The 57,671-nt window shown below is 35.1% G+C and carries 49 protein-coding genes and 1 riboswitch (1 of these 50 running past the window's edge); of the genes, 31 read left to right on the top strand and 18 right to left on the bottom strand.

The genetic code is table 11. The features are described from left to right. Nucleotides 1-849 (top strand): hypothetical protein (locus J3U27_RS07195; RefSeq protein WP_267377152.1); only part of this gene is annotated, 849 nt, incomplete at its 5' end. A 339-nt stretch (nucleotides 850-1,188) separates the two neighbouring features. Then, nucleotides 1,189-2,370, top strand: coding sequence for an MFS transporter (locus tag J3U27_RS07200; RefSeq protein ID WP_267377153.1), 1,182 nt, complete (start codon nucleotides 1,189-1,191; stop codon nucleotides 2,368-2,370). A 54-nt stretch (nucleotides 2,371-2,424) separates the two neighbouring features. On the opposite strand, the gene surE is transcribed toward J3U27_RS07200, so the two are convergent. Next, a complete protein-coding gene (gene surE / locus J3U27_RS07205; protein WP_267353097.1) occupies nucleotides 2,425-3,201 on the bottom strand; it encodes a 5'/3'-nucleotidase SurE in 777 nt (258 codons plus the stop codon). A 22-nt stretch (nucleotides 3,202-3,223) separates the two neighbouring features. Further along, a complete protein-coding gene (locus J3U27_RS07210) occupies nucleotides 3,224-4,075 on the bottom strand; it encodes a neutral zinc metallopeptidase (RefSeq protein WP_267342640.1) in 852 nt (283 codons plus the stop codon). Nucleotides 4,076-4,347: 272 nt separating this feature from the next. Between J3U27_RS07210 and proP the strand changes: the two genes are divergently transcribed. Together proP and dld are read left to right on the top strand one after the other, a co-directional pair. Then, the gene (proP, locus tag J3U27_RS07215; RefSeq protein WP_267330641.1) at nucleotides 4,348-5,826 is read left to right on the top strand and encodes a glycine betaine/L-proline transporter ProP; all 1,479 of its coding nucleotides are present in this window, start codon (nucleotides 4,348-4,350) and stop codon (nucleotides 5,824-5,826) included. Between the two features lie 790 nt (nucleotides 5,827-6,616). Next, nucleotides 6,617-8,323 carry a D-lactate dehydrogenase gene (gene dld / locus J3U27_RS07220; RefSeq protein WP_267337426.1) on the top strand — a complete coding sequence of 569 codons (1,707 nt, stop codon included), beginning with the start codon at nucleotides 6,617-6,619 and terminating at the stop codon, nucleotides 8,321-8,323. A 58-nt stretch (nucleotides 8,324-8,381) separates the two neighbouring features. On the opposite strand, the gene mutS is transcribed toward dld, so the two are convergent. Beyond that, nucleotides 8,382-10,934 carry a DNA mismatch repair protein MutS gene (mutS, locus tag J3U27_RS07225; protein WP_267377154.1) on the bottom strand — a complete coding sequence of 851 codons (2,553 nt, stop codon included), beginning with the start codon at nucleotides 10,932-10,934 and terminating at the stop codon, nucleotides 8,382-8,384. Between the two features lie 567 nt (nucleotides 10,935-11,501). Between mutS and gapA the strand changes: the two genes are divergently transcribed. Beyond that, nucleotides 11,502-12,500 carry a glyceraldehyde-3-phosphate dehydrogenase gene (gene gapA / locus J3U27_RS07230; RefSeq protein WP_065563148.1) on the top strand — a complete coding sequence of 333 codons (999 nt, stop codon included), beginning with the start codon at nucleotides 11,502-11,504 and terminating at the stop codon, nucleotides 12,498-12,500. Nucleotides 12,501-12,635: 135 nt separating this feature from the next. Here the strand turns inward: gapA and J3U27_RS07235 are convergent, their stop codons facing one another. From J3U27_RS07235 to yjgA, 3 genes are all read right to left on the bottom strand, one after another. Beyond that, the gene (locus J3U27_RS07235) at nucleotides 12,636-12,845 is read right to left on the bottom strand and encodes a cold shock domain-containing protein (protein ID WP_025315032.1); all 210 of its coding nucleotides are present in this window, start codon (nucleotides 12,843-12,845) and stop codon (nucleotides 12,636-12,638) included. Nucleotides 12,846-13,236: 391 nt separating this feature from the next. Further along, the gene (gene ppa / locus J3U27_RS07240; protein ID WP_065563147.1) at nucleotides 13,237-13,761 is read right to left on the bottom strand and encodes an inorganic diphosphatase; all 525 of its coding nucleotides are present in this window, start codon (nucleotides 13,759-13,761) and stop codon (nucleotides 13,237-13,239) included. Nucleotides 13,762-13,830: 69 nt separating this feature from the next. Continuing rightward, complete coding sequence (gene yjgA / locus J3U27_RS07245) at nucleotides 13,831-14,367, bottom strand: ribosome biogenesis factor YjgA (protein ID WP_065563146.1); 537 nt, start codon at nucleotides 14,365-14,367, stop codon at nucleotides 13,831-13,833. Nucleotides 14,368-14,444: 77 nt separating this feature from the next. Between yjgA and pmbA the strand changes: the two genes are divergently transcribed. The 6 genes from pmbA (at nucleotide 14,445) to recG (ending at nucleotide 23,480) form a co-directional block, all read left to right on the top strand. Beyond that, entirely contained in the window at nucleotides 14,445-15,797 is a 1,353-nt protein-coding gene (pmbA, locus tag J3U27_RS07250; RefSeq protein WP_267377155.1) for a metalloprotease PmbA, read from the top strand. Nucleotides 15,798-15,803: 6 nt separating this feature from the next. After that, the gene (locus J3U27_RS07255; RefSeq protein WP_267331691.1) at nucleotides 15,804-17,540 is read left to right on the top strand and encodes a SulP family inorganic anion transporter; all 1,737 of its coding nucleotides are present in this window, start codon (nucleotides 15,804-15,806) and stop codon (nucleotides 17,538-17,540) included. A gap of 34 nt (nucleotides 17,541-17,574) precedes the next feature. Further along, nucleotides 17,575-18,789 carry a CinA family nicotinamide mononucleotide deamidase-related protein gene (locus tag J3U27_RS07260; protein WP_267377156.1) on the top strand — a complete coding sequence of 405 codons (1,215 nt, stop codon included), beginning with the start codon at nucleotides 17,575-17,577 and terminating at the stop codon, nucleotides 18,787-18,789. 173 nt (nucleotides 18,790-18,962) lie between these two features. After that, a complete protein-coding gene (gene rpoZ / locus J3U27_RS07265; RefSeq protein WP_065563143.1) occupies nucleotides 18,963-19,253 on the top strand; it encodes a DNA-directed RNA polymerase subunit omega in 291 nt (96 codons plus the stop codon). A gap of 19 nt (nucleotides 19,254-19,272) precedes the next feature. After that, nucleotides 19,273-21,381 (top strand): bifunctional GTP diphosphokinase/guanosine-3',5'-bis pyrophosphate 3'-pyrophosphohydrolase, encoded by a 2,109-nt coding sequence (spoT, locus tag J3U27_RS07270; RefSeq protein ID WP_220225826.1) that lies wholly within the window; start codon nucleotides 19,273-19,275, stop codon nucleotides 21,379-21,381. Between the two features lie 5 nt (nucleotides 21,382-21,386). Continuing rightward, nucleotides 21,387-23,480, top strand: a complete 2,094-nt coding sequence (gene recG, locus J3U27_RS07275; protein WP_267377157.1) for an ATP-dependent DNA helicase RecG — start codon at nucleotides 21,387-21,389, stop codon at nucleotides 23,478-23,480. Nucleotides 23,481-23,607: 127 nt separating this feature from the next. Here the strand turns inward: recG and ulaG are convergent, their stop codons facing one another. Continuing rightward, nucleotides 23,608-24,675: an L-ascorbate 6-phosphate lactonase gene (gene ulaG, locus J3U27_RS07280; protein ID WP_065733831.1), complete on the bottom strand. Its 1,068-nt coding sequence runs from the start codon at nucleotides 24,673-24,675 to the stop codon at nucleotides 23,608-23,610. A 27-nt stretch (nucleotides 24,676-24,702) separates the two neighbouring features. After that, nucleotides 24,703-25,464 carry an HTH-type transcriptional regulator UlaR gene (ulaR, locus tag J3U27_RS07285; protein WP_065563139.1) on the bottom strand — a complete coding sequence of 254 codons (762 nt, stop codon included), beginning with the start codon at nucleotides 25,462-25,464 and terminating at the stop codon, nucleotides 24,703-24,705. A gap of 440 nt (nucleotides 25,465-25,904) precedes the next feature. Here ulaR and J3U27_RS07290 point away from each other — a divergent pair, with 440 nt between their 5' ends. From J3U27_RS07290 to uvrD, 12 genes are all read left to right on the top strand, one after another. Continuing rightward, nucleotides 25,905-27,671, top strand: coding sequence for a PTS ascorbate-specific subunit IIBC (locus J3U27_RS07290; RefSeq protein ID WP_267330636.1), 1,767 nt, complete (start codon nucleotides 25,905-25,907; stop codon nucleotides 27,669-27,671). Nucleotides 27,672-27,706: 35 nt separating this feature from the next. Further along, the gene (locus J3U27_RS07295; RefSeq protein ID WP_267377158.1) at nucleotides 27,707-28,180 is read left to right on the top strand and encodes a PTS sugar transporter subunit IIA; all 474 of its coding nucleotides are present in this window, start codon (nucleotides 27,707-27,709) and stop codon (nucleotides 28,178-28,180) included. Between the two features lie 3 nt (nucleotides 28,181-28,183). Beyond that, nucleotides 28,184-28,876: an L-ribulose-5-phosphate 4-epimerase gene (locus J3U27_RS07300; protein ID WP_065733833.1), complete on the top strand. Its 693-nt coding sequence runs from the start codon at nucleotides 28,184-28,186 to the stop codon at nucleotides 28,874-28,876. 20 nt (nucleotides 28,877-28,896) lie between these two features. Then, nucleotides 28,897-29,541, top strand: a complete 645-nt coding sequence (locus J3U27_RS07305) for a 3-keto-L-gulonate-6-phosphate decarboxylase UlaD (protein WP_065733834.1) — start codon at nucleotides 28,897-28,899, stop codon at nucleotides 29,539-29,541. Between the two features lie 65 nt (nucleotides 29,542-29,606). Beyond that, nucleotides 29,607-30,497, top strand: a complete 891-nt coding sequence (locus tag J3U27_RS07310) for an L-ribulose-5-phosphate 3-epimerase (protein ID WP_267337418.1) — start codon at nucleotides 29,607-29,609, stop codon at nucleotides 30,495-30,497. A 257-nt stretch (nucleotides 30,498-30,754) separates the two neighbouring features. Continuing rightward, a complete protein-coding gene (gene lptM, locus J3U27_RS11650; RefSeq protein WP_416380179.1) occupies nucleotides 30,755-30,886 on the top strand; it encodes an LPS translocon maturation chaperone LptM in 132 nt (43 codons plus the stop codon). Between the two features lie 12 nt (nucleotides 30,887-30,898). Beyond that, nucleotides 30,899-32,152 carry a diaminopimelate decarboxylase gene (gene lysA / locus J3U27_RS07315; RefSeq protein ID WP_267377159.1) on the top strand — a complete coding sequence of 418 codons (1,254 nt, stop codon included), beginning with the start codon at nucleotides 30,899-30,901 and terminating at the stop codon, nucleotides 32,150-32,152. Nucleotides 32,153-32,258: 106 nt separating this feature from the next. Continuing rightward, nucleotides 32,259-33,083: a diaminopimelate epimerase gene (gene dapF / locus J3U27_RS07320; RefSeq protein ID WP_065563132.1), complete on the top strand. Its 825-nt coding sequence runs from the start codon at nucleotides 32,259-32,261 to the stop codon at nucleotides 33,081-33,083. A gap of 48 nt (nucleotides 33,084-33,131) precedes the next feature. After that, nucleotides 33,132-33,866, top strand: a complete 735-nt coding sequence (locus J3U27_RS07325; RefSeq protein WP_065733837.1) for a DUF484 family protein — start codon at nucleotides 33,132-33,134, stop codon at nucleotides 33,864-33,866. Between the two features lie 9 nt (nucleotides 33,867-33,875). Continuing rightward, nucleotides 33,876-34,799: a tyrosine recombinase XerC gene (gene xerC / locus J3U27_RS07330; protein ID WP_065563130.1), complete on the top strand. Its 924-nt coding sequence runs from the start codon at nucleotides 33,876-33,878 to the stop codon at nucleotides 34,797-34,799. Then, on the top strand, nucleotides 34,799-35,512 hold the full coding sequence (gene yigB / locus J3U27_RS07335) for a 5-amino-6-(5-phospho-D-ribitylamino)uracil phosphatase YigB (RefSeq protein WP_267330632.1): 714 nt from the start codon (nucleotides 34,799-34,801) through the stop codon (nucleotides 35,510-35,512). The genes xerC and yigB overlap by 1 nt, the downstream gene beginning before the upstream one ends. Nucleotides 35,513-35,694: 182 nt before the next feature. Then, entirely contained in the window at nucleotides 35,695-37,923 is a 2,229-nt protein-coding gene (uvrD, locus tag J3U27_RS07340) for a DNA helicase II (protein WP_267377160.1), read from the top strand. A 63-nt stretch (nucleotides 37,924-37,986) separates the two neighbouring features. Here the strand turns inward: uvrD and cyaY are convergent, their stop codons facing one another. From cyaY to J3U27_RS07370, 6 genes are all read right to left on the bottom strand, one after another. Then, nucleotides 37,987-38,295: an iron donor protein CyaY gene (cyaY, locus tag J3U27_RS07345; protein WP_065733841.1), complete on the bottom strand. Its 309-nt coding sequence runs from the start codon at nucleotides 38,293-38,295 to the stop codon at nucleotides 37,987-37,989. Nucleotides 38,296-38,386: 91 nt separating this feature from the next. Next, entirely contained in the window at nucleotides 38,387-38,905 is a 519-nt protein-coding gene (locus tag J3U27_RS07350; RefSeq protein WP_065733842.1) for a surface-adhesin E family protein, read from the bottom strand. Beyond that, nucleotides 38,906-39,676, bottom strand: coding sequence for a hypothetical protein (locus tag J3U27_RS07355; RefSeq protein ID WP_267337416.1), 771 nt, complete (start codon nucleotides 39,674-39,676; stop codon nucleotides 38,906-38,908). Nucleotides 39,677-39,755: 79 nt separating this feature from the next. Beyond that, nucleotides 39,756-40,370, bottom strand: coding sequence for a thiamine diphosphokinase (locus J3U27_RS07360; RefSeq protein ID WP_267377161.1), 615 nt, complete (start codon nucleotides 40,368-40,370; stop codon nucleotides 39,756-39,758). Nucleotides 40,371-40,391: 21 nt separating this feature from the next. Then, nucleotides 40,392-40,847 carry a ribosomal protein S18-alanine N-acetyltransferase gene (gene rimI / locus J3U27_RS07365; RefSeq protein WP_267330628.1) on the bottom strand — a complete coding sequence of 152 codons (456 nt, stop codon included), beginning with the start codon at nucleotides 40,845-40,847 and terminating at the stop codon, nucleotides 40,392-40,394. Beyond that, a complete protein-coding gene (locus tag J3U27_RS07370) occupies nucleotides 40,822-41,223 on the bottom strand; it encodes a DNA polymerase III subunit psi (RefSeq protein WP_065733846.1) in 402 nt (133 codons plus the stop codon). The genes rimI and J3U27_RS07370 overlap by 26 nt, the downstream gene beginning before the upstream one ends. Nucleotides 41,224-41,316: 93 nt before the next feature. Between J3U27_RS07370 and rsmC the strand changes: the two genes are divergently transcribed. Then, on the top strand, nucleotides 41,317-42,351 hold the full coding sequence (gene rsmC / locus J3U27_RS07375) for a 16S rRNA (guanine(1207)-N(2))-methyltransferase RsmC (protein WP_416380554.1): 1,035 nt from the start codon (nucleotides 41,317-41,319) through the stop codon (nucleotides 42,349-42,351). A 41-nt stretch (nucleotides 42,352-42,392) separates the two neighbouring features. Here rsmC and hemN read toward each other — a convergent pair whose 3' ends face one another. Further along, nucleotides 42,393-43,763, bottom strand: coding sequence for an oxygen-independent coproporphyrinogen III oxidase (gene hemN, locus J3U27_RS07380; protein ID WP_370632605.1), 1,371 nt, complete (start codon nucleotides 43,761-43,763; stop codon nucleotides 42,393-42,395). 240 nt (nucleotides 43,764-44,003) lie between these two features. After that, the gene (gene yihI, locus J3U27_RS07385) at nucleotides 44,004-44,468 is read right to left on the bottom strand and encodes a Der GTPase-activating protein YihI (protein ID WP_267377163.1); all 465 of its coding nucleotides are present in this window, start codon (nucleotides 44,466-44,468) and stop codon (nucleotides 44,004-44,006) included. Nucleotides 44,469-44,630: 162 nt separating this feature from the next. Here yihI and coaA point away from each other — a divergent pair, with 162 nt between their 5' ends. The 7 genes from coaA (at nucleotide 44,631) to pbpC (ending at nucleotide 55,852) form a co-directional block, all read left to right on the top strand. Continuing rightward, a complete protein-coding gene (gene coaA, locus J3U27_RS07390; RefSeq protein ID WP_065563120.1) occupies nucleotides 44,631-45,566 on the top strand; it encodes a type I pantothenate kinase in 936 nt (311 codons plus the stop codon). Nucleotides 45,567-45,582: 16 nt separating this feature from the next. Then, complete coding sequence (locus J3U27_RS07395) at nucleotides 45,583-46,038, top strand: DUF1090 family protein (RefSeq protein ID WP_065563119.1); 456 nt, start codon at nucleotides 45,583-45,585, stop codon at nucleotides 46,036-46,038. 146 nt (nucleotides 46,039-46,184) lie between these two features. Beyond that, a riboswitch (PreQ1 riboswitch) is annotated at nucleotides 46,185-46,229 on the top strand. Nucleotides 46,230-46,233: 4 nt separating this feature from the next. Then, entirely contained in the window at nucleotides 46,234-46,707 is a 474-nt protein-coding gene (gene queF, locus J3U27_RS07400) for a preQ(1) synthase (RefSeq protein WP_065563118.1), read from the top strand. 16 nt (nucleotides 46,708-46,723) lie between these two features. Further along, nucleotides 46,724-47,401, top strand: coding sequence for a 7-cyano-7-deazaguanine synthase QueC (gene queC / locus J3U27_RS07405; protein ID WP_267377193.1), 678 nt, complete (start codon nucleotides 46,724-46,726; stop codon nucleotides 47,399-47,401). Between the two features lie 38 nt (nucleotides 47,402-47,439). Beyond that, nucleotides 47,440-48,111 (top strand): 7-cyano-7-deazaguanine/7-aminomethyl-7-deazaguanine transporter, encoded by a 672-nt coding sequence (locus J3U27_RS07410; RefSeq protein ID WP_267338932.1) that lies wholly within the window; start codon nucleotides 47,440-47,442, stop codon nucleotides 48,109-48,111. 261 nt (nucleotides 48,112-48,372) lie between these two features. Next, nucleotides 48,373-53,460: an alpha-2-macroglobulin family protein gene (locus J3U27_RS07415; RefSeq protein WP_267377164.1), complete on the top strand. Its 5,088-nt coding sequence runs from the start codon at nucleotides 48,373-48,375 to the stop codon at nucleotides 53,458-53,460. A gap of 94 nt (nucleotides 53,461-53,554) precedes the next feature. Then, nucleotides 53,555-55,852 (top strand): penicillin-binding protein 1C, encoded by a 2,298-nt coding sequence (pbpC, locus tag J3U27_RS07420; protein WP_416380553.1) that lies wholly within the window; start codon nucleotides 53,555-53,557, stop codon nucleotides 55,850-55,852. A gap of 380 nt (nucleotides 55,853-56,232) precedes the next feature. Here pbpC and J3U27_RS07425 read toward each other — a convergent pair whose 3' ends face one another. Both J3U27_RS07425 and J3U27_RS07430 read right to left on the bottom strand, forming a co-directional pair. Further along, nucleotides 56,233-56,778: an imm11 family protein gene (locus J3U27_RS07425; protein WP_267377166.1), complete on the bottom strand. Its 546-nt coding sequence runs from the start codon at nucleotides 56,776-56,778 to the stop codon at nucleotides 56,233-56,235. Between the two features lie 302 nt (nucleotides 56,779-57,080). Then, nucleotides 57,081-57,671, bottom strand: partial view of an imm11 family protein gene (locus J3U27_RS07430; protein ID WP_267377167.1) — the 3' portion only. 6 nt of this gene lie beyond the right edge of the window; 591 of the gene's 597 nt are visible here — the last part of the coding sequence; its start codon lies off the right edge, out of view; it ends in the stop codon at nucleotides 57,081-57,083.

The following is a 57,671-nucleotide window of genomic DNA, read 5'->3' on the forward strand; positions in this document are numbered from 1 at the left end:
AGTGCTCGTAGTGAGACTTATTACATCAATCCAAAGGCTAGCCCAGCAGTTTGTTTTGCTCGGCCTAATTTAATGTTTGGTAAGCTTGGTGATGATCCTTATGCCCCATCTTGGGATTTTGCTGGCCCGTCTTCAATGTGGGACCCTGCTAATGGTTTTATCCCTCAGTCAACTGGCCCATCCTCTTACGGTAGAAACTTTCCTACAACTGGTGCTAATGGGCTGTACTTTGATTTACTCATTACTGGTAGTAGTCAGCCATTGTCTTGGTCTCCAGTTTCTCTGGGTGGTATCACAGTCACAATGTCTAATCCTACTGCTACAAGCGTTCGTGTTACTTTAACTGGTCCTTACGCTACCGAATCCCAGCGTAATTCATCCAGTCCTAGTCCTCTTCCCACTATTTCTTTGCCTCAGACCTTCGAGTTGGTCGGTCGTGATAGTTATGGTGCTCCTGTCGTCAAATATGGTTTTACTTTGAAGCAGTGGTTCGTCAACCGAGGTTCTAAGACGGGCACTCCACCTAATATCTTATCTTGGTGTAATAGTCTTGGTTATCGTCTTGTTAAGGTAAAGGATTTAACCAACGCGGTTCGTACAGGTGAGTATCCTATCTCTGGCGCCTCCCCTTCCTCACGGGGTAATTATTATATGCGTCATATAGGTGCTGGCTTTTTAGCTGAGTGGGGTCGTCTGTCTGGTTATTCAGGCGTTGGCTTCAGCGACGATTGGTACTGGACTCGTGACCCGACTGGTGGTGGTGACCAGTTTGTCGTGATCATAGGCAGCGGTTACGTGGATTGGAACTACACCTACAACGACCACCCCGGCCTTTGCTCCCATCCTTAGTTTTTATTTCTTCGTCCTTAATCCTTAGTGCCGGGAGGGAAAGATAATATTAAGTTATTAAAAGTAAGCTGACTTTCAATGTTGCTGAGCTATAAAAAATCGATTTTGTGGCTTAGCGAGACTTCAATTACCCGCTTCGGCAGGTTTATTTTTTAGGTATTTTGTCTCAAAAAAAGTTGAGGAGCGGGGTTTTTTAAGCCTTAAATCTACCATTTATTATTATATTTTTAGTATTAATGTTGCTGGATTGTTTAAAAAGCCTTTATTTAAATACGCCTATATTCCCACTAATTTTAGGGGTATAATTGATGCACTTAATTTCATGGTAAATCGGCTTTTATGACTTCTTCATTCCTTCGAAAATCGGGTGTTGTTTTTGGTGCTTTTTTAGTGGCGACCTTTATTATTGGGGTGGCGGGTGCTTTGCAATCACCTACTTTAAGTCGTTTTTTATCGTTTGAAGTTGGCGCTGACCCTCGCTTAGTGGGGGCGTTTTATTCGATTAATGCGTTAGCCAGTATTATTGGTAGTTATCTGTTAGCTAAGTATTCAGACAATAAGGGTGATAGGCGTAAGATTGTTATTTTTTGTTGTTTGATGGGGCTGGCAAATAGTCTGACTTTTGCCTTTTCACGCAACTATTATGTCTTAATTACATTAGGCGTATTTTTTGCTGCGTTAGCGTCTGCCGCGATGCCACAGATTTTTGCTATGGCGCGTGAGTATGCAGAAAAGAGTGGACGTAATGCGGTTGCCTTTAATTCCCTGATTCGTGCACAGTTGTCATTAGCGTGGGTGATTGGCCCTCCATTATCTTTTGCTTTGGCGATCAAGTACGGTTTTACCATCATGTATTTGTGTGCCATGTCGATGTTTATTATTTCGATGATTGTGGTAGCAATCTATTTACCACCCATTGAAAAAAAGGTTATCAGTTCGTTTACTGCTAATGAGTTAGCGGTGGCAAACCAATCAATTTTTACTAATCGTAATGTCATGTGCTTGCTAATTTCTACCATTTTTATGTGGACCGCTAATATGATGTATATCATCGATATGCCGATTTATGTAGAAACGGTTCTGCACTTATCTGATTCATTACCTGGTGGGTTGATGGGGTTAGCGGCAGGGATAGAAATTCCTATTATGATTATTGCGGGTTATTTGGTCCCCGTGTTAGGTAAGCGAAATCTATTTTTTATCGCTATAATTTGCGGAATTTTATTTTATATTGGGATGATTCTGTTTAAAGATTCAACCATATTATATGTGTTGCAACTTTTTAACGGGCTGTTTATTGGGATTGTTGCTAACATTGGTATTATCTATTTCCAAGATTTGCTACCAACTCGTATGGGCGTGGCTTCAACGCTATTTAATAATGGTATTATTTGCAGTGTCATTTTAGCTGGTATCATTCAAGGTTTTGTTTCACAAGCTTATGGGCATGAAGTGATTTATTGGATTGGTTTAGTGATGGTGACGATTTCGTTTTTATTCTGTGCTTTAGTGAAGAAATAATTTATTTACGTCTTCCTGAGTGATTTAGGAAGACGTATAGACAATATCTAAGTTTTATACTTTGAACGTTGCTTTTATTTGTTGATATAACGCGTAATTCGTACGTTCATAATTTAACGGTGTAATAGCAATATAACCATCATTAGCTGCATCAAGCTCTTTGTCGATATCAACCTTTACACTTTGGTTACGTTTAGCTCTAAACCAAAAGTAGTCATGACCTTCTGGATCTTGAGTTTCTGCAATAACAAATTGGCTTACATCCGGCTCGCCCTGTTTTGTGATTTTTATCCCTTTTATTTGATCGGCTTGGCAATTAGGGAAGTTGATATTGAAGCAAGTCTTATCTGAAAGGGGGTAGAGTTGTCTGATTATCGATTCAGCAAGATGAGTTGAACAGTGCCAATTGGTTGGTGTGTTATCTTCACTGCTGACTTGACTTAGTGCCATGGCTGGCACACCTAGCGTCATTGCCATCATTGCTGCCCCCACTGTGCCCGATAATATTGTTTCAAATCCCAAATTAGATCCATTATTAATTCCTGACAGCACGAGATCGGGTAATTGATTAGCCATTAGCGATTTTATGGCAAATAGTGAGCAGTCAGCCGGGGTGCCGTAGACTGCGTATTCTGTATTGCTCCGCTTTTGAACGCGAAATGGCGACTTTAAACTAACTGAACAAGAAACGCCACTTTGATCAACAACAGGTGCGACTATCCAAACTTCGTTTGCTATGTTTTCAGCCACACTTTTTAAAATCTGAATTCCAGGCGCATCAATGCCATCATCATTGACTAAAAGTACTCGGTTGACTAATTTTTTTGACATATTGGTTCCTTTTTATATTTCCTTATTGAATAAATGTATTGCACTGATCCATCGACCCACTGTCATAACCACGTTTAAACCATGTATAGCGTTGTTTTGATGTACCATGAGTAAAGCTATCAGGAACAATATAACCATTATTTTCTTGTTGAAGGCGATCATCGCCAATTGCTTGCACAGTATTTAGGGCTTGCTCAATATCACCCGCGTCTAAAATATTTTTCACGCCATTGCCCCATAATCCCGCATAACAGTCAGCTTGTAATTCAAGTTTGACCGACAATTGGTTACGGATTAGTGTAGATTGATTTTGCGATAATTGTTCAACTTTATTAAATGTGCCAAGTAAATTTTGTACATGGTGCCCAACTTCGTGTGCAATAACATAACCTTGTGCAAAGTCACCTCCGCCACCTAGGCGTCTTTTCATCTCTTGATAAAATGATAAGTCCAGATAAACCGTTTTATCGAGATTGCAATAAAATGGTCCCATCATGGCTTGCCCGGTACCGCACATGGTTCGGGTTGCTCCGTTATAGAGTACGAGTTTAGGGGGAATATAGGTTTTGCCTAATTTTTGGAATTGTTCGCGCCAGAAATCTTCGGTACTTGCTAATATTACTGAAGTAAATTTATCTGCGTCGTTAGGTTGGGTGTTGTCAATCTGGCTTGTTGATGTGGAATCATCCAAATCAATCACATTGCTGTCGAGCAAACCGGTTAAGTCAACGCCATAGTAGCCTGCCACTAATACAACAACAAATAAAACAATTTTACCTTTACCACCAATTGGGATGCGTGTCCCAATATCACTTCCTGATTGTGAGCGGCGATCTTCAATGTTATCACTCTCTCTTTGGTCTCTCCATCTCATAGGGAATACCTCATCAGTTTTGGTAACATCATTCTAAAGGATAATAGATGAGGTTACTAGCACTACTCATCATAAAAAGAGGATGTGATAAATGGGTTATTTTTGCTTTTTTTAGGTATATAATTCTTACCTATATCGCATCAATTGAATAAGTAAAATTGGTGTGATTAAATTTAAAACCTCATCTGACTCGCATAATTTGATTTAGTTTATCTTTGGCATGGTAGCCGGTTATTTATTTTTATATTAATGAATTTTAAAGGCGGTACTTCATGGCGCAATCGAATAATAAACCTTTGGATATTGATGATATCCCTATCATTAATGACAATCAGCTAAAAAAAGCCACTTGGGCATCGGCGTTTAGTAATGCTATTGAGTGGTATGATTTTGGGGTATACAGTTTTGTGGCGTATATTATTGGGCAGGTGTTTTTTCCTCATGTTTCACCTAGCGTGCAGATTATTGCTGCGTTATCGACTTTTTCTATTCCTTTTTTTGTTCGCCCTTTAGGGGGGATTATTTTTGGTTTAATTGGTGACAATATTGGTCGCCAAAAAGTGCTATCTATCACTTTAGTGATAATGTCGTTAAGCACATTTTGTATTGGGTTGATTCCAACTTATGAGACGATTGGTATCACTTCGCCTGTGTTGCTGTTGATTGTTAAATTAGCCCAAGGGTTTTCAATCGGTGGGGAATACTCGGGCTCAGCAACGGTAGTTGCCGAATATTCGCCCGATCGTAAACGTGGTTTTATTGGTGGTTGGCTTGATTTTGGTTCAATGGTGGGTTTTATAATTGGTGCAGGGCTAGTGGTGTTTTTATCAATGTTACTCAGTCAATCGGCGCTATTTAGTTGGGGCTGGCGAATTCCATTTTTAATAGCCTTACCGCTTGGGATCATTAGCTTTATCCTACATCATATTTCAGAAGAGACACCAACTTTCCAACAACACCTTGAAGCCAGAGAGTCGCAAGATAAGGCTGAATTAACACTAAAAAAAGTTGTCGGTAAATATTGGCAGCATATTTTAATTTGTGCGGGATTGGTTATTGTAACAAATGTCTCGTTTTATCTATTGCTAACTTATATGCCGAGCTATTTAGCGCATAATTTGAATTATGATACTGAACAAGGTTTGCTTATTATTATTGCGATTATGGTCGGTATGTTAATTATTCAACCTATTATCGGGTTATTAAGTGACAAGGTGGGTCGTAGACCTTTCATTTTAATTGGAAGTATTGGTTTATTGCTATTATCTTATCCTGCATTTATGTTAATTAATAGCCAGCAAATACCTTTGGTTTTTTTAGGCGTATTCATTTTGGCCCTGTTTATTAACTGCTTTACTGGAATCATTACCTCAATATTACCCGCAATGTTTCCAACTAATATTCGCTATAGTGCTATTGCAAGCATTTTCAATGTTGCCATTATTATTGCCGGGGTAACGCCAACATTTGTGGCATGGCTTGTTGAATCAACTGGTAATTTATATATGCCCGCTTACAATTTAATGTTAGCAGGATTCATTGGTGTGATTACTGGGCTTGCTATGCATGAAACTGCAAATAAACCTTTACACGGCACTAATCCAACCGCCGCCAGTCGAGACGAAGCGCAATCACTTCTATCTGAACACTTTGATTCCATTGAAGAGGAAGTTGAAGATATCGATGAGCAGATCGAGGAACTACAAAATAAGCGACAAGAACTTGTCGATCAACATCCTAAATTGGATTAGTTAACTTTTTCCATTGCTTAGAATTAGTTTATAAAAGTTGAGGAAAGGAGGCTAAAGCTATTAAGCGCCAAACGTTTTACTCACTATTGGCTTAAATTGTTTAATATAAAATTATATTTTATACTGGATCGGATTTTTGACTTAGCAACGGAAAAGGAATGGGTAAAGTCACTTTTGAGCAATTTATTTATTTAAGCATTGTGGAATCGTATTGTTTTTCATAATGATTTATATGCTCAATGAATTTGATGCTTATTTAAAAGAAAGAGAAAGTCAAAGTCAAAAGCGAAAGAAGCCGAAGAAAATATTCAAAACAGATGTTCCATTAATTAAGTCGGTACAAGAATTTAAAAAATTAAAAAAGAGTAAACGCCGCAAATTTAGTTTTATGTGGAAGTGTTTTTATCGAATAAAGGATTTTTTTAGAAAAAAAAGTTGAGGAGTGGGGTTTTTGGAATATTAAAATCGCTCATTTTTATATCTTTTCTAATATTAAACCGTGGTCATTTTATATAACTTTTTTTATTCTAAACAAGTCTATTTTTAACTGGCTGTTCATCATTTTTTTATAAGCATTTTATTCAAAATTTATTCTAAAAACGTTAACTTTTTCGTCTGCAAAATAGGTTAACTACTTTTCCCTTTTTTTTGATTATTTTTAGCTTTTTGTGTCAGTTTTGATATTTAGCGCTATAAAGTTTACTCCCCTCTTTTCAATAGATTATATTGGTTATAATATATCCAAAATTGGTTGAATTTACTTATAATAATTCAAAGAAGGGAAGATAAAATGGTTGCAAATAGTACATCAGATCTGATAACAAAATTAAAAAATATTGTTGGTGATAAATATACCTTAACTGATCCAAATCGGACTTTACCTTATCGTCAAGGTGCGCGTTTTGGTGTAGGTGATGCATTAGCTGTTGTTATCCCAGGCACGCTTTTAGAACAGTGGGAAGTTTTAAAGGCTTGTGTTGAGGCGGATGTGATTGTCATTACACAGTCTGCCAATACGGGGTTAACTGGTGGTTCTACTCCTGATGGTAATGATTATGACCGGCCAATTGTTATTGTTAGTACTCGTCGATTAGATGGGATTCAAGTGATTGAAAACGGTGATCAGGTGGTCTGTTTACCAGGTAGTACGTTATTCCATTTAGAAAAAGAGTTAAAAAAATATCACCGTGGTCCTCATTCTGTGATTGGCTCGTCTTGTATAGGTGCTTCGGTTTTAGGTGGCGTTTGCAACAATTCCGGCGGTGCTTTGATTCAACGTGGTCCTGCTTATACGCAAATGGCGGTATTTGCCCAGTTGGATGAGCAAGGTCAGCTACATTTAGTCAACCATTTAGGGATTGAATTAGGTGATACGCCAGAAGCAATTCTAGAAAATTTACAAAAACGTGCTTATACCGATAACGATGTTAACCCTAATGCAGGTTTAGGCCATGATCACCATTATTGTGATCATGTTCGACAAATCGATGCTGATACACCTGCTCGATATAATGCCGATCCAAGTCGTCATTATGAAGCGTCAGGTAGTGCTGGTCGATTGATGGTTTTTGCGGTGCGGTTAGATACTTTTCCTTTAGAAGAAAAGACCGCGGTATTTTATATTGGAACTAATGATACCAACGAGCTGGATGATATTCGTCGTCATATTTTAGGAACTTTTAAGCATCTGCCAATTTCAGGTGAATATATTCATCGTGACGCGTTTGATATAGCAGCGGTATATGGCAAACATCTATTTTTAGCTATTCAGAAATTGGGTACCGATACGATCCCCCGTTTGTATGCGTTTAAGAATGTTGTCGATCGTATTGTGAGAAAAATCCCTTTCTTCCCTAACAGTTTTTCTGATTGGTTTGCGGTGAATGTGTGTAAGTTGTTACCTAAGCATTTGCCAAAATCGATGCGTGATTATCGTGATCGCTATGAGCATCATCTCATTTTGAAAATGTCTGATGACGGCATTGCCGAAGCTGAGGCATTTTTGAAGGAGTATTTTGCAGATAGTGAGAAACGTAGTGGTAGTTATTTCCGTTGTAATGATAAGGAAGCTGAGGCCGCTATGTTACACCGCTTTGCAACAGCGGGTGCTGCTACGGTTTATCGTAATGTTCATACTAAGACTGTTGAGGATTTGGTCGCTCTTGATATTGCTTTGCGTCGTAATGATAAGGAGTGGTTCGAAACGTTACCAGAAAGTATTAGTCAGCATTTTATTCATAAGCTGTATTATGGCCACTTTTTCTGTTCAGTGTTCCATCAAGACTATTTGGCCAAAAAAGGGACTGACTGTACTAAGATGAAAGAGGAGATGTTGGCGATACTTGATCAGCGTGGAGCACAATATCCGGCCGAACATAATGTTGGTCATTTGTATCATGCTAATTCTGATTTGAAAAATTTCTATCACGAGTTAGATCCAACTAATAGCTTTAATCCGGGTATTGGTAAAACATCTAAAAAGAAATTTTGGAAATGATTTAGAAACTAAACTGAACATTAAAACCGCCATTATTGAATTAATGGCGGTTTTTTATTTAGAGTAATTTTTTTAGTTGATAGATTGCTTCTAACGCTTGTTTTGGCGTTAATGCATCTGGATCGAGCTGTTGTAGAGCTAGCTCGACTTCTGATGGTTCAGTATCACTGATCAAGGTCAGTTGTGAGCTTTCAATATGGCTGTCAGCTGTTGAGAGAACTTCTAGCTCTTTTAGCTTCTGTTTGGCTCGTTTTAATATCGTTTTAGGCACACCGGCTAATCCTGCCACAGCTATACCAAAACTTTTGCTCGCTGCACCTTCGGATACTTCATGAATGAAAGCGACAGTATTGTCGTGTTCAATCGCGTCAAAATGGATGTTGTAGACACCTTGTATCTGTTGAGGTAGTTGGGTTAGTTCAAAATAGTGGGTTGCAAATAGTGTCATTGCTTTGATTTCGTTAGCCAAATTTTCAGCACACGCCCAAGCTAATGAGAGACCATCATAGGTTGATGTTCCTCGGCCAATTTCGTCCATTAAAACTAAGCTATTTGGTGTAGCGTTATGCATAATGTTGGCGGTTTCGGTCATTTCAACCATAAATGTCGAACGCCCAGATGCTAAATCGTCAGATGCGCCAATACGGGTAAAGATACGATCAACAGGGCCTATTATTGCTTTCGAAGCTGGGACAAAGCTACCAATGTAAGCAAGTAAGACGATCAACGCTGCTTGGCGCATGTAGGTGCTTTTTCCGCCCATATTAGGGCCAGTGATAATTAGCATTCTTCTATCTGATGATAGTGAGAGTGAGTTGGCGATAAATGGCTTTTGTAATACTTGCTCGATCACAACGTGCCGCCCATCTTTGATTTCAATACCCGGTTTGTTGGTTAATGTTGGGCATCGGTAGTTGAGCGTTAGGGATCGTTCAGCAAGATTAGTCAGTACATCAAGCTCGGCAATCGCATCAGCGCTGGTTTGCATGTTAGCTAATTCTGGCATAAGTAGGTCGAACAGCTGTTCATAAAGCTGTTTCTCTAGTGCTAATGCACGACCTTTAGACGTTAAGACTTTGTCTTCGTACTCTTTTAACTCAGGAATGATGTAGCGTTCAACATTTTTAAGTGTTTGTCTTCGTGTGTAGTGTATTGGCGCTAGGTGGCTTTGACCTCGGCTAATTTGGATGTAGTAACCATGTACGGCATTAAAGCCTACTTTTAAGGTGTCAATTCCTAAGGTTTCACGTTCTCGAATTTCAAGTTGTTCTAAGTAGTTAGTTGCACCATCTGCTAAATTGCGTAGTTCATCTAATTCTTGATGATAACCGGCAGCAATTACGCCTCCGTCTCGAATAATAACGGGTGGGGCTTCGACTATTGCTCGATTTAAGATATCAGCAATTTGGTCAAACTGGTTAATTTTAGCGCGTAATGCAATTAGTGATGGTGCGTTGAATTCGGATAGCTGTTGTTGAAGCGTTGGCAATAGGTTATAGGCATCGCGTAGGCGAGCGAAATCTCGCGGTCGAGCACTTCTCAATGCTAATCTTGCTAAAATTCGTTCAAGATCACCAATCTGTTTTAATAGCGGTTGTAGGTCGGTGATATGGTTTTGCAGTTCTTGAATTGCTAGCTGTCGGTTTTGTAATATTGCTAGATTACGGATTGGCGAATGCAGCCACCGTTTAAGCATTCGGCTACCCATTGCAGTTTGGGTTTTATCTAAGATATCAGCTACAGTATGTTCTGTTCCACCTGATAGGTTTTCGGTAATTTCTAAGTTTCTGCGAGTGGATGCATCGAGCACAACAAAATCAACTGGCGATTCTTTAACTATTGAGCGAATATGTGGCATGGCTGTGCGTTGGGTATCTTTTACGTATTGTAATAAACAGCCTGCTGCACATAATGCATAATGGCACTCTTCTACCCCATATCCAATTAAATCATTCGTTCCAAATTGTAAATTGAGTTGTTGTTTGGCGGTTTCGAGATCGAAGTCCCAAATTGGTCGCCGTCTTAATCCGTGACGATTTTCAATGAGGTTCATTGATTGAAAATCTTCTGGGTAGAGTAACTCAACTGGGTTAGTTCGCTGTAATTCTGCTTGGATAGCTTCTGGATTATCGCATTCAAATACAAAAAAACGGCCTGAACTTATGTCTAAAGTGGCGTAACCAAAGTGCTCTTTTTGTTGCCATATGCACGCGAGTAAGTTGTCTTTACGATCTTCTAATAGTGATTCATCACTCACTGTGCCTGGTGTAACAATTCGAACAATTTTACGTTCAACGGGGCCTTTGCTGGTTGCAGGATCACCTATTTGCTCACAAATTGCTACTGATTCGCCAAGCGATATAAGTTTAGCTAAGTAGCTTTCAACTGCATGATAAGGCACGCCAGCCATAGGAATTGGCTGTCCATTTGATGAGCCTCGTTTAGTCAGCGATATATCTAAGAGTTGCGAACCACGTTTGGCATCATCATAAAACATCTCATAAAAATCACCCATTCGATAAAACAGTAAAATATCCGGATTTTCAGCTTTCAATTTTAGGTATTGTCGCATCATTGGTGTGTGGTCGGTGAGGTTGTCGTATTCGGTCATATTATTAATTCTTTTTTATCTAAAACTCTGGCGATTATTATCTCTAACCTTGCTTGTATTTTGTACAATCTTCGATTTTGCTCTTTAAGTAACCCTGTTTTTAAAATGCTAAAAATTGGTTCAACTTATTTTTTTATTCGATATTGTATATTTTGGGGTGATTGTATCATTTTATATGATGTAATGAAAATGAGCTGATTGGTTGTAAATAATAAAAACAATGAATAATGTAGAGTTTAAAGCGATGATTATATTTTATCTATCAACTTTTTAAGTTAATCGATATTATCGCTTTTGAGGTTGAAGTGAGTTTAAGTCATTATCAATACAATAAGTGTTAGTGCATTATCATCCTTGATTTAAAATAAGTTTATATTGAAAATAAAATTAGCTTTTTGATTTATAATATGCCTATTTAGGCTGGCTATCATCGGATGATAATTAAGATGGTTTTCTGTTAAATTTATTCTTACCAATTATTTTAATTCAGCTTGAATAAACCTTAAAAATTTGGTAGTTTATTGCCAATTATTTTATCATTTAACACAAATAAAGAAGGTAATTGTTATGACAATCAAAGTAGGTATTAATGGTTTTGGCCGTATCGGTCGTATTGTTTTCCGTGCTGCACAAAAACGTTCTGACATCGAAATTGTTGCAATCAACGATTTATTAGACGTTGATTATATGGCTTATATGCTTAAATATGATTCAACTCACGGTCGTTTTGACGGTACTGTTGAAGTTAAAGACGGTAAATTAATCGTTAATGGTAAAACAATCCGCGTTACTGCTGAAAGAGATCCTGCGAACTTAAAATGGAATGAAGTAGGTGTTGATGTTGTAGCTGAAGCAACTGGTTTATTCTTAACTGATGAAACTGCTCGTAAACATATCCAAGCTGGTGCTAAAAAAGTTGTTTTAACTGGTCCTTCAAAAGATAGCACACCAATGTTTGTAATGGGTGTTAATGATAAAGATTATGCTGGTCAAGATATCGTTTCTAACGCATCTTGTACTACTAACTGTTTAGCGCCTTTAGCTAAAGTAGTTAATGATAACTTCGGTATCGTTGAAGCGTTAATGACTACAGTTCACGCAACTACAGCAACTCAAAAAACTGTTGATGGTCCTTCTCATAAAGACTGGCGTGGTGGTCGTGGTGCTGCTCAAAACATCATCCCTTCATCAACTGGTGCTGCTAAAGCTGTAGGTAAAGTTATCCCTGAATTAAATGGTAAATTAACTGGTATGGCTTTCCGCGTTCCAACTCCAGACGTTTCTGTTGTTGACTTAACTGCACGTTTAGCAAAACCAGCTAAATACGAAGATATCTGTAAAGTTATCAAAGCAGCAGCTGAAGGTCCTATGAAAGGCGTTCTTGGTTATACTGAAGATGACGTTGTGTCTACAGATTTCTTAGGTGAAGTTTGTACTTCTGTATTTGATGCTAAAGCAGGTATCCAATTAAGCGATAACTTTGTTAAATTAGTATCTTGGTACGATAATGAAGTTGGTTATTCAAACAAAGTATTAGACTTAATCGCAGTTGTTTCTAAAAAATAAGAAGCATTGTAATTGATAAAAAAAGCGACCTTGAGTCGCTTTTTTTATTTCTGCTAAGAATGATTATTCGTAAGCATAAAAAACGCCTATTTTTTCAAATAGGCGTTTTACTTTTATTATTTAATTAAAATTTAATTAGATAACAACAACTTCAGCCGCTGCTGGTCCACGTGGGCTATCTTGGATCGCAAATTCGACTTGTTGTCCTTCAGCTAAGGTTTTAAAGCCGTCGCCTGAGATTGCAGAGAAGTGAACAAATACATCTTTGCTTCCATCGGCTGGGGTAATAAAACCAAAACCTTTACTTTCATTGAACCATTTTACTTGGCCTGTTTTTTTATTCATTTACTAGACATCCTAACAATAATTAATAATTTGCCTTATCGGCTGTTTAGGCTTAACAAAACATTGTTTACATCAACTCAAAAACTAATCTAACCAGTTTACCACTAAATTAAAAAGTTAATCGTTTCCATAAAAATGCTTCTTTTGTTCACCCACGACTATTACCTCATAAATCATAATCGAAAGCAAGAGTTTCATGACATTTTTTTCATCTTAGGATGAAGTTTTTTATATGATTTTTTGGTAATTGATCGTTTTTTGATCTATAGCAAATTACTGATATTATAACTACTTGAAGTTATTTCGAAAGTCAAAAAAAGTCTAAAAATGCGAGTCATAAAAATTTTTCTTTATGACTCGGTAAAGCGATTACTTTTTTGTAAAGAAGGGGTTATTTTGCACGTTCAAATGATTCGATAATTTCTTTGCGAGCTGCTTCTGCATTATCCCAACCTTCAACTTTTACCCATTTACCTTTTTCAAGGGCTTTGTATTGTTCAAAGAAGTGTTTGATTTGAGATTTTAATAATTCAGGTAAGTCATCTACATCTTTAATATGATCGTATTCTTTTGATAGTTTAGTGTGTGGTACTGCAACTAATTTAGCATCAGAACCCGCCTCATCAGTCATTTTTAATACACCAACTGGACGGCAACGAATTACTGAACCTGGTTGTAATGGGTATGGTGTTGGGACTAATACGTCAACAGGATCTCCATCTAGTGATAAAGTGTGGTTGATATAACCATAGTTACATGGATAGAACATTGCTGTTGCCATAAAACGATCGACAAATACTGCACCAGTGTCTTTATCAACTTCATATTTAATTGGGTCAGCATTCGCTGGGATTTCGATTACAACATAGATGTCGTCTGGTAATTCTTTACCTGCTGGTACATTTAATAGTCCCATTTTTGTGTCCTCTATCTTTTATTTGTTAATTGTGTTTAATGATAAATATAAAGCGAACATTATAAAAATTTACTCTGTTTCGCTCAAATCTTTTAGATATTGAAAAATTTGTCTGGCTGTTTTTGGGGTTTTGTTTGCAGAGAGTTCTTTTTTGGCTAAACGCGCTAGTGTGCGTAGTTGCTGTCTATCTGCGGAAGGGAAAAGCCCCATTATTGATTCTGCATCACCCGTTTCTATAAGTTCGTCACGCAATTTTTCTAATCGATGAAATAGGGCGACTTGTTGGTTATGGCGATTTTTAAGTTTATCCAAAGCTAATGTTATAGGTTCAATATCACGACTTCGAAGTAGTTTACCAATGTATTGGATTTGCCTACGATAGCCTTCTTTTTTTATTTTTTGCGCTAATTCAATCGCATAAAGTAGATCTTCATCAAGGGGAATTTTAGCAATTTCATTTTTGCTTAAGTTGACAAGTTCGACACCTAACTTTTTAAGTGCTTCAGCATCACGTTTGATTTCACTTTTACTGACGTAAATAATGTCATCGTCTTGAGGATCAATGTTGAAGTCAGGTTCTAAATTTGGCTCTTGATTGTTATTCATGCTATTTCTTTTGTTAACTAAAATTGAATTCTGGCATATTATAACGTATCACTAGCAGAATTGTAGAAAATAATAAAATGAGTATTGAACAAATTAAAAAAGACGCGTTAAGCCAAAAGCAACATTTGTCAGCAATTGTTGCCGATGCTATTAGCCAGGCAAAAGCTCGAGTTGATGCGGTTGAGGTATCGATTAATCAATCAACAGGTATTAGTGTTAGTACACGAGATGGTGAGGCTGAGAATGTTGAGTTTAATAGTGATGGTGCGTTAGGTATTACTGTTTATCAAAATCAGCGTAAGGGTAGTGCGTCAACCAGTGATTTGTCGCCACAGGCAATCAGTCAAACTGTGGATATGGCTATTAATATTATGCAATATACGTCAGCAGATCCTTGTTCTGGTCTTGGCGATCCCGATTTAATGGCTTTTGATGCGCCAGATTTAGATCTGTTTTATCCAAGTGATTTGAATGTTGATAATGCAATTGAACAGGCAAAACAGGCTGAACTAAGTGCGTTGGCAAGGTCTTCTTTAATAAGCTGTGACGGTGGTTATTTTAATAGTCGTTATGGTGTTTATGTTTATGGTAATAGTTTAGGGATGTTACAAGGTTACTGTGCAAGTTCGCATTCACTTTCTTGCTCTGTTATTGCTGAACAAAATGGGCAAATGGAGCGTAATTATGAATATACGTCATCCCGTGTTGCTAACCAATTAAAATCACCTGATTGGGTTGGTAATCATGCTGCTGAAAAGGCGGTTGCTCATTTAGGTGCTAAACAAATAAAGACTATGCAAGTTCCAGTTCTTTTTTGTGCAGAAGTTGCTGTTGGGTTGATTCGCCATTTAGTTGGAGCCATTAGTGGTGGTGCTATTTACCGAAAATCCTCTTTTTTATTAGATAGTGTGGGTAATGCGATTTTTCCTGATTGGCTGACAATTTTAGAAGATCCTTATATTTTAAAAGGAGTTGGGTCATCACCTTTTGATAGTGAAGGAACCAAAACAGTTAAGCGCAATATTATTGAAGACGGTATTTTACAAACTTATTTGTTAAGTAACTATTCAGCCAGAAAATTAGGGCTAAAATCGACAGGACATGCTGGTGGTATACATAATTGGTTAGTTTCACCAAGTCAAACTGATGCTGATTTTGATACAATGCTAAGAAAATTAGATAAAGGTGTTGTTATTACGTCATTAATGGGACAAGGTGTTAATAATGTTACGGGTGATTATTCGCGTGGCGCCTCTGGTTTTTGGGTGGAAAATGGTAAAATACAGTATCCAATCAATGAAATTACCGTCGCGGGTAACCTTAAGGATATTTACCAAAATATTGTGGCAATAGGCAGTGATATTGAGACAAGAAGTAATATTCAAACAGGATCAATATTAGTAGATAATATGAGTGTAGCAGGGAAATAATCAAACATGGGAAAGTTTACCAGTAGCGCATTATTCCAAAAAATTATTTTTTGGATGCCAGGCCTGATGAGTTTATTGCGATATAAGCGCGAATATCTTAGTTTTGATATTAAAGCGGGATTATCAGTGGCAGCAGTTTCTTTGCCTGTTTCTATCGCTTATGCAGAGCTTACAGGCGTTGGTGCGATTGCGGGATTATATTCAACTATCTTGCCGCTTATTGTCTATGCGCTTTTTGGTTCATCCAGGCAATTGATTGTCGGTCCCGATACAGCTACCTGTGCTGTGGTTGCTGCTGTGGTATTTCCTTTAGCAGCTAATGATCCTGTTTTACGTTGGCAATTGGTGGTGCTGTTGACCATTATGATCGGTATTTGGTGCTTGATTGCCGGTAAACTTCATTTAGGTGCTTTGGCGGATTTATTAAGTCAGCCAATTTTGATTGGCCTACTTAATGGGATTTCAATTACTATTATGGTCGATCAGTTAGCTAAGATGTTTGGCTTTAAGTATGATTATTCTTATTTGATTGAACGCATTGCTTATCTACCTTTTAAAATATCTGAAATTCATGTGTTAACGGCATTTATATCTTTTTTTACACTTGCGATTTTGGTTGTATTGAAAAAATTCAAACCACGTTATCCAGCTCCTTTGTTTGCTGTAATTATTATGACGTTTCTCTCTTGGCTGTTTAATTTTGAACATTATAATGTTCGAATCATTGGTGGAGTAACGAGTGATTTTATTCCTGCTGAGTCATGGATTGATTTTGATAAGGGCTTGATGCGTAATTTAGTCGTTCCTTCGCTCAATATCGCCGTTATTTGTTTTGTAAGTATGATGATTACGGTACGAAGCTTTGCCTCTAAAAATAATTATGAGACTAATGCCGATGTTGAATTTAAAGCATTAGGTATGGCTAATATTGTTGCAGGTTTATCGCAAGGCTTTGTAGTCAGCGGTACCTCATCACGTACCGCGGTTAATGATGCCAATGGTGGTAAAACGCAATTAGTGTCAATTATTGCGGCTGTTTTGATTGGCTTTGTCGTATTGTTCTTTTTGTCACCACTACAATATATTCCAACTTGTGTGTTGGCGGTGATTTTAATATATTCTTCTTTATCTCTTATCAATTTCCAAACTATTATCCGATTTTTTAAATTCGATCGTGATGCGTTTTATTTAAGCTTAACTACGTTAATTTCGGTGTTAGTTATTGGTATTATTCCCGGTATGGCGTTGGCCGTTTTATTAGGGCTGTTTTTATTTTTGCGTCGTGTGTTTAGGCCGAATGATCAATTATTAGGTGTTGATGAAAGTGGACGAATTCATTCAATTGGTTCGGATGTTAGTCCATTAAGTAACACTATGATTTATCGCTTTAATTCTCCATTAACTTATTTCAATATTGCATACTTTAAACGTAGGATTATTAATTATATAGATGAATCTCCTGAGACAATTAATTATGTGATTGTTGATGCTATTCCTTGCTTTACCTATAAAGATGTTAGTGTTTTGACCGGTATTGACGAGTTGGTTAAATCATTGAAGGTTAGAAATGTGGTACTAATTTTATCTGGCCGACGTAAAACATTGAAGAATTGGTTTAAGCAGATGAATATTAAATTAGATACTGATTATATTGAGTTTGCTTATGATCTTTATTTTGCTGTTAGGTCAGTTCAGAGTAAAGAACATATGGAAAGCAAAAACGACGAGGATATAAATAATTAAATTTTTAATCATTTTTAATTAGCTAGGGATAATTATGAATCAGATAAAAGATCCACTCAAAATTGAGATGCTTAGTACTGGTGATGAGGTTTTATATGGTCAAATTGTTGATACTAATGCAGCTTGGTTATCTGATTTTTTATTTGAAGAAGGCATTTCTATCACTTCGCGCCATACAGTAGGGGATGATTTGTTGACATTGGTTGATACTCTGCAAGAGCGTAGCTTGCACAATGATATTTTAATTGTGAATGGAGGGTTAGGACCAACAAGTGATGATCTAAGTGCACAAGCAGCTGCACAGGCTAATAATGAGTCTTTGGTTTTACACGATGATTGGCTTAAAGTGCTTGAACGCTACTTCCTGAATCGCGGTAGAAAAATGCCATCAAGCAATATCAAACAAGCAATGTTACCTCAAAGTGCAACGTTAATTGATAATCCAATCGGAACGGCATGTGGCTTTAAGATGGTGATAAATAATTGTCTATTATTCTTTACGCCAGGCGTTCCTTCTGAATTTAAAGAAATGATTAGAACTTCAATTTTGCCTGACATTAAGATGATCTATCCTATAACCGAACGTAAACTCTGTTATCGATTAACCACCATGGGACGAACAGAAAGTGATTTAGGAATGGAGATCGAGACTTCATTAGATATTCCTGATTTTATTACAGTTGGTTATCGTGCAGCAATGCCTATTATTGAATTGAAATTAACTGGGCCAGAAAGTAAAAAAAGTGAAATGGATAGCGCATGGCACAAAATAAAGTCTATTGTTGCAGATAATTTACTTTGTGAAGGTGTTAATCAAGGTGTATCAGGTTTAGCTCAGGTTGTATCAAGATTGTTAAATGAAACGAATCAATCTATTGTGGTCATTGAACAACAATCAGCTGGAGTAATTGGTTATCACCTATTAGAAGCCAATGCCCCCGTGGTGAAATCAGAAGTGGTACCTTTTGTGATGGAAGAACCACTTAATTACTTTTCACAAGTATTGCAAAATCAAAAAGCCGATATTGCGCTAGGGGTAGTCAATTTTCAAGAAAAGAATACGGAATTTACTTTAGTTATTGTCACTAAAAATCAAGAATTGCATTTTAAATTGAAGTATACTGGTAGAGTTCAAAATAATAAGATCCAACAACAAATTTTATCTGCGATTGCTTTAGATGGTTTGCGTCGTTATCTTTTAAATCTGCCTATCATTGGGCCTAACGCTTGGTTAGAGTTATTGGTATAGTTTTATCGTATAGTTTTAACAAATAGTTTTATAATATTGCTTCCGCTTTTAGAACGATTTTACAGGGGTTTTTCATTTGTTAGTAATATTAGTTATGGACAATTCCCTACAAAATTAAGTAGAATAGCGGATCTTTCAATTGAAGCATATAAGTTAATATATTAGAGGTAAAAATGGCTCGTGTAACTGTCCAAGATGCAGTAGAAAAAATTGGTAATCGCTTTGATCTCGTTTTAGTTGCAGCAAGACGTGCTCGTCAATTACAAGTTGAAAACAAAACACCACTAATTCCAGAAGAAAACGATAAAGAAACTGTAGTTGCTTTACGCGAAATTGAAGATGGGCTTGTAAATAAACAAATTCTTGATACTGCTGAATTCCAAGCTCGTCAAGATGAAGAATCAGAAGTGCGTAATGCTCTTCATGAAACGGTACTTTTAGAAAATACTCCCTCATACGAATAAACATTGCTGAGAATTGTCCATGCAATATTTTGAAAGCTTAAAAGAGGTTGTTGCATTTTATCTTCCAGCTAAACAAGTTGAATTAATTCAAAATGCCTACTTTTTTGCGAAACAAGCGCATGAAGGACAATTCCGTTGTAGCGGTGAACCCTATATTACTCATCCGGTTGCTGTAGCAACCATTTTAGCCGATATGCGGCTGGATTATGAGACCATCATTGCTGCACTTTTGCATGACACCATCGAAGATACCCAAGTCACCTTTCAAGATATAACACAAAAATTTGGCAAACATGTTGCCGTGTTAGTTGAAGGTGTTTCGAAACTTGATAAGTTAAAATTTAGAAACCGACAAGAAGCTCAAGCTGAAAATTTTCGCAAAATGGTTTTAGCCATGACCGAAGATGTCCGAGTGATTCTAATTAAGTTAGCTGATAGAACGCATAATATGCGTACTCTTGGGGCATTAAGACCGGATAAACGTCGACGTATTGCTAAAGAAACATTAGAGATTTATGCTCCTTTGGCTCATCGTTTAGGTATTCATCATATTAAAACTGAGCTTGAAATACTTGGTTTTACGGCGATGCATCCTAATCGCGCTAAAGTTCTTGAAAAAGTCGTTAAGATTGCTCGTGGCACCAGAAAAGAGCTTATTCAGCAAATTCTATCAGAAATTAAAGGGCGTTTAGCTGAAGCGAATATCAATGCCCAAGTGGAAGCGCTTGAAAAGAACATTTATGCTATTTATCAAAAGATGCAACTTCGTGAACAGCATTTCCATTCAATTATGGATATTTATGTTTTCCGAATTGTAGTTGATGATGTTGATACTTGTTATCGTGCACTTGGTTTAGTCCATAACTTATATAAACCTCGACTTAATCGTTTTAAAGATTATATTGCTATTCCTAAAGCGAATGGTTATCAATCGTTGCATTCATCATTGATTGGCCCACATGGTACGCCTGTGGAAGTGCAAATTCGAACCGAAGATATGGATCAAATGGCAGAAATGGGTGTGGCTGCGCATTGGATTTATAATGAAAATGATGAGTTAAATAACACTACTACTCAGATTAAAGCCCAGCGTTGGATGCAGAGCTTGTTGGAACTTCAACAAAGTGTTGGTAATTCATTTGAGTTTATTGAAAATGTTAAATCTGACCTTTTTCCAAAAGAAATTTATGTTTTTACACCCAAAGGTCGAATTGTTCAATTACCTGAAGGTTCAACAGCAGTTGATTTAGCATATGCTGTGCATTCTGATATCGGTTTCCAGTGTATTGGGGCTTTAGTTGATCGTAAACCTTACCCGCTTTCTCAACCTTTAAGCAATGGTCAAACTGTTGAAATTATTACGTCTCCAGAAAGTCGTCCTAATGCAAGCTGGCTTAATTTTGTGGTTAGTGCTAAAGCAAGATCTCGCATTCGACAAGCATTGAAAACCTTGAAGCGCGAAGATGCTATTTTATTAGGTCGTAAATTGCTTAATTTAGCGCTTATTAAATCGGGTGGAATCGACTCGCTAACTGATAAGCAAAAAGATCGTATTGTTAGTTTGACTAAGTTGACTTCGTTTGAGGATGTATTAGCTGAAATAGGGCTAGGCAATATTATGAGCCATTTTATTGTCAAAGGCCTTGAACATAAAGCGCTTTTATTTAATCAATCTGAAGAAAATAAAACATTAGTTATAACAGGAAGTGAAGGGGTATTAGTTACTTTTTCAAAATGTTGTCATCCTATTCCTAATGATCCTATTGTCGGTCATGTTAGCCCTGAAAAAGGTTTAACTGTGCATCATGAATCTTGTCGCAATGTTAGTGGTTATCAGAATAATCCCGATAAATATATTTCGCTTAAATGGGCACCAGATATTGAGCAGTTTTTTGTAGCTGAAATTTGGGTAGATATTATTAATAATCAGGGTTCTTTAGGTCATGTTCTTTCTATCATTAATGATGAGAAAGCACATATTCAATGGTTAAACACGGAAGAAAAAGATAGGCAAATCTATACAATTATTTTGCAAATTGAAGTTAAGAATACTCAACAACTTAATGATTTAATCCGAAAATTATCACTACAACAAGATGTAGTGAGTGTGACACGTAATATTAATTAGTTATTATGGTTGATCGTTTGCTAAACCGAATACCGCTTGCAAAATTAGCTGGTATTGGGCCTAGTTTAGAAAAAAAATTCTTTGCACTTGGTATTAAATCTGTTCAAGATCTCTTATTACATTTTCCTTTACGTTATGAAGATCGTTCGACATCTTCAGCAATTAGTGATGTTGCTATTGGTGAAACGACCACAATTTTAGGTCAAATTATCAAAAGTGAAATAATTACAACTAAACGTAAAATGTTGCTCTGCTATATTCAGGATGATTCTGGTATCGCTATTTTACGTTTTCTCAATTTCAATATGGGTATGAAGACTGCCATGGCATCCGGTAAATGGGTGAGGGCTTACGGAGAAATAAAGAGGGGGAGTCATTATCCAGAAATGATTCACCCACAATTTAATATTCAATCAAAAAAAGAGGAGTCGCCTAGTTTTTCTGAACCAAACGAAGAGCGATTTACGCCGATTTATTCAACTACCTATGGGTTAACTCAGAATGTCATCCGTAAAGCAATACAATCTGCATTAATATTGTTAAAACGAAACCCACCAGCTGAAATCTTACCGGTTTCAATAAGCAATGGTTATTTATCTGTTGTTGAATCATTAGATATTATTCATAATCCATCATTAACAACGAATGTAGATCAGCTTATTGATGGAGAACATCCAGCAATAAAGCGTTTTGTTTTTGAAGAGTTGCTTGCTTATCATTTAAGTATGTTGTTTATTAAGGTTGATAATCAAAAACAACATTCTTATCCAATGCATATTAATAAGCGTTATTCTCAGCCTTTCCTTGCTTCCTTGCCATTTGAACCGACTAATGCGCAAAAAAGAGTCGTACAGGATATTTATCAAGATATGGCTAAGTCAGTTCCAATGATGCGATTAGTTCAGGGAGATGTGGGCTCAGGTAAAACGTTAGTGGCAGCTTTAGCCGCTCTAAATGCTATTGAAAATAATAAGCAAGTTGTTTTAATGGCGCCGACCGAAATATTAGCCGAACAACATTTTCATAATTTTTGTCGATGGTTTGAGCCACTAGGAATAAAGGTTGAGTTGTTAACTGGGCGATTGACCGCAAAAAATAAAAAACGACGATATGATGATATTGAATTAGGCGAAATTTCAATGTTAATTGGTACTCATGCCGTATTTGTTGAGAAAGTTAAGTTTTTCCAATTAGGATTGGTGATTATTGATGAACAACATCGCTTTGGTGTAAACCAGCGATTAAGTCTTTGGGAAAAAGGTATTAAAGATGAGTGTCATCCTCATCAATTAATAATGACAGCAACGCCAATTCCAAGAACCCTGGCGATGACAGTTTATGCAGATTTAGATGTATCAATCATAGATGAATTACCTCCAGGACGAACGCCAATATCGACGATAGTGATACCAAATTCTCGTCGTGATGAAATTATTGAACGTGTCAATCAAGCTTGTATTGATAATCGCCAAGTCTATTGGGTTTGTACTTTAGTTGAAGAATCTGAAACGCTTGATGCTCAAGCTGCAGAAATGTTAGTTGCAGAATTACAAGAACGCTTACCGCATCTTATTATTGCTTTAGTGCATGGCAAAATGAAATCAGATCAAAAACAATCTGTCATGCAGGATTTTAAAGACGGTAAAATTCAATTATTAGTTGCCACAACGGTTATTGAAGTCGGTGTTGATGTGCCTAATGCCAGCTTGATGATTATTGAAAATGCTGAACGTTTAGGCTTAGCACAACTGCACCAATTACGTGGGCGAGTGGGGAGAGGTACTGCAATATCTCATTGTGTTCTTATGTATCAAGCACCTTTAAGTAAAATAGCTCAAGCACGTATGAAGGTGATGCGAGAAAGTAATGACGGTTTTGTTATTGCCCAAAAAGATCTAGAGATTCGTGGTAGTGGCGAAATTCTAGGTACAAGGCAAATAGGGGTAGCTAACTTTAAAGTAGTTGATTTAATCCGTGATCAACATCTGATTAATGAAGTACAAAAAGCCTCTTATTATTTACAGAAAAATTATCCCGAAAGTGCTAATCAGCTAATTGAATGTTGGCTACCTGATCGAGAAAAGTACATTAATGCTTAAATTATGATAGTAGTTGAGAACTACAATAGCTTTTTTTTATATAATATTCAATAAAAGCAGATGGTTATTCATAAAAAAGGACTTATAGCGATATCTATAAGTCCATAAATATTAGTGTTAATTTTATTTATAAGAATGAACGGTATGGTAATTCCGGCTCATCGGTAAAGATATCTCTGAATCCTCGATAGTGCTGATAATGCATTTTATTTTTATCAGTAGGATATGTATATTTACCACCAACTTGCCAGAAAAATGGTCTAAATTGATATTCTAGGCGGTCTTTTTTCATATCCCATAATACTTCTATTTCACGAGGATCACTTTGGAAATTAGACCAAATATCATGATGGAATGGAATGACCACTTTAGTGTTGAGAGATTCTGCTGCGCGTAAAATATCTGACGAAGTCATTTTATCGGTTACACCACGTGGATTTTCGCCATAAGATAAAAGAGCAACATCAATTTTATAATCATTACCGTGTTTTGCGTAATAGTTTGAATAGTGAGAATCCCCTGAATGGTAGAGTGAACCACCGGTTGTTTCGAATAAATAATTGACTGCACGATCATTCATCCCATCTAAAATGGATTTATCTGTTGATGAAACACCTTTAGGTAAAGTTACAAGTGATGTTCTATCAAATGAATCTAAAACATGAATCGTAATATCACCCACATGTAAGGTTTCACCTACTTTTGCAACAATACAGCGTTCTTCCGGTACACCCCAACTTTTCCATAATTCGACACAAGCTTTAGGACCAATAAATTTTACTTCTGGTGAGCAATTTTGAATAACTGCAGCTGCAACATTGACATCAATATGGTCCGCATGATCATGTGTCGCCATGACGGCATCAATTTGTTTAATAGCAAATGGATCTAAAACAAATGGGCTGGTTCTTAAATTAGGTTGTAATTCACGTACACCTCCCATGCGCATCATCTGGTGTTGTTTGTTCATTAAAGGATTGGCGTGGGTTTTTTTACCTGTACCACACCAGAAATCGACAGAAATATTGGTGTTACCAGCTGATTTCAACCAAATTCCCGTACAAGCAAGCCACCACATGGTAAACGTATTAGGTTTAACTTCCGTATTTTCTATCTCTTCATTAAGCCAAGTTCCCCACTCAGGAAAAGTGTTTAAAATCCAAGAGTCACGGGTAATTTCATTCACTTTACTCATACTATGTTCCTTTTCTTCATTTAATAGTTAAACTAATATTACTTCTACGCCTTGCTCTTTTATGCAATCGATTACTTCTTTATTCGCTTGTTTACCTGTAATTAAAATATCGATTTTATTTACAGGACAAAAAAGCATGCCGGAGTTGGCTTTAGTATCGATTTTGGAGCTATCTACCACCACAACTAATTTTTCAGCTTTTTCTAAAATTTGTTGTTCTGCAACTGCACCTAAGATCTCATTTTTATAAAGACCAGTTGGTGTTAATGTTTTGCCACTAGTAAACATCCATTTTGCTGCATAAGAATCAGTAAAGCTGGCAATAGGGTTGAGTATGATATTTTGTGTTTTGTTATATAACCCTCCCATAATGATGACGTTTTCATGATCGTGTTCAATTAAATAACAGGCTAATGGAAAGTAATTGGTAATAATTGAGACATTTTTACCACACAATTCGCGCCCTAATAAAAATGCTGTTGAACCGCAATTAATCACAACGTTTTCATCACTTTCGCATAGTTTAGCTGCACGTATCGCGATGCGTGCTTTTTCATGATAGTGATCGGTATTATTGATATCTATTGGTGCCCATATAGGTTTTTGTTCTTCTAACCGTAAAATACCATTACGTACTTTTCGCACTCGGCCATCTAAAGCAAGTTTAGTTATATCTCTTCTAGCTGTAGCCGGAGAAATGGAGAAAATTTCAATTAATTCGGTGACTTTTAACTCACCTTTTTCATTGACTAAAGCAACAATTTCGTTGTGTCGCACAATTTCATTCATTGATAACCTCTTATAACATCATGAGCTAATTTGATTATTTGTGATAATAATTATCATTGGATTTATTGTCAATCGCTGATCATGTCTCATTAAAGATAAAATAATTTAATGTATTGATTAATATAGCTATAATGTGATTTGCATGGTGTTTTTTTTAGCGATAATGTGATATCCATCACAGTTTTACAGTTGATTGTTATAGAAAAGTGATCTACGTCAAAATAATCATAAATAATCATTGAATGATTAATTGTGATTATGGAAGATGAATATCAGTTAATGAATCACGATTGATTAACTGAGTAAAGTTTTAAGAAAAAAACTAACCTCACACTAAACAACCATATAAGTGGCATCTGGATTGCGTTAATTATCCTGCATTGAAAAGTTAATAAGGATTTGTAATGCAAACAGTGTCCAATAACCAATGAGAGGGGCATATGGAAGTAATCTATAACATTTTCTACATTTTTTATAGTCAAGTCATGACGAAAGCACCTTTGTTATTAGGCTTGGTGACAATGCTTGGTTATTGTCTTTTACGCAAAGACATAACCACAATTTTAAAAGGAACAATTAAAACCATTGTTGGGTTTATGTTGTTACAAGTGGGTTCAAATGTGTTGGTTTCGACCTTTAAGCCGGTTATTGCCAAATTAGCTGAATATCATGGTATTAAAGGATCTATCATTGACACTTATGCATCAATGGTTGCTGTTGAAAACGGTATGGGTGATCAGTATTCGTGGGTAGGATATGCGGTTTTATTAGCACTAGCAATTAATATTGTTTTAGTCATTTTTCGTCGTATTACCGGTATTCGTACCATAATGTTAACAGGCCATATCATGTTCCAACAAGTAGGGTTGATTACTTTATTCTATTTCCTTTTCGGTTATGGCATGTGGGAAACAATAATCTATTCAGCAATCATTACAGCGTTATATTGGGGAATATTTTCCAATATGATGTTTAAGCCTACCGAAGCGGTGACTGGTGGTGCTGGTTTTTCAATTGGACATCAGCAACAACTTGGTTCTTGGATTGCTGTCAAATTGGCACCAAAATTAGGCGATAAAGCCAATTCTGTTGATAACCTTAAATTACCTAAATGGTTACATATCTTTCATGACAGTATCGCTGCTACAGCAATTGTTATGACATTCTTTTTTGGCATTATTTTGCTCTCATTTGGTTTGGATAATTTGCAAACTATGGCTGGCTCTACTCATTGGACTATTTATATTCTTGAAACAGGATTGAAATTTGCTGTTGCCATACAAGTTATCGTTGGTGGGGTAAGAATGTTTGTAGCTGAATTATCTGAGGCATTTAAAGGTATTTCGGAAAAATTGATCCCTAATGCAGTATTAGCAATAGATTGTGCTGCGATTTATGCATTCTCACCTAATGCTATGGTATTTGGTTTTATTTGGGGGGCATTAGGACAATTTTTAGCGATTGCTTTATTACTTATTTTCAAATCACCGATTATGATTATTCCTGGTTTTATTCCAATGTTCTTCTCTAATGCGACAATTGGTGTTTTTGCAAACCATTTTGGTGGTTGGAAAGCGGTGATGAAACTCTGTTTTGTTATGGGCATGATTGAAGTATTTGGTTCAGCTTGGGTAATTCACATTTTTGCTCAAAATGGTACTCCTATTGACGCTTGGATGGGTATGGCTGATTGGGCAATTTTATTCCCACCAATTTTACAAGGCTTATCATTCTCTCATTTATTCATCTATTTATTAATTGCATTAGCTTTAGTTTATATGTTTTTTGCTGCAAAACAGCTTAAACAAGAAGAAGCAATGCAAAAAGATCAACCAGAATTTAACGATAATCAACAAGATGTTAATGAAGCCGTGGTAGATAAAATGGATGAAGTAGCCATGGCTGAAGGTCGTCCGATACGTATCCTTGCGGTATGTGGAAGTGGGCAAGGTTCTTCAATGATGATGAAAATGAAAATAGCTAATTATCTAGATAAGAAAGGTATTGCAAATGTGATGGATTCATGCGCGGTAACTGATTACAAATCGCGTTTACCCAATGTTGACATTATTGTTGCTTCAAAACACTTGATTCACGAAATCGAAGTTAATGAAGGACAACATGCTTTAGGTGTACAAAATATGCTTAATCCAAACACATTCGGTGATGAGCTTATTGAGATTATTAAAAAAGTACTTGCTCAATAATCGATTAAATATAAAGAGAAGAAAGGAGTACAACGATGGCTTTGAAAGAATCATTAATTGAAAATAATTCAATATCATTAAAAGCAAATGCTGCTAATTGGCAAGAAGCTGTCAAATTAGGTACCGATATGTTAGTCGCTTCAAATGCAATTAAACCGTCTTATTATGACGCAATTATCCACTGCGTTAAAACAATGGGGCCTTATATTATTATTGCACCTAATTTTGCCATGCCTCATGCCAGACCAGAAGATGGAGTCAATCGTACTGCTTTTGCTTTAGTAACCCTTAATCAACCAGTTTATTTCGATGGCGAAGAAGAACCTGTTGATGTGCTTGTTACTTTAGCAGGAAGTACATCAGATCAACACATGGAAGGATTAATGGAGGTTACCCAAGTGTTAGATGATGAAACCAGTGAAACCGGAGTCAATCTTGATAAGTTAAGAGCTTGCAAAAACAAAGAAGATGTTTATGCGGTCATCGATAAGGCATTAAATGGAGGCTAATTTATGTATCAAGCATTAAAAGAAAGAGTATTAGCAGCTAATTTAACATTGCCTCAATATCATTTGGTGACATTTACATGGGGCAATGTGTCCGAGATTGATCGTGATAAAGGTGTTATTGCTATTAAGCCATCAGGTGTCGAGTATCACAATATGAAAGTTGATGATATTGTAGTGGTTGCACTAAATGGTGACATTATCGAAGGTCATCTCAATCCATCAAGTGATACCGCTACTCATCTTGAGCTTTATAAAGCATTTAAAGATATTGGTGGTATTGTTCATACGCATTCTCGTTATGCGACTATTTGGGCGCAAGCAGAACTCGATGTACCTGCCTTAGGAACAACCCATGCTGACTATTTTTATGGTGATGTGCCATGTACGCGTCGATTAACCGATAGCGAAATAGCAAATGATTATGAAAAAAATACTGGACTGGTGATTATTGAAGAGTTTAAACGACGCGGGCTCGATCCTAAAGCGATGCCGGGCGCAGTTATTTCTGGTCATGCTCCATTTTGCTGGGGTAAAAATGCTTTAGATGCTGTGCATAATGCAGTCGTATTGGAAGAAGTCGCAATGATGGCTATTTCTACACGTCAACTTAATCAAACAATAAAAATTCAACAAGCTTTATCGGACAAGCACTATTTTCGTAAACATGGTGCGAATGCTTATTATGGTCAAAAATAGAATGCAAGAGGGCAAATAAAATGACAAAACCTAAACTACAAATCGCATTAGATCAAACAGAATTACAACCAGCTTTAGAAGTTGCAAAAAATGTTGCTGGTTTTGTGGATATTATCGAAGTGGGAACAATTCTTGCTTTTGGAGCAGGTATTGGTGGCGTTAAAACGTTAAGAGAAAAATACCCTAACCATATCTTGGTTTGTGATTTAAAAACTACCGACGGTGGCGCGATTTTAGCCAAAATGGCTTTTTCAGCAGGTGCTAATTGGTTAACTGTTTCAGCGGCTGCACATATTGCAACTATTGAAGCCTGCAAAAAAGTTGCTGATGAATTTAATGGCGAAATTCAAATAGAGTTATATGGTCATTGGACTCTAGATGATGCCAAAGCTTGGCGAAAGTTAGGTATAAAGCAGGCCATTTATCATCGTTCTCGTGATGCAGAATTAGCTGGATTAGGATGGGGTGAAGAAGACTTAGTTAAAATGCGTCAACTTTCCGACTTAGGCCTTGAGCTCTCTATCACGGGTGGTATTGTACCTGAAGATATTCATCTTTTTGCAGGAATCAAAACGAAAGCCTTTATTGCTGGTCGTGCTCTTGCTAATCAAAATGGTCAACAAACTGCACAAGCTTTAAGAGAGCAGATAGCTAAATATTGGTAATTGGTATATTGCAGTTGTCAATTCAACTGCAATGCATATTGTTCCATTTTTATTAGGTTTAGATTATGACAAAAAGAGCAATAAATATCAAAAAAACCACGCCTCGTATTGGTATTTATGAAAAAGCATTACCAAATGATTTAACGTGGCAACAAAAATTTAATGAAGCAAAAGCATTAGGATTCGATTTTATTGAATTATCCATTGATGAGTCAGACGAACGTCGAGCAAGGCTGGATTGGTCTGATGATCAAATTTATTCATTACGTCATTTGTCAGAACAAATGGGCATAGCTTTGCACTCTATTTGTTTAAGTGCTCATCGAAAATATCCATTCGGTTCCAATGATGAACATATTCGTGCACAAGCAAAAAACATAATGAACAAGGCAATAGTACTTGCTTATAAATTAGGTGTCAGAGTCATTCAGCTTGCAGGATATGATGTCTATTATGAACCAGCAAGTAATCAAACCCATCAACGCTTTATTGAAGGTATGCAGTGGAGTGCCAAACAAGCAGAAAAAGCAGGTATTATGCTTGCGGTAGAAATAATGGATACTGACTATCTTAATTCACTAAGTAAATTCGAGATTCTGAAAAGGGAAATACCGTCTTCATACTTTATGGCTTATCCGGATGTTGGTAATATTTCTGGTTGGAATTATGATGTGTGCACCGAACTATTATTAAGTCGTGATCATATTGTGCAAATTCATCTTAAAGATACCAAAAAAGTTAAATCTAATTATTCTGGGCAATTTCGAGATTTAGTTATCGGTGAAGGCGAAGTTGATTTTCCGGCCATTTTTAATACATTAAAATTAATGGATTATTGTGCTCCTTTTGTGATTGAAATGTGGGCTAAAGATGATAATTGGAAGCAAAATATTATTACTGCTCAACAAAGCCTAAATGCTATGGCATCCCAAGCAGGATATGCACTATTCTCCTAATTTATCTGTAATAAAAATGATATAAAGCTCAATTAATGTCTTATTTGGGCTTTATCTATTCAGTCGAATTAAAAAATAGTCATCAGAACGCATCAGAATGACATGTTATTTTTAACCTTAAGATCATTATTAAACTCTTTTATAGCAACATATTAATATTAAGAGATTTTTATTTATTCTTTCCACCAATTGGCCTATCGTGTAATATAATGACCATTATAACAAAATGAAAGAATTGCGAATATTATATGAAATCAATGATCAAATTATTCTCCATATTATTAGCCATCTTGACATTAGTTGGTTGTGGTTTAAAAGGCCCACTATATTATCCCAATGAGCAGTCAAGGACATTTGTTCAATCTAATGATGTGAGTAACATAGCTTAAAGGAATAATTCAATGAAATTTTTACATTATTGTAATGGTCAGTTATTGGCAGATGAAGTCGCTATCTCTGATCTAGCAAAGCAATATGGAACTCCGTTATATGTCTATTCTGCTGCTCATATGACAAAACAATTTCTTGCCTATCAGCAAATTCTTCAAGATAAGAAACATCTAATTTGTTATGCAGTTAAGGCTAACAGTAATTTATCGGTTTTAAATTTGTTGGCAAAACTTGGTGCCGGTTTTGATATTGTCTCGCAGGGTGAATTGGAAAGGGTGCTAAAAGCAGGTGCCGAACCTAGAAAGATAGTTTTTTCTGGTGTCGCAAAATCTATTGAAGAAATCAAACGTGCGCTTGAAGTTGGTATTAAATGTTTCAACGTTGAGTCGGAGGCGGAATTATATCGTATCAACGAAATTGCTCAACAATTAGGTAAAATTGCAACAATTTCATTAAGAATTAATCCTGATGTGGATGCTAAAACCCATCCCTATATCTCAACAGGATTGCGTGAAAATAAATTCGGCATAAGTTATCAATTAGCCCTTGATGTATACCGCAAAGCGGCTAGTTTAAATCATATTAAGATAGTTGGTATTGATTGCCATATTGGTTCTCAATTAACAGAATTATCGCCATTTTTAGATGCTGCTGATAGGATTTTAATATTGGTTGATAAACTCAAAGCAGAAAATATTCACCTTGAACATATTGATTTAGGTGGTGGATTAGGGGTCTGTTATGAAAATGAAACACCTATTTCTGCATCCACACTTACTTCAGAGTTACTTGCGAAATTAACCAATTATGCTGATCTTGAAATTATTTTTGAACCAGGCCGCTCAATTGTGGCTAATGCTGGTTTATTAATTACTAAAGTTGAATACACTAAACATCAAGATGGTAACCATTTTGCTATTGTTGATGCGGGAATGAATGATTTAATTCGACCAGCTCTTTATAAAGCTTGGATGCGAGTTTTACCAGTCAGAGAACCAAAAAGTTCTGATAAAAAAGAATGTTACAATATCGTTGGACCAATCTGCGAATCTAGCGATGTGTTAGCTTATCAACGAGAGTTGTCCGTTGAACAAAGTGATCTATTGGTTATTTGTAGTGCTGGTGCCTATGGTTTTAGTATGGCGTCAAATTATAATAGTCACCCACGTCCAGCTGAAGTTTTGCTTGAAGGAGGAAAACAACATAAGTTAATTCGAAAACGTGAGACGTTTGATGATTTATGGCGTGGTGAATTAGTATTATAATCTTTTAAGAGTGTGTGATGCGATGGACTCATTCGCTTGGCAAATAAAGCGCTTTATTAATTAAACTTAATTAGAGTAATAGGTAATTAAAAAAAGGTAAGCAAAGATGAACTTTTCTAAAATGCATGGATTAGGTAATGATTTTATGGTTATTGATGCACTAACGCAAAATGTTCATCTTTCGAGCGAATTGATTAAACGCATGTCAGATCGCTATACCGGTATTGGCTTTGATCAGTTACTTGTTGTTGAACCACCTTATTCGCCAGAAAGCGATTTCCACTATCGCATATTTAATGCAGATGGTTCAGAAGTGGAACAATGTGGTAATGGTGCACGTTGTTTTGCCCGTTTTGTTCGTTTGAAAGGGTTGACGAAAAAACGTGTTTTAAAAGTAAGTACTATGAAAGGTAATATTGTATTGACGGTTAATGATGATGAAACCGTACGTGTTAATATGGGAACCCCTATTTTTGAGCCGAGTAAAATTCCTTTCAAAGCCATTAAAGAAGAAAAAACTTATATTATTCGTGCACAAGAACAAACAGTTCTGTGTGGCGTTGCTTCAATGGGTAATCCGCATTGTGTTATTCAGGTTGATGATATATTAACAGCTCAAGTATCAACGCTTGGTCCACTGTTAGAGCAACATGAACGTTTTCCTGAAAAAGCAAATATTGGTTTTATGCATATTATCGATCGAAATAATATTAATTTGCGCGTATTTGAACGAGGTGTTGGTGAAACACAGGCTTGTGGTACTGGTGCTTGTGCGGCTGTCGCAGTTGGTATTAATCAAGGGCTCTTAAATCCACGAGTAAATGTTAATTTACCTGGTGGCAAATTAATTATCGAATGGAAAGGCAATCAGCAACCCCTTTATATGACTGGACCAGCAACACATGTATATGATGGTTATATTTCAATTTAATAACTGATGTAATTTAGGATTTGATACTGAGTACGATAGAAATAAATTATGGTCATTAAAAAAACACAGACAGTTAAATATAAGCCTCATCGTCGACAAAAAAACTTTGTCAAATTGAATGATGAAATGGTCAGTCAGTATATCATTGATAATCCTGATTTCTTCATTCGTAATGCTGCTCAGATTGAACGCATGCGTGTACCACATCCAGTTCGCGGAATTATTTCGTTACCTGAATGGCACATGGCTAGACAGCGTAATAAAATTAATCAGTTAGAGTCTGAAATTACCATGCTTATGGAGCATGCAAGTGCTAATGAGCTGCTTTTTAATCAGTTAATGAAATTGCAATTCGACTTAATTAAAGCAAAAGATATTGATGAATTAATTGTATCTTTAAAAAATTGGGCTAAAGATTTAGGGCTCAATGGTGCTTATTTATATCTTTTCGATGATAAATGGTTACTTAGTGCGCCATCTAGCTATCATCATTTAGCCTTAAATTCATTACAATTTGATTTTATTCGTGTTCGTCATCTACAGTATAGTCAATTTTATTTAGGTCAATTAAACACAACTGAATTAGATTTTTTATTACCGCAGCATGGTTATGTCGGATCAGTTGCATTATCATTATTTGGTCAATTTGGGGACCTCGGTCTTTTGATGTTTACTAGCCCAGATCCACAACATTATCAAGTTGGGCAAGGAACTTTGTTATTAGAGAAAGTTAGTGAGATATTACCTATTTTGATTGAAAAATGGATTATGCGAAGAAAGTAAGGAACGATGATGGCTAAAACTAATCCAAATTATTCCACTTTATTAGCTGAGCCGGTTGAGCATTTCTTAAACTATCTAAAATCAGAAAAACAACTTAGCCTAAACACACAAGTTAATTATCGCCGTCAACTTTATGCCATTATCGATTTAACCAAGGATCTGGATATTGAAAAATGGCAAGCTATTGATTCGTCAGCTGTACGATTATTAATTAGCAGAAGTCGGCAAACCGGTTTACAAGCAAGAAGTCTCTCCTTACGATTGTCTGCACTGCGAAGTTTTTTCGATTGGATGGTGAAGAATGAAATGATTTCCGTCAATCCTGCTCGAGGTGTAGTTAACCCTAAATTAGGCCAGCATCTTCCTAAAAATATCGATATTGATGAGGTTAATCAATTACTAGATATTGAATATAACGATCCATTATCTGTGCGCGATAGAGCTATGCTCGAAGTTATGTATGGTTCTGGATTACGTCTTTCTGAATTAGTTAACATTAATTGTCGAGAGCTAAATTTAAGGGAAGGGGAAGTCCGGGTAATGGGAAAAGGTAATAAAGAACGGAAATTACCTTTAGGGCGAGAATCTGTAAAATGGATTGAATATTGGTTAACCATGCGAAATGAATTAAAACCGCAGGATGATGCACTATTTATTTCTAAATTGGGGAAACGAATTTCTCCTCGTAATGTGGAGAAACGATTTGCTCAATGGGGTATCAAACAAGGATTAAGTTCACATGTTCACCCACATAAACTACGCCATTCATTTGCAACGCATATGCTTGAATCGAGTGGTGATTTGCGAGCAGTACAAGAATTACTAGGTCATGCTGATTTATCCACTACACAAGTTTATACTCATCTGGATTTTTCACATTTATCGGAAGTTTATGATTCTGCTCATCCACGAGCTAAAAGAGGGAAAAAGTAATGCATTTTTATCGTTCAATTGACTGCATTAAAGCGATCACTTTCGATCTAGATGATACTCTATATGATAATAGTATGATTGTAGATAAAGCTGAAGAGGAAATGATAAAAAATTTACAGAAATATGAACAGTTTCAAAATTTAACATTAGATTTATATTTCCAAGAAAAAAGTTTGGTGCTCTCAATCAATCCGGAAGTTTATCATGATGTGATAGTTTGGCGGATAGATACTATAAAATCTTTATTGAATAGAACCAATATACCCGTATCTCAACATTCTCAGATAATTGATGGTGCGGTAGATTGTTTCAATGTTTGGCGCCATAAGATGGTTGTTCCTCAATCAACACATACTTTATTAACTAAACTAGCAAAAAAATATCCATTAGCTGTAATTACTAATGGTAATGTCGATGTAAATAAAATCGGATTGGGAGACTATTTCCAATTTTCTTTACGCGGTGGACCGGATGGACGTTCAAAACCATTTCCAGAAATTTTTGATTTGGCTGCAAAAAAATTATCCATACCCAATAAATATATATTACATGTCGGCGATAATTTAGAGACTGATGTTAATGGCGCCATTAATAACGGTTATTTATCGTGTTGGATAAATATCTTTGAGCAAGATATTTATCATCTTACTGATGCAAGGTGCCTACCTCATATTGAGATAAGCCGATTGCTAGAATTAGATAATCTGTTATAATTATCACATATGTGTATAAAAAGACAGTACAGTTAGATGTAAATAAGATTTGCATTTACTACCTGTCTTTATTTTTTTAATAGACTCACCAATAAATATTATAAAGAAAATGGCAATTTTAAAAAGATTCAATATATCAATAATTAATAGTGGTTTATGTAATCGGGATGGGTTAACACATAATGGACATTAAGCAATCATTATTAAAAGACCTTAACACAGAACAACAAACCGCAGTAGTTACAGATAATCAATATACTATTGTACTTGCAGGTGCCGGAAGTGGTAAGACACGTGTACTTGTTCATCGAATAGCTTGGCTTTGTGTTGAGAAAAATTATTCATCGGGTTCAATTTTTGCGGTGACTTTTACCAATAAAGCTGCTGCTGAAATGCAGGAAAGAATTGAATCGTTAGTTGGTGAAAGATATTTAAATGGAATGTGGGTTGGTACCTTCCACGGTTTGACTCATCGCTTATTACGCATGTTTCCTCAACAAGCTAACCTTCCAGATAATTTTCAGCTTATTGATACAGAAGATCAGATTCGACTTATCAAGCGAATTTTCCGAGAACTTCAAGTAGATGAAAAGCAATGGTCAGCAAAAGAGTGTGCTAATTATATTTCTGCACAAAAAGAGAAAGGATTACGCGCTAAAGACTTGCTGCCAGAAGATCCAAAACAAGTAATGTGGCAAGTGATCTATCGTGATTATCAAGCAATTTGCGATAAAGTTGGCTACGTTGATTTTTCTGAGTTAATTCTGAGAGCTTATGAATTACTTTGTAGAGATGAGAATGTTTTAGATTATTGCCGTAATCGTTTCTCAAATATTCTCATTGATGAGTTTCAAGATACTAATAAAATTCAATATCGATTCGTACAAAAATTAGCGGGTAATACAGCTAATATCATGATTGTTGGTGATGATGATCAGTCAATTTATAGTTGGCGTGGTGCTAATGCCGATAATCTTCAATTATTTATCAATGATTACCCCGATACTGAAATTGTTCGCTTAGAGCAAAATTATCGATCCACAGGGTTTATTTTAGATTCTGCAAATAAATTGATTGCTAACAATAAAAATCGGTTAGGTAAAAATTTATGGACCGATAGTGGCGATGGTGAAAAAATCTTGCTTTACAGAAGTTTTAATGATGCTGATGAGGCAAGATTTGTTGTTGGTCAAATAAAAAAATTGCATGAGCAAGGTCAAAATTACTCTAGTTGCGCGATTTTATATCGTAATAATATTCAATCTCGGATTTTTGAAGATACATTAATGCAAAATGGCATACCTTTCCAAATTTATGGCTCGATTAGATTCTATGAAAGGCAAGAGGTTAAATTGTCTCTTGCTTATTTACGTCTATTACATGACCATAACAATGATATGGCATTTGAAGCAACTATAAATACGCCAACTCGTGGTATAGGCCAAGTTACTTTAGATAAAATTAGACATTTTGCTAAGCATAAAGATATGTCGTTATGGGATGCTTGCTTAACGTTAATTGAAAAAAAGGGACTTTCTGATAGACAACTTACAGACATAAATCGATTTATCCATTTAATGCAATCGATTCATGCTGAAGTTAATGACTTACCTTTTTATAAACAATTAGAGAAGATTATTACATTATCAGGTGTCTTGCGAATGTATGAACAAGAGCCGGGTATTAAAGGTCAGGCAAGGTTAGAAAACCTTGAAGAGCTTGTTTCTGCAGCTGAGCAATTTTACCGTGTCAATCAAAATACCGTGATTGAGGATGCTGAAACGGGTAAACCTTTAACAATTTTAGAATCATTCTTATCGGTTACATCGCTTGAAAGCCGTGATGTGGGTACTGACCAAGATTCTGTTCAACTGATGACGCTACATTCAGCAAAAGGATTGGAATTTGACAATGTCTTTATTGTAGGCTGGGAAGAGGGTATCTTCCCTACCCAACGTTCTATTCAAGAAGTCGATAAAATGGAAGAAGAAAGACGTTTAGCTTATGTTGGTATAACGCGAGCAAGAAAAAACTTAACGCTTTCATTGACAGAACAAAGACGACTCTATGGTCGAGAAGAACGAAATTTACCTTCTCGTTTTTTAGATGAGTTGCCAGTTGAAAACTTAAATGAAACTTATTACCAAGGTGGTTTTTCTTCATTTGGGGGACGATCTGGTTACCAAAATAAAGATGATGAGTTTTATCAAGAACGTAAAAAATCTTATTCTAAGAAGAAAAAGGAAGATGATGGTTATACGTTAGGTAGAAAGGTTAAACATAACCGTTTTGGTGAGGGATCAATTATCAATCTTGATGGTGAAGGTGAGCATAGACGAGTTCAAATCGCTTTCGTTGATGTTGGTATTAAATGGTTAGTAATAAAATTAGCAAACCTGACATTATTATAAATGCCATCTACCTAAATAAAATAGGCGCTAAATATTAATTTACCGCCTATTTTTTTATGAAAATTATTCAGCTTGTTCTTCTACGGCTTGGGTAAAAATATCTTCAAATGTTTGATCTGACCGATTACAAATCCATTTGTTGTTAATAAAGTCAAAATGATAACCTTGTTTTCTTGTTGCTAGCCAAACTTGAAATAAGGGTTCTTGTGTATTAATGATAATTTTACTGTTATTTGGAAAGCTGATATTAATAACATTACCATTAGTTTCGTAATCTAAATCGATATCATGCTCATCAGCATAATCATCAAGGTATGATTCAATTTGATTAAAAAGTTGATCAGTTAGAGTATGAAATTGAGTGACGTTCATATTGGTGTGATTATATTGAGCAATTAATATAGAAATAGTAGCATAAATAGAGAGACTCCGCCACAGCTAGGTGGCGAGAGCAAATTAAGTGTTACTGGTTGAGAGGTAATGAACAAGCCATTATTAATAATTTATAATTATCGTCATTTTTTTCGGCTCGCATCCAACGGCTTGGAATATTAATATTATTAATTAATTTACCCTCTGCAAAGTTTTTTTCAACAAGATCAAGTTGTCCTTTAGCAATTTCTTTTTTGTCACAATTAGCGTAATAGTTAATGACTATAGTGCGATAGGGTGTTTTCACATTATCTATGTTTTGTACTAATGCAGGAGTATAATTGATCACTTCTTTAAAGACACGAATTCGAGGATTATATGGGTGTGACTTTATCGATTTTTTATCAAGGAATGAATACCCAACCTTATTATCTTCGTCAGTTTTAGAAATAGGTGCAAATTGCTCACCGATTCTAGGATTGCTCAACATTTCCTCAACTTCTTTTGCTTGAGTGGCTTTCTCTTCTTCAGTAAGTTGTGGCTTTTCATCTGTTGCATGGCTTATAGTTGCAAAAGAAAAAAGAATTAAGACTAAGCATAATTTTTTCATTTAAATGTTATCTCCCTCTTTTGAGCTCTTGCCTTCACTTGATTCTTGAGTTGCATTATTTTTCTCTTGTTCTTTTTTTAATTTAGAAGCTTCGATCTTTTCTTGCTGCTCTTTTCTTATTTGATCATCAAATAGCTTTATATCTGGACGATCTTTATAAAGAATATCTTTCTTTAAATCGCCTTGAATAGAACAAAGAACTCGATTTTGGTTGTTGTCTAGGTTTTCTAAATATAGTGATTTCTCAATTGTCCCAAGTTTTGGCACTACACCATCAATTGAATAGAGATTATCTGTCCACTCAGGGGATTTAGCATTACGATCATAAATTTTAGCATTAGCAATATAAACATTTTCATTATAACTTGACCATTTTATATTTTTTAATGCATTAATAATTTCTTCTTGGCTATTATCAAAAATAAAGCCCCAATAATAATATTTTCCAGATAAATTTGTTGGAATATATATGTCTTGGTATCCCGTAATAGTTAACCCACGATATTTAAGTGGTTTTTTAAAAATAACTTTATTTTTATCTTGTTGATAAATGGATTCTACAGGAATGAATGTCACATTATCTTTTGTGGTTAAATCAACGTATTCGCTAAATGTTTTTTTATTTTCAGCTAGATTTTGGAAAAATTGATTATCACATGCAAGAAAAGTATCAACTATCTTATCTGTTACACTTGCTTTATTGTCTTGAGCAAAAGCTATGCAAGAAACGAGCGAAGAACAAGCAATCACAGTAAGTTTTTTGAAAAGCATGGGTTGTTCCTTTAAAAAAGCGATAATAGAATGTAACCATATTGTAAAGCAATGTAAGTTGATGTCAATCTAAACAGTTTTAATTTTGAACAAAAATCAGTAAATCACCAGCACTAAAAGAGATTTCGACAGTGTCATTAATCGCTTTATTACGTAAACTAGTAAAACTACCTAAAGATAGAGTTTGATTATGTAATGGGTATTCAAAACCGGTTATAGTCAACCCTGTAACTTTGGATAGAGGCATTAATGAAATAATATGGTATTTAACATGATGGATAATTTGATGGTTAGTTGCGAAGAAAAAGTGACAATAATCATCATAAAACAGCATTTTAAATTGTTGATGATATTGCATAGCAACCGATAAGTTACCTAGAAAGTGGTCACTGGATCGTCCTGATGCACCATATATGGTAAATGATGTAACTCCTTTACTATTTAAAAACAACAACGCTTTTTCAAAGTCAGTTTTAGATTGATCTGGCGTATGAATGATTTGGGTTTTATCGGGAATTGTCATTGTGGAGTTAATGCTATCTAAATCACCGATTATAAAATCTGGTTTAATTGAAGATTTAGATAGATAACTATGATATGCACCGTCAGTACATGCGATATAATTATAATTACTTAATTGGGTAGGTAAATTTTTAGGTGGTTCGCCATTTACAAATAACAGTGCTGTAAACATTATTACTCCCATTAAAACATTTTATAACGCTAAAGTATAAGCCATAATAATTGCATCTTCTTTATTACCATCGGTAGTTGGGTAATAATTTTTTCTAATAGTTATTTGATTGAACCCTATTGAGTGATATAACTCAAGTGCTGGCGCATTTGATTTTCTTACTTCTAACCATATTGTCGAAATTTTATTTGGCATTGCCATTAAATCATCAATCAACTGGTTTAATAATGTTTTTGCTAACCCTTGATTCCGGTATTTAGGATGTATGGCAATATTAAATAAACTTGCTTCATCAGCTACTTGTTGGCAAATACAAAAGCCTACAATTTTATTATCAACGGTTATTTTAAGGTTTAAATAACGTTCTCCTTGATTTGAAAAGAAAGTCTCTTTAGACCAAGGAATAGGGTAGCATAATCGCTCTAACTCATAGGCTTCTGCTAGATCAATTTCATTTAGGATGGAAATCGTTTTCATATTCACATAATTGTAGCCAAAGCTGTCGCTTTTGTTGTGGATCTTTAGCTAGCGAAACTAAATCGCTGGTTTTAATCGTTAATTTATTTTGCCATTGTTCATGGCTTTTTATGTCAATAAACCAAGTTACAACTTTTACTTCATCTGCCGGTATTATTAATTGCGAAGGTGTAAGAAATAAAACTTGCTCTTCAGTTAACTCAATGGCTTTTAAAATATCATAATAAATTTTTTGAGTTGGTTGCTGTTTAGCAATGACGATTAAACGAATTTTATCGTCGATATGTGTAGCAACTTCACCTTGAAAAACGGCAGAATTGCGTAAAACATATTGGGTAATATCACATTGCTTTAGATACCAATCAGTTGCTGTCATTGTCGGATTACTGTTTTTATTAGGGATTAAAGAAAGTTAATTGTATAATCTTCGCTTCAATTTATAAAGGTTTTTCATTGAGGCATTATGGCAATATCCGCATTTACTCCTGCTAGCCAAGTACTTGAACGTCATCAATCCTTTTTTGATGATAAAAATATTCTTATTGCAGGTGATATCCAAGATAATTACCCAGCTGTTATATCAGCTAATTTGGTTAAGATTCACTGCTCGCAGTATCACACATTTTTAAATTTTAAACACTCGAAACGAGCTGAAAGCACAAATTTTTCGCTCTATTCTGACGAGTCTTTTTATAACAATGTTAACACACTCATATATTATTGGCCTAAAACTAAGAGTGAAGCACAATTTCAGTTATCATTTTTATTAAATAATATGCCTAAAGAGAGTGATATTTTTATTATTGGTGAAAATCGGACTGGTGTAAAAAGTGTTGAAGGATTATTGGCTGATTTTGGCTCTATACAAAAAATAGATAGTGCAAGGCGATGTGGTCTGTATCATTTTCGTGCTGATAGCCGTTTAGCTTTTGAATTAAAAGAGTGGTGGCTTAGTTATCATTTAACCATTGAAAACCAAGATATCGAAATTAAAAGCTTACCAGGTGTATTTAGCCAAAAAGGATTAGATGCGGGTAGTGAGCTTCTGTTAAATGCCTTGATGGAACAGAGTGATATTATTAAAGGTAATATCCTAGATGTAGGCTGTGGCTCAGGCATATTATCAACAGTTTTAGGTAAGTTATATCAAGATATAAGTTTAACATTAACTGATGTCAGCAGTATGGCGTTAGAATCAAGCAAAGCTACGTTAGCTTGTAATAATCTTTCTGCAAATGTTATTGCTAGTGATGTATTTTCAGATATCAACGATAAATTTCACTTAATCATCTCTAATCCACCTTTTCATGATGGTAAAGAGACAAGTTATACTGCAGTAAACAAACTGATTAAAGAGGCTAAAAAACACTTAAAATTAAATGGTTATCTTTGTATTGTGGCAAATTCATTTTTGCCTTATCAATCGATTTTGGATGAAACCTTTAAAAGTGTTGAAATTATTGCCCAAACAACAAAATTTAAAGTCTATTTAGCCAGTCATTAATAAGTAATGATAATCAAATATTCATGCGTGAGTAGAGTGAACTAGATCACGCGTGAAAATTGATGTTGTCGAACCAATCGTCGCATATAAATATCAAAACACATACAAATATTTCGAATAAGCAAATGCCCTTTAGGTTGGACAACGATGCTATCTTTACCAATTAAGACTAAACCATCTTGTTCCAATGGTGCTAATAGTTTTAAATCTTCAGTAAAATAGTCATCAAATTTAATCGCATAAAGTTGTTCAATTTGTTTTTTATCAAGGTAAAAATGGCAAATAAGTTGCTTAATGATGTCTCTTCTTATTTTGTCATCTTGATTTAAGGTAAATCCTTTCCATAAACCATTACCTTGTTGTTTAACTAAAGTTTGATAATTTTTTAGATCTTTATGGTTCTGTGCATAACTATCACCCAACATACTAATAGCTGACACACCAAGACCCAATAAATCTGAATCTCCTTTAGTTGTGTATCCTTGAAAGTTACGATGCAATTTATTTTCTTGTTGAGCAATAGCCAACTCATCGGTTGGTTTGGCAAAATGATCCATACCGATAAATTGATAACCGGCTTGAGTTAATTTTTCTATACTAGTTTGTAAGATCTTTAATTTTTGATTAGCGTTAGGTAAATCATAATCTTTGATTTTACGTTGCGCAGCAAAACGACTAGGTAAATGGGCATAATTAAAAACGCTTAATCTATCGGGTGAAATATCAATAACTTTATTTAAAGTTTCGGTAAAACTTTCAACGGTCTGTTTAGGTAATCCATAAATTAAATCGAGGCTAATTGATCGAAAATTATTTTTTCGTGCTTGAGCAATCAACGAGCGGATTAAATTTTCATCTTGTTCTCGGTTAATTAGATTCTGAATTTCATGATTGAAATCTTGAATTCCCATACTTAACCGATTAAAGCCTAGTTCAGAAAGATGATCGATTGTTTGTGTACTGATTTCTCTGGGGTCTATTTCAATTGATAATTCAGCATCTTGAGTAAAGTTAAAATGTTGTCTGATTGATGTGATTAATCGTGTCATTTCATCATCAGTCAAAAAAGTAGGAGTGCCTCCGCCCCAATGCATTTGGCTTACAATACGATTTTTAAACAACTCTGACCGTTTAGCAATTTCAATATCTAGTATATCGAGATACTGGGTAACTTTATGGGTTTGCCGGGTAATAAGTTTATTACAACCGCAAAAGTAACAAAGTTTATGGCAAAACGGAATGTGGACATATAGTGATAATGAACGTTCAGGATAACGTGTGGCAGCTGAAAGAAAGTTTTGTTCAGTGAACTGCTCATTAAATTCAAGCGCAGTTGGATATGAAGTATATCTTGGGCCGGAATAGTTATACTTTTCTATCAACGCTTGGTCCCATAGCTGAGATTGAATCATATTGTGTTTATTTAATCCTGCTTTTGACATTGTTGTTTCCATCACATTTTGCTTTACTACGCTTTTTAATTTGCGCTTTAATTTTAATACGATTGATTTTTTTCAAATACAATAATGTGCAGATAAATAATCCCAAATATAAACCGAGCATAATAAATATTGGCATGGTTAATGACTCTTTATTGACATTATTTGGAAAATGAAATTATAAATTTCTAGTTCATATTAAATAAATCTAACTTAATTACGTTTAAGTAAGCTGACAATATCTTCTTTAGGCTCTTCTAACTCGTCATCAAAATCATTATCTTCATAACCTAATTGTTTCATCAGTTGATTAATGCGATCTAGTTTATTATCAAGATAAGATTGTTGTTCATTAGTCAATGTTTTGCCTTGCTCAACTAAATCAAGTAAATGGTCAAGTTTAGTATCATTTTCAAGCTGGTCTAATTCTTGTTCTGGTGTTAATTTGACCTTTTTAGGTTGATTAACTTTTATAATTGGATCATCCGTTTGCACTAATGAAATTGGTTTTTTACTACCAATTCGCGGATCTTTAATGATATTTGACGTTTTTTTATTGTTTTGTTTGCCGTTAAAACGAGAACCACTAGGTAAACCTTTATGTTTACGTTTGCGCTTAAGTTCTCGAGACTCTTCATTAATCTCTTGACGGGTTTTTTTCGATTTATTTTTTAACATACAATCTCAATTTAATATCTGGTTATAAATTTACTTAAACATATTTTACCAGCAAGTCATTAATATAGCTATGAGCAGAAGTTAATGCGAATTTATGATTGTAAAAAAATAGATTTAGTATAATCTGAGCCAAATAATTTTTAAATATTGAGCAAATAAAACATGAAAAATCATTTGAGCCCTTATATGCAATTTACCCGACAAGAGTGGGCTGGCTTGCGTAATGCGGTACCGATGACTTTAACTGCTGAAGAATTAACCTCGTTACAAGGAATTAATGAAGATTTGTCTATGGATGAAGTAAGTGAAATTTACTTGCCTTTATCTCGATTACTCAATTATTATATAAGCAATAGTTTTAGCCGTCAGGCAGTCTTATCAAAGTTTCTAGGTAAAAGTCAGAAAATACCTTATGTTATCGGTATTGCTGGTAGTGTTGCTGTTGGTAAAAGCACCACAGCTCGTGTCTTACAAGCATTATTAACTCGTTGGCCGGAACATCGCAAAGTTGCGTTAGTAACGACCGATGGCTTTTTATATCCCAATCGTTATCTTGAAGAACGTGGTATCATGAATAAGAAAGGATTTCCTCAATCTTATGATATCAAAAAGTTAATTAATTTTGTTGCTGATGTAAAGTCAGGTCAGTCAGAAGTTAAAGCACCCGTTTATTCTCATTTGGTTTACGATATTGTTGAAGACGAACAGATTACTATCGACAGTCCAGATATTTTAATTCTTGAAGGATTAAATGTTTTACAAGGCACCATAAATTATACACAGGCTAACAATCGGGTGTTTGTTTCCGATTATGTAGACTTTTCAATATATGTCGATGCACAATTACCCTTATTACACGATTGGTATGTGAATCGATTTTTAAAATTTAGAGCTGGGGCATTTAGTGATCCTAACTCTTACTTTAACCACTATTCTAAGCTTCCCGAGGAAGAGGCTGTGAATATTGCTAACCGCCTTTGGCGAGAAATTAATGAATTGAATTTGATCGAAAATATCCTGCCAACACGGGAACGAGCAAGTTTGATTTTAACCAAAGGTAAAGATCATAAAGTAGATTGTGTTCAATTAAGAAAATAAACTTAGGGGAATCAATATGAAATCAGCAATTAGGTTATTAAGTAAGTTAAGCATTATCACTTTAGTTACTGCATTTTCTGTAAACAGTTATGCAACAAATAATGATGAATACCAAGGGTTAAATTGTGACGGAAAAAAACAAGCAATCCAAACTAAAATAGATCAAGCTAAGAATGCCAATAATGCTAATGAAGTTGCAGGTCTTGAAAAAGCGCTTCAAGAAGTTAATACCAATTGTAAAGATGAAACATTAGAAGAAAAATATAAAAGATTAGTGGTTGAAAAAACTAAAGATGTTACTGATAAAACTAAAGAATTAGCAGAAAAGACTAAAGAATATGCAAAAGACAAACTCAATGCAAATCAAGATAAAATTGATGCATTAAAAGCTAAATTAAATGATGCTGAAAAAGAGTTATCTGATGCTAAAGATAAACTTGCTGATTATTACAAACAAATGACTAGCAAATAGAGTAAAGTTAAACGCAAAAAAGTGCCTTCCTCAACTTTTTTGTTAGATAAGCACCATTAATCGAGCGTTAATGGTGCTTTTTTATTGATAAAAGATAATGTGCTTAAACTAGACTTTTCTGCCTAAAAAGAGTAAGGTGTGCGCCTTATTACGTGGTTCGTGAACCTCCCACGCTAAAAAACTAAGGAAAATTTAATGAGCAACATTACACTACTTGGCGACCAATCTGTTCGCTATCCAACTGACTATTGTCCAAATATTTTAGAAACCTTTGATAATAAACACCCCGGTAATGATTATTTTGTTAAATTTAATTGCCCGGAATTTACCAGCCTTTGTCCTATCACTGGTCAACCTGATTTTGCGACGATTTATATTTCGTATGTCCCCAATATAAAGATGGTGGAAAGTAAATCGCTCAAACTCTATTTATTTAGCTTTCGTAATCATGGTGATTATCATGAAGATTGCATTAATATCATTATGAAAGATCTGATTAAATTAATGGATCCTAAATATATTGAGGTTTGGGGGAAATTTACACCACGTGGTGGTATCTCTATCGACCCTTATGCTAATTACGGTAAACCTGGTACTAACTGGGAACAAATTGCGCTTAATCGTTTAGCTAATCACGATCTTTATCCTGAAAAAGTCGATAATCGTTAATTTTTTTCGTACACAAATTAAATCGGAACCGTTAAAAATGCAAAATCGTAAAGCACTAGTGATATTTTCTGGTGGGCAAGATTCTACTACCTGTTTACTGCAAGCCATTGCTGATTATGGGCGTGAAAACGTTGAAACAATCAGCTTTCAATATGGTCAACGACATGCCATTGAGCTTGAAAAAGCCAAATGGATTGCTGACGATCTTGGTGTAAAGCAAACCGTCATTGACACTTCAGTGATCAAACAAACAACTAATAATGCCTTGATTGATGACTCGCAAGAAATTAAATCAGCTCAAGAAGGGAATTATCCGAATACCTTTGTTGACGGGCGTAATATGCTATTTTTATTGTTAGCCGGGTGTTATGCCAAACAGCACAGTATTAAAGATATCATTATTGGCGTATGTGAAACCGATTTCAGTGGTTATCCGGATTGTCGAGATATCTTTATTAAATCCATGAATGTTTCGATGAATTTAGCCTTGGATTACACGTTTAACATCATCACCCCATTAATGTATCTGACTAAAGCGCAAACATGGGAAATGGCTGATAAACTTGGTTATCTTGATTATATTCGGCTACACACTCACACTTGTTATTATGGGGTAGAGGGTGGATGTGGTAAATGTCCAAGCTGTATCCTTCGAGATAAAGGTTTAACTCAATACCTTAATCAATCAAATTAACACTGGGTTCACTCACCCCATTAAAAAAGGAAAAACTTATGTATCTGAACACTAATTCAGAACAAACGAGCAAATTTACTCATACTCAACAAATGAAGGCTCTTGGCTGGCTTTCGTTTTTTCATATCTTAGTTATTGCTTCGAGCAATTATCTGGTACAAATCCCATTTGATATCTTCGGTTTTCATACCACATGGGGAGCATTTACCTTTCCATTTATCTTTTTAACCACCGATTTAACCATTCGGGTATTTGGTGCTAGTCTTGCCAGAAAGATTATCTTTGTAGTGATGATACCGGCATTACTGTTCTCTTATTCCATTTCGGTTGTGTTTTTTGAAGGGCATTGGATGGGATTTTCAGCTTTATCTGATTTTAACAGTTTTGTTTTCCGTATTGCTTTAGCCAGTTTTGCCGCTTATTTAGTCGGGCAATTGATGGATATCACCGTGTTTAATTATTTACGTAAGAATAAAGCATGGTGGGTTGCGCCTTCGGCGTCAGCGGTGTTAGGTAATGGTATAGATACTATTGTCTTTTTTGCCATTGCCTTTTATCAAAGTAGTGACGAATTTATGGCCAATCATTGGATCGAGATTGCCGCAATTGACTATAGTTTTAAAATTTTGATTTGTGGATTATTCTTCTTACCGCTTTATGGCATTATTTTGAATTTCATTTTAAAAAAACTGCTTATAAAATCACTATAACAACCTGATTAATTACTTAATTATTCGGAATAATTGTTAATATTTAGAGCTTATCAGCGTTATGATAAGTTCTAAATGCTAAAACCCCTCTCAAAAACCCCGTTCCTCAACTTTTTTTACCAATTTAAAACATTTAATTATCTCAAAAAAAATTAAAAATCTTGATAAAGATTCTTTGCTAAAGTTTTTGTGAAAGTGCATAATATAAACAAAAAAATAAGTAGTATTTTTATCAGGAATAGAAAGGATTTAGGTGAAACAATGAGATTGATAAAACACTTAGCTGTGTTGGGTTTGTTTTTGACGTTATGCGCTTGTGATAATCAAAAAGATAAATCGACAGATTCAGTAAGTAATAATAAAACTGAATTAACTACAAATAATACCAGTAATACCAGTAATACAACGCATGATTCGAGTACAAATTCGCAATCTCATAACCCATTTAATCCAACACCTGAACTAATCGAAAAATATAAAGGTAAAAATCTAAAAGTTCTCGATAGTTCAGAATTAATCATTGATGGTTCAAGCACATTAGTCGTGACGTTTTCCGTTCCTCTCAATCCGAAATTGAATTTTTCAAATTTATTAAGATTGGTTGACAAAGAGAGTGGTGTGGTTGATGGCGCTTGGGAGTTGTCTGATAATGGCCTTGAATTAAAACTTCGCTACCTTCAGCCAAATCGTAAATTGGTTTTAACTATCGATAAGATGTTATCAGCGATTAATGATAGCCATTTGTCATCTGTTTATGAAGCTCAAATAACCACCCAAGATCGCCAACCTATGGTTGGTTTTGCTAGTACTGGATTTTTATTACCAAGTAAATCCATGAGTGGATTGCCGATTAATACGCTCAATGTTGATAAAGTTGATATAAACTTTTTCAAAATTAAGCCAGAAAAATTACCTATTTTGCTTGATAATTATGGTTTTATTGATATGTTGTCAATTTGGCGTTCGCAAAGTATGAGTGAATATACTGATTTAGTTTATTCTTCAAGATTTGATCTTAATCCTAGACCGAATGCTCAAGAAACCATTATCGTTAACCTTTCTACAGTTTCTGAACTTAATCAAGAAGGTGTTTATATTGCGGTAATGAATGAAGCGGGTACTTATAATGAATCAAATCCTGCAACAATATTTTCAATAAGCAATATCGGGATTTCATATCATCGTTATGATAATGGTAAATTAGCGGTAACAACTCATGCTTTAGATAACGGTAAGCCACTAGCTAATATTAATTTAACATTATTATGCGAATCTAATAATAAGCAGTGTAAGAATATTAAGGCAACGACAGATAAAGATGGCTATGTTGAAATCGATGGCAACAACAAGGCATATAGCGTATTGACTGCAACCGATGGCGAGCAAACTTCATTTTTGATGGTTAATCGTGCTGCGCTTAATTTAACTGATTTCAATTTATCGGGCAAACCTTTCTACCAAAAACAATTATTTGTTTTTGGCCCTCGTGACCTTTATCGTCCAAAAGAAACCGTCTATTTTAATGCACTATTACGTGATGCAGATGGACAGCCATTACCTGATCAACCAATCGTCGCTGAAGTGTTTTCTTCTAATGGTCGAGTTGTCAAAACTTATCAACTAAAAAGCAGTGTGAATACCAATGGTTTATATCAACAACAATTTGTTATCCCCGCTGATGCAGCAACAGGTAATTGGTTAATTCGTTTCAATTTAGGTGATGATAACTATCGCCAGTGGAATTTCAAAGTTGAAGAATTTTTGCCAGAACGTATGGCGATGGAAATACACAGTTCATCTGATGGTCCAATTCTTAAGAGTGAAGATGTTTCTTTTGATATAAAAGGTTGGTATTTATATGGTGCGCCAGCATCTGGTAATCGCTTAGATGCTAATCTTTATTTAAAGAAAGTTGATACCATTGCAGGATTAGATGACTTCAAAATTGGATCAGCTACTGAAGAAAATCCATATCGCGAACTTGATTCTTTAGAGTTAAAGTTAGATAGCGATGGTTTAACTGAAATTAATATTGAGAATAATTATTGGTCAGGAAGCTCATCACCTCTAAAAGTCGTTTTACAAGCTAGTTTGCTAGATTCTGGTGGTAGACCAGTTACGCGCTATGCAACACAAACTATTTGGCCTGCACCTAAATTGCCGGCAATCCGAGCATTATTTGAAAACTCAGAATATTATGATTGGAATAGCGATAATTATTTTGAGCGTCCAACTGTAGACATAAATAGTAATGCTGAATTCGAAATCGCTTATGTTGATTTGGATGGGGAAAAATTAGGTACAAAATCATTAAAAGCTAGACTAGTTCGTGAGCGTAATGATTACTATTGGGTTTGGTCAGAGGAAGACGGTTGGCGTCAAAGTTCCAACTCGAAGGAATTTGTGGTTTCTGAAGATCAGTTATCTATTGAGGCAGGCAGTACCACAAAAATAACCTATCAACCTACTGATTATGGTGCTTACCGAATTGAAGTGGTAGATACAAGCAGTAAAGTCGTATCAAGTCTCAGATTCTGGGCTGGTTATGATTGGGAAGATAATACTCATGGTACTAAATCTGTACGCCCAGACCAAGTTAAGTTAAGTATTGATAAACCATCTTATAATCCTGGAGATGTCGCTAAAGTTAATGTTCAAGCACCTGTAGCTGGTTCTGGTTATATTTCTCTCGAAACCAATGATGGAACCATTTGGAAAAAAGCCATTACGGTGGGTGAAGAAGGTTTAGATGTCGAAATTCCTATTGAAAAATGGGGGCGACATGATATCTATATTAGTGCTATGATTATTCGCCCTTCGACTGATGCTTCCGTGCAAACAGTTAAACGAGCAATTGGTTTACTCCATTTACCAATTGATACGTCTAATCGTCAATTAAATGTGACAATTGATACACCGGTACAAGTAGAACCTGAAACTGTTGTGCCAATTAAAATTAAAATGGATAAACCATCTGTCCAAAAAGATAAAAAAGTGACTGTATTGGTTTCAGCTGTTGATTCAGGTGTTTTAAATATCACTGATTATGTCACACCAGATCCTTATGCTTGGTTTTTAGGACGTAAACGTTTTAATGTAGATTTTAACGATGTCTATGGCAGCTTAATTGAAGCTACTGGTCGTAATGTAAATATGAGCTTTGGTGGTGATGCGATGGGCGCTGGCGGTAAAAAACCGTCAAATGAAGTTCAAATTGTTGCGCAACAACTCAAAACCATTCAATTAGATGATAATGGGGAAGGTGTGATTAATTTACCTTTACCTAATTTTAATGGTGAGCTACGTATAATGGCTCAAGCATGGGATGATAATCGTTTTGGTAAAGCTGATAAAAAAATGAAGGTTTCAGCTCCGGTTATAGTTGAATTATCAACTCCTCGATTCTTATCTGGTGGTGATCGCGCTGTATTAGCGTTAGATCTTCATAATTTGACAGATAAAACACAAAATATGAAAGTTGAAGTATCGACTAATGGTTTGATTCATCAAAATGAAGCCAAAACGATATCACTCAAACTTGATAGTAAACAAAAAGATATCATTCAAATCCCTGTTATTGCAGATTATGGTTATGGTACTGGTTCGGTAACGATAGCGGTCAAAGGTATTTTACTTGAAGATAATTCTGACACTAAAATTGAAAGATCATGGTCAATTGGAGTAAGGCCTGCATATGCCGGAACAACGAGATCTTATGTGTTAGCACTAGATGCCAATGAGAATTGGGAATTACCAAACGATGCATTAACAGGATTAATTGATAACACTGTTGAAGGGCAATTGGTCATTTCTAATCAGCCGCCGTTAAATATTGCTCAATATATCAAAGATTTATTTGCATATCCTTACGGTTGTTTGGAACAAACAACGAGTGGTTTATTCCCATCATTATATGCTAATAGTAAACAACTCGCAGAACTAGGTATTAAAACTGATTCAGATGAGAAGCGTCGTGAAAAAGTGCAATTAGGTATTTCACGTATCTTATCAATGCAACGAAGTAATGGTAGCTTTGGGCTATGGAATAGTCATAGTGAAGAAGAGCATTGGTTGACAGTTTATGCAACAGATTTCTTGTTGCAAGCTAAAGAACGAGGTTATCAAGTTAGTGATAAAGCGCTTGATTCAGCAATGACACGTCTAGGTCAATATATCTATGATACGTCTGCATATAATAATTTTGGTTATTATGGAGATTCACGTAGTTTTGAGTTTTCTAAGTTGTCAATTAAAGCCTATGCATTAATGGTTTTAACTAAACAAAATAAAGTTACCTCAGCAATGCGTAACGAGATAAATTATTTATCAGACAAGATAAGTAATGATAAGTCATTTATCTATTCGCCATTACCTATAGCTCAACTAGCGGTTGCTGCTAAATTAAATGGTAATCAAAATGTTTATGAAAAATTATTACCTTTAGTTTTTAGCACTTCGTATCAATACAATAATCACTGGTTTGGTAATTACGGTAGTGAAATACGTGATGAAGCATTAATTCTATCTTTATTAATAGAAAACAAAATAGCTCAGAATAAACAAGGTACTTATCTGTATAATTTATCAGATTTATTAAACAGTAAACGATATTTCTCAACACAAGAATTAAATTCATTGTTTATTGCTGGTTGGTCATTAGAACAGCATAGAAGTGGTAATAAATTTAAAGTATCAGTGAATGGAAAAGTTAATGAAGTTGATTCAGTATTTTCTCATTCATATGATTTTGATAAATTAACCCAAGGATTATCGATTGATAATTCAGAATCAGATGAGCCACTATATGTTAAGTTCTCTGTAACAGGTTATTCTAAAACACCTCCAGCGCCAACCTCAGCTGATGGTTTCTTTAACATCAGTCGTACGTATTATGATTTGCAGGGTAATAAAATATCACCAGCAGATTTAGATGTAGGTTCTATGATGGTTGTGGTTTTAGATGTAATAGCTAAAGAACAAGTTCATGATGCGTTGGTTGTTGATTTCTTACCAGCTGGTCTAGAGCTTGAAAATCAAAACCTTTCTAATAGTAGTGTGAATTTATCATCAATTCCTGGTATAGCTAAATTAATGGGAGATGATGATGCTAGTAATATTAAATATCAAGAATATAGAGATGATAGATATGTTGCCGCTGTTAACATTAATAATTATGTGGGGCGCAATAAATATCGAAAACGTTTAGTGTATTTAGTTAGAGCAGTAACTACTGGCGATTACATGATTCCTTATCCTTATGTAGAATCTATGTATCGTCCAGACCGTTTTGCTATAGGACAATCACCTGATTTCATGACTATTTCAAATCCTAAGCAGGAAGAAAATTAATTAGATATTAATATACGTTACTAATTATTCCGCCAATATATTTGGCGGAATTTTTATTTATAAATACATTTGGCTGGGTCACATAATAAAGATAATGAAAAAATGCTTTTATAAAATATTTAAATTTTTTTTGATATTATTAGTTTTATTGAGCAGTAGTTTTTTTATTGCTGACTCTCTTTTTCCTTTATCTATTTCACAAAATAAAACTACACAAACCGTTGTTGCAGAAGATGAAACGCCATTATGGCGATTTGCTGATCAAAATGGTGTTTGGCGTTATTCAGTCAGTCTTGATGAAGTGCCAGACTATTATCTTGAAGTTTTATTAAATTATGAAGATCGCTATTTTTATGAACATATAGGTATTAATCCGATTTCTTTATTTCGTGCAGCTTGGCAAAATATATCAAATGATAAAATCGTTTCCGGTGGTAGTACTATATCTATGCAAGTGGCAAGATTATTATATCCACACGATCGAACGCTAACGGGTAAGCTAAAACAGATCTTTAGAACCCTCCAGCTTGAATTACATTATAGTAAAGATGAAATCTTAACTTTATATATTAACCACGCACCCTATGGTGGCACAATAGAAGGTATTGGGGCGGCAAGTTGGTCTTATTTTGGTAAACAGCCCAAAGAGTTAACAAGAAGTGAGGCAGTATTATTAGCAGTGTTGCCTCAAGCCCCAAGTCGATTACGACCCGACCGATTTCCTGAAAGAGCCAAACAAGCTCGTGATAAAGTATTAGACCGATTGGCAGAATATAAAGTATGGTCAAATGATTTAATCGAAACCGTTCGACGCGATGAGGTTTGGGTATATCCACGAAAAGCACCACAAGTGGCTCCCTTACTGGCTTATCGTTTAAAAAATAAATACCCTAATGAGGATATTATTCATTCCACTATTGATGTTTCAATTCAATATAATTTAGAAGATTTAGCCATCAATCGTGTGAAACAACTACCGCCTAAAACATCATTGGCTATTTTAGTAGTCGATCATACTGATATGGCAGTAAAAGGCTATGTCGGTTCAGCTGATTTTAATGACAATGAACGCTTTGGCCAAGTTGATATGATTAGTGCCTTACGTTCTCCTGGCTCTACACTAAAACCTTTTATTTATGCGCTTGCTCTTGATGACGGTATGATTCATTCTGAATCGCTATTACAAGATGTTCCTCGTATTACTACCGATTATCGTCCGACCAATTTCGATGATGGTTTCTATGGGCCGGTTAGTGTATCTGACGCATTAAGTAAATCATTAAATTTACCAGCGGTTCAATTAATTGAGTTATATGGCCCAAAACGATTTGCAGGTAAATTGGCTGGTATTGGGTTACCTTTATCTTCGATAGGCAACGAGCCTAATATCTCCTATATATTAGGTGGTGCTTCATTAAGGATGGATAATCTTGTTAGTGCATATAGTGCATTTGCTAGGCATGGCGAAGTGAGTCCATTGCGCTTTACTCAAAAAGAGCCATTGATTAATAAACCCTTTATTTCAGATGGTAGTGCTTGGATAACAAGACAAATGTTGATTAATAGTAATCTATTAGCTTATAAAACAGGAACCAGTTATGGCTATCGGGATGCTTGGGCAGTTGGTATCAATCCAAGATATTTAATTGGCGTTTGGGTAGGGCGTCCTGATGGTACTCCCGTTGTTGGGCAATATGGTTCAATGTCTGCAATGCCAATTTTACAACATGTTAATTCTATTTTGTTAAATAGAGAAAATCGTTTAAATCGTCCACTTACTACTTATGAAAAACCAGCATCAGTATCTTCTACGAAAATTTGTTGGCCATTAGGGCAACCTCTTCCAGAATCTGATGTAAATTGTCACCGTCAAAAGACTGCATGGGTTTTAAACAATATGACACCGCCAACATTAAGTACCTATGGTGAACTAAAAAATAATATCTATCGTTCTGGGTGGATAACGATTTGGGTAAATGAACGAGGTGAACGTGTTGCTGCTGATTGTCCCGGAGCACAAAAAAAACAACTTGCCCTATGGCCAGTATCATTAGAAAACTTTTTGTTAACAAAAGAGAAAAGGCGGACTTTATTACCACCAATTGATAAAAGTTGCCCTGTAATGGGACAAGATGTTTTTGCTTCACTCAATATTGTAGGTTTACGTGATAAACAATTGATTAGAGCATTACCAGGAAGTCATCAAGTCACAGTTGATTTAACTCCAGAGGGTGGATATGGGGAAAAATGGTGGTTTTTAGATGGAAACTTATTTGCTAATTCCAAAGATAATGAAAAAGTGGCCTTAACTATTGCTAAAAAAGGTGTTCATCGTTTGCTATTATTAGATGAAAGCGGACAAATATTTCGATTAAAGTTTATGTCAGATTAATTAAGTAACAAACTCAGTGGTTAATTTATTGCCCATTAAATTTGTAATGGATCTTTATCTGAGGTTTATTTTAATCGGAATTAACAGAAATATCTAATGTGGCAGAAACAGTTAGCATTTACACTATATGTCAGCGTCAATGTGATTGAAAGATAGGTTTAACAAAAGTATATAATCGTTTCACCGTTTGTTAACTATAAAATAGTAGAATATTATGCATCTTCTAAATGTATTTTCTGGTATTAATTCAAGTAGATAATTGTTTTTTTCAGTATGCTAGAATAACTAAATAGATAAAAAGCGGGGTTTTACCCCACTTTTTTCAAATCGAGGAAGGATGTTTTAAATGCTTAGTTTAAATATAGCCATGGTCAAAAATATTAATTTACTTCTAACGGTTTTCCATCGGTTTCAATATTAATAAATTCCATACCGGTAGGGTTTACCGCCATGATAGCTTTGGCTAATGTTTCATGAAAAACGATATGAAGCGATTCTCTTAATAGAAAAACTAATCTTTGTTCCAAAGGAATTTCACTTAAAATTTTTCTGTCCAAAATGAGTTTTTTTATAAAATATGTCATTCTAGGCTTTTCATAATCGGATTTATCTTTATCTAAAGCCTCGATTATATTGTCAGAAAGTAGACAAAAATAGTCTTTAATTATTTTCCCTTGTGGGGTTGTTAATTCAGTGTCAATAATTTTAATCCCTTTGGGCTTAAAGCTTTCAATCACATTTGCTATTTTATCGGTAATAAAAATCTCAGGACCAGACAAAAAATCAGACATAACGGGCTGAGAGGGTATAGTTCCATTAAATTCTAAATTTATTAAAGTGGGGTTTAAGCGATCATCACGATCCGTTATACGAATCAATGGATAGGCTTGGTCTGATTTTCTCTGTATAAAATAATAATTTTCCATGTTTTATTTCTCTTCAACAGGTTGTAAGTTTGTTTGGAGATAAAATAGTTTTGCTGATTTTTGGTTAAAATAGTAGCATGATGCATGTTGTGTGAAGAGTTTATTTTTGTAAAAATTTTATATATCTATTATCTTTTTTAATGCGTTAAATAACAAAATAGATAGAAGATTGGACTTACTTTCCTTCTGTATGCTCCCTGTTGCCATATTCATGAACGCTATTTTTTTCATATAGATATCATTTAAACATATGTCTAATCTTTATTGCTGAAATAAAATTGCATTAGGAATTATTAATCTGATCAAAACCACCATTTTTCAACTTTGGTAAATGAAACGCCTTGAGGTTTAACTGACATAATGGCATTGACAATTGATTTATGATATAAGTGTATAGTACTAAACTCAAATAATTTAAAAATTAATCTTTTTTCTAAAGGTATTTCAGCTAAAATTTCTTTATCTAATTCAAACCGATCGATCCAGCTTAACAAATTAGGATCTGTACGATCTACTTTACATTTAGAATTTTCTCTATCGACAGCTTTTAGATAATTATAGATATGTAGATAAAAATAATCTTTTAAAATGTCTCCAGTATTGGTCTCGATTTCGGCTGGTATAAGCTGAATTCCCTCAATATGCATAGCATCTAAGACATTGGCTATCTTTTTTGAAACAATGCTACTTGGTTCTGCAAAATAATCGCCAATTACAGGTTTACTAGGAATAGGGGCACAAAACCTAAATTGAGTTAATTCGGGATTTTCAATTCTTTCTCTTGTTCTCGGATACATCATGGTATGCCTGGAATCATCTTGTGGACCAATTAAAGGATAGGCTTTATCATATGCTCGATCAATAATATAATATTCAAACTCGTCATTTGTGCT

The sequence above is a fragment of the Gilliamella sp. B2911 genome (assembly GCF_026536965.1).
GTDB classification, from domain to species: Bacteria; Pseudomonadota; Gammaproteobacteria; order Enterobacterales; family Orbaceae; genus Gilliamella; species Gilliamella apicola_E.

Excerpts from the sequence above, each read along its gene's own strand:
- J3U27_RS07210 (WP_267342640.1), bottom strand. The coding sequence starts at position 4,075 with ATGAGATGGAGAGACCAAAGAGAGAGTGATAACATTGAAGATCGCCGC.
- J3U27_RS07415 (WP_267377164.1), top strand. The coding sequence starts at position 48,373 with ATGAGATTGATAAAACACTTAGCTGTGTTGGGTTTGTTTTTGACGTTA.
- J3U27_RS07260 (WP_267377156.1), top strand. The coding sequence starts at position 17,575 with ATGAATCAGATAAAAGATCCACTCAAAATTGAGATGCTTAGTACTGGT.
- recG (WP_267377157.1), top strand. The coding sequence starts at position 21,387 with ATGGTTGATCGTTTGCTAAACCGAATACCGCTTGCAAAATTAGCTGGT.
- pmbA (WP_267377155.1), top strand. The coding sequence starts at position 14,445 with ATGAGTATTGAACAAATTAAAAAAGACGCGTTAAGCCAAAAGCAACAT.
- gapA (WP_065563148.1), top strand. The coding sequence starts at position 11,502 with ATGACAATCAAAGTAGGTATTAATGGTTTTGGCCGTATCGGTCGTATT.
- J3U27_RS07425 (WP_267377166.1), bottom strand. The coding sequence starts at position 56,778 with ATGGAAAATTATTATTTTATACAGAGAAAATCAGACCAAGCCTATCCA.
- mutS (WP_267377154.1), bottom strand. The coding sequence starts at position 10,934 with ATGACCGAATACGACAACCTCACCGACCACACACCAATGATGCGACAA.
- rpoZ (WP_065563143.1), top strand. The coding sequence starts at position 18,963 with ATGGCTCGTGTAACTGTCCAAGATGCAGTAGAAAAAATTGGTAATCGC.
- J3U27_RS07200 (WP_267377153.1), top strand. The coding sequence starts at position 1,189 with ATGACTTCTTCATTCCTTCGAAAATCGGGTGTTGTTTTTGGTGCTTTT.
- rimI (WP_267330628.1), bottom strand. The coding sequence starts at position 40,847 with ATGAAAACGATTTCCATCCTAAATGAAATTGATCTAGCAGAAGCCTAT.
- pbpC (WP_416380553.1), top strand. The coding sequence starts at position 53,555 with ATGAAAAAATGCTTTTATAAAATATTTAAATTTTTTTTGATATTATTA.
- coaA (WP_065563120.1), top strand. The coding sequence starts at position 44,631 with ATGAAAAATCATTTGAGCCCTTATATGCAATTTACCCGACAAGAGTGG.
- hemN (WP_370632605.1), bottom strand. The coding sequence starts at position 43,763 with ATGATTCAATCTCAGCTATGGGACCAAGCGTTGATAGAAAAGTATAAC.
- dld (WP_267337426.1), top strand. The coding sequence starts at position 6,617 with ATGGTTGCAAATAGTACATCAGATCTGATAACAAAATTAAAAAATATT.
- surE (WP_267353097.1), bottom strand. The coding sequence starts at position 3,201 with ATGTCAAAAAAATTAGTCAACCGAGTACTTTTAGTCAATGATGATGGC.
- J3U27_RS07235 (WP_025315032.1), bottom strand. The coding sequence starts at position 12,845 with ATGAATAAAAAAACAGGCCAAGTAAAATGGTTCAATGAAAGTAAAGGT.
- yigB (WP_267330632.1), top strand. The coding sequence starts at position 34,799 with ATGCATTTTTATCGTTCAATTGACTGCATTAAAGCGATCACTTTCGAT.
- uvrD (WP_267377160.1), top strand. The coding sequence starts at position 35,695 with ATGGACATTAAGCAATCATTATTAAAAGACCTTAACACAGAACAACAA.
- xerC (WP_065563130.1), top strand. The coding sequence starts at position 33,876 with ATGGCTAAAACTAATCCAAATTATTCCACTTTATTAGCTGAGCCGGTT.
- J3U27_RS07310 (WP_267337418.1), top strand. The coding sequence starts at position 29,607 with ATGACAAAAAGAGCAATAAATATCAAAAAAACCACGCCTCGTATTGGT.
- J3U27_RS07410 (WP_267338932.1), top strand. The coding sequence starts at position 47,440 with ATGTATCTGAACACTAATTCAGAACAAACGAGCAAATTTACTCATACT.
- dapF (WP_065563132.1), top strand. The coding sequence starts at position 32,259 with ATGAACTTTTCTAAAATGCATGGATTAGGTAATGATTTTATGGTTATT.
- J3U27_RS07290 (WP_267330636.1), top strand. The coding sequence starts at position 25,905 with ATGGAAGTAATCTATAACATTTTCTACATTTTTTATAGTCAAGTCATG.
- ulaG (WP_065733831.1), bottom strand. The coding sequence starts at position 24,675 with ATGAGTAAAGTGAATGAAATTACCCGTGACTCTTGGATTTTAAACACT.
- J3U27_RS07255 (WP_267331691.1), top strand. The coding sequence starts at position 15,804 with ATGGGAAAGTTTACCAGTAGCGCATTATTCCAAAAAATTATTTTTTGG.
- J3U27_RS07370 (WP_065733846.1), bottom strand. The coding sequence starts at position 41,223 with ATGACAGCAACTGATTGGTATCTAAAGCAATGTGATATTACCCAATAT.
- J3U27_RS07295 (WP_267377158.1), top strand. The coding sequence starts at position 27,707 with ATGGCTTTGAAAGAATCATTAATTGAAAATAATTCAATATCATTAAAA.
- J3U27_RS07350 (WP_065733842.1), bottom strand. The coding sequence starts at position 38,905 with ATGAAAAAATTATGCTTAGTCTTAATTCTTTTTTCTTTTGCAACTATA.
- lptM (WP_416380179.1), top strand. The coding sequence starts at position 30,755 with ATGATCAAATTATTCTCCATATTATTAGCCATCTTGACATTAGTTGGT.
- yihI (WP_267377163.1), bottom strand. The coding sequence starts at position 44,468 with ATGTTAAAAAATAAATCGAAAAAAACCCGTCAAGAGATTAATGAAGAG.
- cyaY (WP_065733841.1), bottom strand. The coding sequence starts at position 38,295 with ATGAACGTCACTCAATTTCATACTCTAACTGATCAACTTTTTAATCAA.
- lysA (WP_267377159.1), top strand. The coding sequence starts at position 30,899 with ATGAAATTTTTACATTATTGTAATGGTCAGTTATTGGCAGATGAAGTC.
- spoT (WP_220225826.1), top strand. The coding sequence starts at position 19,273 with ATGCAATATTTTGAAAGCTTAAAAGAGGTTGTTGCATTTTATCTTCCA.
- yjgA (WP_065563146.1), bottom strand. The coding sequence starts at position 14,367 with ATGAATAACAATCAAGAGCCAAATTTAGAACCTGACTTCAACATTGAT.
- J3U27_RS07305 (WP_065733834.1), top strand. The coding sequence starts at position 28,897 with ATGACAAAACCTAAACTACAAATCGCATTAGATCAAACAGAATTACAA.
- J3U27_RS07395 (WP_065563119.1), top strand. The coding sequence starts at position 45,583 with ATGAAATCAGCAATTAGGTTATTAAGTAAGTTAAGCATTATCACTTTA.
- J3U27_RS07360 (WP_267377161.1), bottom strand. The coding sequence starts at position 40,370 with ATGTTTACAGCACTGTTATTTGTAAATGGCGAACCACCTAAAAATTTA.
- ppa (WP_065563147.1), bottom strand. The coding sequence starts at position 13,761 with ATGGGACTATTAAATGTACCAGCAGGTAAAGAATTACCAGACGACATC.
- queF (WP_065563118.1), top strand. The coding sequence starts at position 46,234 with ATGAGCAACATTACACTACTTGGCGACCAATCTGTTCGCTATCCAACT.
- J3U27_RS07325 (WP_065733837.1), top strand. The coding sequence starts at position 33,132 with ATGGTCATTAAAAAAACACAGACAGTTAAATATAAGCCTCATCGTCGA.
- J3U27_RS07355 (WP_267337416.1), bottom strand. The coding sequence starts at position 39,676 with ATGCTTTTCAAAAAACTTACTGTGATTGCTTGTTCTTCGCTCGTTTCT.
- ulaR (WP_065563139.1), bottom strand. The coding sequence starts at position 25,464 with ATGAATGAAATTGTGCGACACAACGAAATTGTTGCTTTAGTCAATGAA.
- proP (WP_267330641.1), top strand. The coding sequence starts at position 4,348 with ATGGCGCAATCGAATAATAAACCTTTGGATATTGATGATATCCCTATC.
- J3U27_RS07300 (WP_065733833.1), top strand. The coding sequence starts at position 28,184 with ATGTATCAAGCATTAAAAGAAAGAGTATTAGCAGCTAATTTAACATTG.